Source organism: Proteus sp. LHD240705 (assembly GCF_047921555.1).
Taxonomy (GTDB): Bacteria; Pseudomonadota; Gammaproteobacteria; order Enterobacterales; family Enterobacteriaceae; genus Proteus.
The window spans coordinates 173,015-228,723 of sequence record NZ_JBLRMI010000007.1 but is presented as its reverse complement, the minus strand read 5'-3'; the positions used below and the strand labels follow the sequence as shown (position 1 = coordinate 228,723).

51 protein-coding genes are annotated in these 55,709 nt (G+C 38.8%); 10 read left to right on the top strand and 41 right to left on the bottom strand.

Annotated elements, in window-relative coordinates:
• Window positions 1–113: 113 nt before the first annotated feature.
• The 4 genes from hemG to pepQ are packed head-to-tail and all read right to left on the bottom strand — an operon-like array spanning window position 114 to window position 4,096.
• Entirely contained in the window at window positions 114–644 is a 531-nt protein-coding gene (gene hemG / locus ACNART_RS14325; protein WP_198620171.1) for a menaquinone-dependent protoporphyrinogen IX dehydrogenase, read from the bottom strand.
• A 20-nt stretch (window positions 645–664) separates the two neighbouring features.
• Window positions 665–2,116: a Trk system potassium transporter TrkH gene (gene trkH / locus ACNART_RS14320; RefSeq protein ID WP_036914641.1), complete on the bottom strand. Its 1,452-nt coding sequence runs from the start codon at window positions 2,114–2,116 to the stop codon at window positions 665–667.
• Between the two features lie 25 nt (window positions 2,117–2,141).
• Window positions 2,142–2,762 (bottom strand): IMPACT family protein, encoded by a 621-nt coding sequence (locus ACNART_RS14315; RefSeq protein WP_368927585.1) that lies wholly within the window; start codon window positions 2,760–2,762, stop codon window positions 2,142–2,144.
• On the bottom strand, window positions 2,762–4,096 hold the full coding sequence (gene pepQ / locus ACNART_RS14310) for a Xaa-Pro dipeptidase (RefSeq protein WP_109372593.1): 1,335 nt from the start codon (window positions 4,094–4,096) through the stop codon (window positions 2,762–2,764). Before pepQ ends, ACNART_RS14315 begins: the two co-directional genes overlap by 1 nt.
• A 267-nt stretch (window positions 4,097–4,363) precedes the next feature.
• Between pepQ and fadB the strand changes: the two genes are divergently transcribed.
• Window positions 4,364–6,544 (top strand): fatty acid oxidation complex subunit alpha FadB, encoded by a 2,181-nt coding sequence (gene fadB, locus ACNART_RS14305; protein WP_368927587.1) that lies wholly within the window; start codon window positions 4,364–4,366, stop codon window positions 6,542–6,544.
• A gap of 11 nt (window positions 6,545–6,555) precedes the next feature.
• Window positions 6,556–7,719 (top strand): acetyl-CoA C-acyltransferase FadA, encoded by a 1,164-nt coding sequence (gene fadA, locus ACNART_RS14300; protein ID WP_368927589.1) that lies wholly within the window; start codon window positions 6,556–6,558, stop codon window positions 7,717–7,719.
• A gap of 151 nt (window positions 7,720–7,870) precedes the next feature.
• Here the strand turns inward: fadA and fre are convergent, their stop codons facing one another.
• From fre to pepE, 3 genes are all read right to left on the bottom strand, one after another.
• Window positions 7,871–8,572 carry an NAD(P)H-flavin reductase gene (gene fre, locus ACNART_RS14295; protein ID WP_196533469.1) on the bottom strand — a complete coding sequence of 234 codons (702 nt, stop codon included), beginning with the start codon at window positions 8,570–8,572 and terminating at the stop codon, window positions 7,871–7,873.
• A 15-nt stretch (window positions 8,573–8,587) separates the two neighbouring features.
• Complete coding sequence (ubiD, locus tag ACNART_RS14290) at window positions 8,588–10,057, bottom strand: 4-hydroxy-3-polyprenylbenzoate decarboxylase (protein ID WP_198620260.1); 1,470 nt, start codon at window positions 10,055–10,057, stop codon at window positions 8,588–8,590.
• 120 nt (window positions 10,058–10,177) lie between these two features.
• Window positions 10,178–10,903, bottom strand: a complete 726-nt coding sequence (pepE, locus tag ACNART_RS14285; RefSeq protein WP_100158028.1) for a dipeptidase PepE — start codon at window positions 10,901–10,903, stop codon at window positions 10,178–10,180.
• A gap of 290 nt (window positions 10,904–11,193) precedes the next feature.
• On the opposite strand from pepE, the gene rfaH reads away from it, so the two are divergent.
• Window positions 11,194–11,694, top strand: coding sequence for a transcription/translation regulatory transformer protein RfaH (gene rfaH, locus ACNART_RS14280; RefSeq protein WP_198620175.1), 501 nt, complete (start codon window positions 11,194–11,196; stop codon window positions 11,692–11,694).
• Between the two features lie 62 nt (window positions 11,695–11,756).
• On the opposite strand, the gene tatC is transcribed toward rfaH, so the two are convergent.
• The 10 genes from tatC to udp all read right to left on the bottom strand — a co-directional run bounded on the left by tatC (window position 11,757) and on the right by udp (window position 20,315).
• Window positions 11,757–12,542, bottom strand: a complete 786-nt coding sequence (tatC, locus tag ACNART_RS14275; protein WP_198620176.1) for a Sec-independent protein translocase subunit TatC — start codon at window positions 12,540–12,542, stop codon at window positions 11,757–11,759.
• Window positions 12,543–12,545: 3 nt separating this feature from the next.
• Complete coding sequence (gene tatB / locus ACNART_RS14270; protein ID WP_109372599.1) at window positions 12,546–13,061, bottom strand: Sec-independent protein translocase protein TatB; 516 nt, start codon at window positions 13,059–13,061, stop codon at window positions 12,546–12,548.
• 3 nt (window positions 13,062–13,064) lie between these two features.
• The gene (gene tatA / locus ACNART_RS14265) at window positions 13,065–13,334 is read right to left on the bottom strand and encodes a Sec-independent protein translocase subunit TatA (RefSeq protein ID WP_151434098.1); all 270 of its coding nucleotides are present in this window, start codon (window positions 13,332–13,334) and stop codon (window positions 13,065–13,067) included.
• Between the two features lie 125 nt (window positions 13,335–13,459).
• Entirely contained in the window at window positions 13,460–15,097 is a 1,638-nt protein-coding gene (gene ubiB, locus ACNART_RS14260) for a ubiquinone biosynthesis regulatory protein kinase UbiB (protein WP_196533472.1), read from the bottom strand.
• On the bottom strand, window positions 15,097–15,738 hold the full coding sequence (locus ACNART_RS14255) for a ubiquinone biosynthesis accessory factor UbiJ (protein ID WP_075672295.1): 642 nt from the start codon (window positions 15,736–15,738) through the stop codon (window positions 15,097–15,099). Before ACNART_RS14255 ends, ubiB begins: the two co-directional genes overlap by 1 nt.
• A 1-nt stretch (window position 15,739) precedes the next feature.
• Window positions 15,740–16,495, bottom strand: a complete 756-nt coding sequence (gene ubiE / locus ACNART_RS14250; protein ID WP_075672293.1) for a bifunctional demethylmenaquinone methyltransferase/2-methoxy-6-polyprenyl-1,4-benzoquinol methylase UbiE — start codon at window positions 16,493–16,495, stop codon at window positions 15,740–15,742.
• Window positions 16,496–16,578: 83 nt separating this feature from the next.
• Complete coding sequence (rmuC, locus tag ACNART_RS14245; protein ID WP_109372603.1) at window positions 16,579–17,919, bottom strand: DNA recombination protein RmuC; 1,341 nt, start codon at window positions 17,917–17,919, stop codon at window positions 16,579–16,581.
• A 102-nt stretch (window positions 17,920–18,021) separates the two neighbouring features.
• Complete coding sequence (locus ACNART_RS14240; RefSeq protein ID WP_198620177.1) at window positions 18,022–18,552, bottom strand: DedA family protein; 531 nt, start codon at window positions 18,550–18,552, stop codon at window positions 18,022–18,024.
• A 69-nt stretch (window positions 18,553–18,621) separates the two neighbouring features.
• The gene (locus ACNART_RS14235) at window positions 18,622–19,404 is read right to left on the bottom strand and encodes a tyrosine-protein phosphatase (protein WP_198620178.1); all 783 of its coding nucleotides are present in this window, start codon (window positions 19,402–19,404) and stop codon (window positions 18,622–18,624) included.
• Window positions 19,405–19,556: 152 nt separating this feature from the next.
• On the bottom strand, window positions 19,557–20,315 hold the full coding sequence (gene udp, locus ACNART_RS14230; protein ID WP_196571057.1) for a uridine phosphorylase: 759 nt from the start codon (window positions 20,313–20,315) through the stop codon (window positions 19,557–19,559).
• Between the two features lie 590 nt (window positions 20,316–20,905).
• On the opposite strand from udp, the gene ACNART_RS14225 reads away from it, so the two are divergent.
• A complete protein-coding gene (locus ACNART_RS14225; RefSeq protein WP_198626327.1) occupies window positions 20,906–21,298 on the top strand; it encodes a YidB family protein in 393 nt (130 codons plus the stop codon).
• Window positions 21,299–21,381: 83 nt separating this feature from the next.
• On the opposite strand, the gene ACNART_RS14220 is transcribed toward ACNART_RS14225, so the two are convergent.
• Together ACNART_RS14220 and metE are read right to left on the bottom strand one after the other, a co-directional pair.
• Complete coding sequence (locus tag ACNART_RS14220; protein ID WP_368927592.1) at window positions 21,382–22,209, bottom strand: hypothetical protein; 828 nt, start codon at window positions 22,207–22,209, stop codon at window positions 21,382–21,384.
• Window positions 22,210–22,388: 179 nt separating this feature from the next.
• On the bottom strand, window positions 22,389–24,662 hold the full coding sequence (gene metE, locus ACNART_RS14215; protein WP_368927593.1) for a 5-methyltetrahydropteroyltriglutamate--homocysteine S-methyltransferase: 2,274 nt from the start codon (window positions 24,660–24,662) through the stop codon (window positions 22,389–22,391).
• Between the two features lie 106 nt (window positions 24,663–24,768).
• Here metE and metR point away from each other — a divergent pair, with 106 nt between their 5' ends.
• Entirely contained in the window at window positions 24,769–25,722 is a 954-nt protein-coding gene (metR, locus tag ACNART_RS14210; RefSeq protein ID WP_368888142.1) for an HTH-type transcriptional regulator MetR, read from the top strand.
• Here the strand turns inward: metR and ACNART_RS14205 are convergent.
• From ACNART_RS14205 to ACNART_RS14180, 6 genes are all read right to left on the bottom strand, one after another.
• Window positions 25,637–26,509 carry a carboxylate/amino acid/amine transporter gene (locus tag ACNART_RS14205; RefSeq protein ID WP_368927595.1) on the bottom strand — a complete coding sequence of 291 codons (873 nt, stop codon included), beginning with the start codon at window positions 26,507–26,509 and terminating at the stop codon, window positions 25,637–25,639. The genes metR and ACNART_RS14205 overlap by 86 nt on opposite strands.
• 2 nt (window positions 26,510–26,511) lie before the next feature.
• Window positions 26,512–28,161 carry a Na+/H+ antiporter gene (locus ACNART_RS14200; RefSeq protein ID WP_198620183.1) on the bottom strand — a complete coding sequence of 550 codons (1,650 nt, stop codon included), beginning with the start codon at window positions 28,159–28,161 and terminating at the stop codon, window positions 26,512–26,514.
• 400 nt (window positions 28,162–28,561) lie between these two features.
• Window positions 28,562–29,065 carry a GNAT family N-acetyltransferase gene (locus tag ACNART_RS14195; RefSeq protein WP_198620184.1) on the bottom strand — a complete coding sequence of 168 codons (504 nt, stop codon included), beginning with the start codon at window positions 29,063–29,065 and terminating at the stop codon, window positions 28,562–28,564.
• Window positions 29,066–29,192: 127 nt separating this feature from the next.
• Window positions 29,193–30,539 carry an NCS2 family permease gene (locus ACNART_RS14190; protein ID WP_099075192.1) on the bottom strand — a complete coding sequence of 449 codons (1,347 nt, stop codon included), beginning with the start codon at window positions 30,537–30,539 and terminating at the stop codon, window positions 29,193–29,195.
• Between the two features lie 745 nt (window positions 30,540–31,284).
• Window positions 31,285–32,472 (bottom strand): MFS transporter, encoded by a 1,188-nt coding sequence (locus ACNART_RS14185; protein ID WP_368927596.1) that lies wholly within the window; start codon window positions 32,470–32,472, stop codon window positions 31,285–31,287.
• A gap of 200 nt (window positions 32,473–32,672) precedes the next feature.
• A complete protein-coding gene (locus tag ACNART_RS14180) occupies window positions 32,673–33,419 on the bottom strand; it encodes a sulfite exporter TauE/SafE family protein (RefSeq protein WP_160229926.1) in 747 nt (248 codons plus the stop codon).
• Between the two features lie 184 nt (window positions 33,420–33,603).
• On the opposite strand from ACNART_RS14180, the gene ACNART_RS14175 reads away from it, so the two are divergent.
• Window positions 33,604–34,182, top strand: a complete 579-nt coding sequence (locus ACNART_RS14175) for a helix-turn-helix domain-containing protein (protein WP_151434082.1) — start codon at window positions 33,604–33,606, stop codon at window positions 34,180–34,182.
• Window positions 34,183–34,275: 93 nt separating this feature from the next.
• Here ACNART_RS14175 and ilvN read toward each other — a convergent pair whose 3' ends face one another.
• The 12 genes from ilvN to rbsK all read right to left on the bottom strand — a co-directional run bounded on the left by ilvN (window position 34,276) and on the right by rbsK (window position 45,958).
• The gene (ilvN, locus tag ACNART_RS14170; RefSeq protein ID WP_109372615.1) at window positions 34,276–34,560 is read right to left on the bottom strand and encodes an acetolactate synthase small subunit; all 285 of its coding nucleotides are present in this window, start codon (window positions 34,558–34,560) and stop codon (window positions 34,276–34,278) included.
• A gap of 3 nt (window positions 34,561–34,563) precedes the next feature.
• Complete coding sequence (ilvB, locus tag ACNART_RS14165; RefSeq protein ID WP_368927598.1) at window positions 34,564–36,258, bottom strand: acetolactate synthase large subunit; 1,695 nt, start codon at window positions 36,256–36,258, stop codon at window positions 34,564–34,566.
• Between the two features lie 107 nt (window positions 36,259–36,365).
• Window positions 36,366–36,464 carry an ilvB operon leader peptide IvbL gene (ivbL, locus tag ACNART_RS14160; protein ID WP_071788573.1) on the bottom strand — a complete coding sequence of 33 codons (99 nt, stop codon included), beginning with the start codon at window positions 36,462–36,464 and terminating at the stop codon, window positions 36,366–36,368.
• A gap of 242 nt (window positions 36,465–36,706) precedes the next feature.
• Window positions 36,707–38,218, bottom strand: coding sequence for a YfcC family protein (locus ACNART_RS14155; RefSeq protein WP_198620188.1), 1,512 nt, complete (start codon window positions 38,216–38,218; stop codon window positions 36,707–36,709).
• Window positions 38,219–38,322: 104 nt separating this feature from the next.
• Entirely contained in the window at window positions 38,323–39,270 is a 948-nt protein-coding gene (gene arcC, locus ACNART_RS14150) for a carbamate kinase (protein ID WP_196533486.1), read from the bottom strand.
• Between the two features lie 15 nt (window positions 39,271–39,285).
• Window positions 39,286–40,278 (bottom strand): ornithine carbamoyltransferase, encoded by a 993-nt coding sequence (gene argF, locus ACNART_RS14145; RefSeq protein ID WP_109372620.1) that lies wholly within the window; start codon window positions 40,276–40,278, stop codon window positions 39,286–39,288.
• A 136-nt stretch (window positions 40,279–40,414) separates the two neighbouring features.
• Window positions 40,415–40,516, bottom strand: coding sequence for a leader peptide SpeFL (gene speFL, locus ACNART_RS14140; RefSeq protein ID WP_109372621.1), 102 nt, complete (start codon window positions 40,514–40,516; stop codon window positions 40,415–40,417).
• A 302-nt stretch (window positions 40,517–40,818) separates the two neighbouring features.
• Window positions 40,819–41,607: a sulfite exporter TauE/SafE family protein gene (locus ACNART_RS14135; protein WP_109372622.1), complete on the bottom strand. Its 789-nt coding sequence runs from the start codon at window positions 41,605–41,607 to the stop codon at window positions 40,819–40,821.
• Entirely contained in the window at window positions 41,607–42,458 is an 852-nt protein-coding gene (locus ACNART_RS14130) for a MurR/RpiR family transcriptional regulator (protein ID WP_198626333.1), read from the bottom strand. Before ACNART_RS14130 ends, ACNART_RS14135 begins: the two co-directional genes overlap by 1 nt.
• Window positions 42,459–42,482: 24 nt before the next feature.
• The gene (locus ACNART_RS14125) at window positions 42,483–43,847 is read right to left on the bottom strand and encodes a PTS transporter subunit EIIC (protein ID WP_109372624.1); all 1,365 of its coding nucleotides are present in this window, start codon (window positions 43,845–43,847) and stop codon (window positions 42,483–42,485) included.
• Window positions 43,848–43,889: 42 nt separating this feature from the next.
• Window positions 43,890–44,801: an N-acetylmuramic acid 6-phosphate etherase gene (murQ, locus tag ACNART_RS14120; protein WP_198626334.1), complete on the bottom strand. Its 912-nt coding sequence runs from the start codon at window positions 44,799–44,801 to the stop codon at window positions 43,890–43,892.
• A gap of 236 nt (window positions 44,802–45,037) precedes the next feature.
• The gene (gene rbsK, locus ACNART_RS14115; protein ID WP_072064518.1) at window positions 45,038–45,958 is read right to left on the bottom strand and encodes a ribokinase; all 921 of its coding nucleotides are present in this window, start codon (window positions 45,956–45,958) and stop codon (window positions 45,038–45,040) included.
• 179 nt (window positions 45,959–46,137) lie between these two features.
• On the opposite strand from rbsK, the gene deoC reads away from it, so the two are divergent.
• From deoC to prfH, 4 genes are all read left to right on the top strand, one after another.
• Window positions 46,138–46,806 carry a deoxyribose-phosphate aldolase gene (deoC, locus tag ACNART_RS14110; RefSeq protein ID WP_151434071.1) on the top strand — a complete coding sequence of 223 codons (669 nt, stop codon included), beginning with the start codon at window positions 46,138–46,140 and terminating at the stop codon, window positions 46,804–46,806.
• A gap of 55 nt (window positions 46,807–46,861) precedes the next feature.
• Window positions 46,862–47,638: a DeoR family transcriptional regulator gene (locus ACNART_RS14105; protein WP_196533494.1), complete on the top strand. Its 777-nt coding sequence runs from the start codon at window positions 46,862–46,864 to the stop codon at window positions 47,636–47,638.
• Window positions 47,639–47,952: 314 nt separating this feature from the next.
• Window positions 47,953–49,089, top strand: coding sequence for an RNA ligase RtcB family protein (locus ACNART_RS14100; protein ID WP_368927603.1), 1,137 nt, complete (start codon window positions 47,953–47,955; stop codon window positions 49,087–49,089).
• A complete protein-coding gene (prfH, locus tag ACNART_RS14095) occupies window positions 49,089–49,700 on the top strand; it encodes a peptide chain release factor H (RefSeq protein WP_198620192.1) in 612 nt (203 codons plus the stop codon). The genes ACNART_RS14100 and prfH overlap by 1 nt, the downstream gene beginning before the upstream one ends.
• Window positions 49,701–49,921: 221 nt before the next feature.
• On the opposite strand, the gene ACNART_RS14090 is transcribed toward prfH, so the two are convergent.
• The 4 genes from ACNART_RS14090 to dpaL form a co-directional block, all read right to left on the bottom strand.
• Window positions 49,922–51,196 carry an MFS transporter gene (locus ACNART_RS14090; protein WP_416303621.1) on the bottom strand — a complete coding sequence of 425 codons (1,275 nt, stop codon included), beginning with the start codon at window positions 51,194–51,196 and terminating at the stop codon, window positions 49,922–49,924.
• A gap of 95 nt (window positions 51,197–51,291) precedes the next feature.
• Window positions 51,292–52,878 carry an N-acyl-D-amino-acid deacylase family protein gene (locus tag ACNART_RS14085; RefSeq protein WP_198632467.1) on the bottom strand — a complete coding sequence of 529 codons (1,587 nt, stop codon included), beginning with the start codon at window positions 52,876–52,878 and terminating at the stop codon, window positions 51,292–51,294.
• Between the two features lie 72 nt (window positions 52,879–52,950).
• Complete coding sequence (locus ACNART_RS14080; RefSeq protein ID WP_196533497.1) at window positions 52,951–54,135, bottom strand: YgeY family selenium metabolism-linked hydrolase; 1,185 nt, start codon at window positions 54,133–54,135, stop codon at window positions 52,951–52,953.
• A gap of 31 nt (window positions 54,136–54,166) precedes the next feature.
• Window positions 54,167–55,384 (bottom strand): diaminopropionate ammonia-lyase, encoded by a 1,218-nt coding sequence (dpaL, locus tag ACNART_RS14075; protein WP_198620193.1) that lies wholly within the window; start codon window positions 55,382–55,384, stop codon window positions 54,167–54,169.
• Between the last annotated feature and the right edge of the window lie 325 nt (window positions 55,385–55,709).

Sequence of the window (55,709 nt, the reverse complement as noted above, 5' to 3'; positions counted from 1 at the left end):
GGATGCGCATTATAGGGAGATCTCGGATTAGCGCAAGTGTTTTTTTAAAATAATTTACTGTTCGTTCAAAACTCCAACAAGACGTATAAAAACCCCACAGTAAAGATTAAATATCACTCAATTTTAGCAAAATGCGCCGCAAATTCGCTTACTTTATTCCAATCAGTATATTCAATTTCTTTTGTAGGATCCGTTTCACCTTTAGTCATCTTCATAATTAATTGGATCATAACTCTATCAATCCATTTATAACGAGGATAAAAAAGTGCGCCAGCAAAGACACCCGTTAACGTTGGTTTCCATGGAGTCTTATCTAAAAACTTACGCATATAAGCATTCGTCTCGGGTGTATTCTTTTCTGCTTTTCTTGCCGTAAGATTAACGCCAAAGAATGCGGACGGCATACTATTCAATTGTGCAAGATGACGAGTGATAAATTTATCGAGCGCTTTATTAAAGTAACCATAACGAATCGAAGCGCCCACTAAGACTTTATTATAAGCAGATAAATTTAAACTCTGCTGAACAGAGGTTAAATCTCTCACATCACATTCATGACCGTGTTGTCTTAATTCATTCGCGATTTGTGTCATTATTTTTTTAGTTTGACCATCAGTACTACAATACAACAATAGCGCGCTCATACATTACTCCTTGTATTAGGTTAATCACGCCAAAACGTTGGGGTAAATAAAACCAATAGTGTGAAAACTTCTAGTCGCCCAAATAACATTGTCACGACCAATATCCATTTTGCAGCTGGATTCATTGTCGTGAAGTTATCGGCGACAATCCCTAATCCAGGACCAAGATTATTTAATGTAGTGGCAATAGCAGAAAATGCAGAAAATTCATCAACGCCTGTTGCTATCAACAACATTAAGCTAATAATAAAGACCAGCGCATAAGCGGAGAAAAATCCCCACACAGCTTCAATAATACGTTCGGGTAATGCTCGGTGACCAAGTTTGATGGTATAAACCGCATTTGGGTGAACAAGACGTTTTAATTCACGATTCCCTTGTAGGAATAAAAGCAAGATACGAATGACTTTCAATCCCCCACCCGTTGATCCTGCACAGCCACCAATAAACGCCGAGCATAATAATAGAAGAGGCAAAAATGCAGGCCATTGTGCAAAGCTATCCGTGGCAAATCCCGCAGTTGTCGCCATAGAGACAACTTGGAAAAAAGCCTGGTTTATGGTTATCCATCCTGTGTCGTATACAGAATAAAGCCATAGAATACCGCTACAGATAATGACTAATCCCAATTGAATTGAGATAAACATACGAAATTCAGGATCACGCCAATAAATATTTAAGCTTCTTCCCGTTAGTACGGCAAAGTGCAAACCAAAGTTACAACCAGAAATCAGAAGAAATACACCAATAATGATGTTAATGGTTGGGCTATTAAAATAACCAATACTGGCATCGTGAGTAGAAAACCCACCAATTGCAATAGTTGAAAAGCTATGAGAAATAGCATCAAACACATCCATGCCCGCAATCCATAATGCTAAGGCACAAATGATCGTTAATAAGACATAGATAAGCCAAAGTGCTTTCGCTGTTTCTGCAATTCGAGGCCGCATTTTGTTATCTTTCAATGGACCTGGCATTTCTGCGCGATATAACTGCATTCCCCCAACACCTAAAAGAGGGAGAATAGCGACAGCTAATACGATGATCCCCATTCCTCCTAACCATTGGAGCATTTGGCGATAAAACAGAATAGCTTTAGGTAATGAATCTAGCCCTACAAGCGTTGTGGCTCCTGTTGTAGTCAGTCCAGAGAAAGATTCAAAAAAGGCATCAGTAATAGAAAGATGAGGTTGCTCAGAAAAGATAAACGGCAATGCCCCTACACTACCCAGTACCGTCCAAAATAAGACAACAATAAGAAAGCCTTCTTTAGGCTTAAGCTCACTTTTTTTATGTCGATTGGGGATCCACAGCATTAACCCAATGATCAAGGCTACAATAAATGTTTGGCTAAATGCACGCCCTGCACCATCTCGATATATTAATGCAACAATACCAGGAATGATCATCGTGACAGAAAATAAGATAACAAGCAGTCCGACAATACGGGTTATTGAACGAAAATGCATTTAGCGATTTCCTTGGTAGCAAAGATTATTCATTTTTATCTAACGGGATTAATTGCATACTGCCACGACTTATATCACGTAGTTTAACTTCAACTTCACCGCTATGCACGGCAGGCAATGAAAGTATAAAAGTGACTTTATCAGTATATTCACTTGAAAGTACTTGCCCCTGATATTGTTCAACAACTTGTTCAAGTAATGAAACCAGTGAATATTCACACGCTACACTAAAACGCAACTGTGGCACTTTCGTTTTTGTTGGCAAAAGCTTTAATGCTTGTTGAACACCACTGCCATAAGCTCTAACTAACCCACCAGTTCCTAATTTGATCCCACCGAAATACCGAACAACCACTGCGGTAACTTCTCCCATTCCACTCCCTAAAAGAGGTGCAAGAATAGGTTTTCCCGCAGTACCTGTTGGCTCACCATCATCAGAAAAACCTAATTGTTGTGAGTCATCGGGTCTTCCTGCAACAAAAGCCCAACAGTGGTGCCGGGCATCAGGAAATTGTTCTTTGATAGACTGGATATACACTTTTGCTGCATCAATACCTTCAGTGTGAGCAATAAATGTAATAAAACGACTCTTCTTTATTTCTTCACTGAATTCTACGGTTTCAGCGGGGATCAAATACGCTTTCATCAGGCTAAGTGTAAATCTCTGGTCATATTTTCAATTTTGTTATCGTGGATAATAATATTATCTTCAATACGAATACCACCAAATGGTTTGAAATGCTCAATAAGCTTCCAATTGAAATGAGTACTGTATTTTCCTTCTTTCCAAGGCTCTAGCAGAGAGTCGATAAAGTAAAATCCAGGTTCAATTGTTAATACCATGCCTGGTTCAACAATACGTGTGCAACGTAAGAATGGATACATTGCAGGAGCCGCTAAGTGGGTTCCTTTATCATCTTGCATAAATCCAGCTGCATCATGAACTTGCAGACCTAAAGCATGCCCTAAGCCATGAGGTAAAAATGGTGTAGTTAATCCAGCACTCACCATCTCTTCTTCACTCACACCTTTAACAATACCGTATTTATTAAGTAGCCCAGCAATACGTCGATGCATTTGAACATGGTATTCAGTATAACGCACACCCGCTTTCATCGTTGCAATCAGCGCTTGTTGCGCATCATTCATATCTTTAACTAATGAAGTAAATTCATGATTTTCTTTTGCGCTATAAGTACGAGTGATATCTGCTGCGTAGCCATTATACTCTGCACCGGCATCAATAAGGAAACTACGATATTCATCTGGTGATTCATGATCTAATTTGGTGTAGTGCAAAACAGCGGCGTGTTCATTTAATGCGACAATATTGCCGTAAGGAACATCGGTATCACGATGACCCGTAGCCATTAAATACGCCATATTAATATCAAACTCACTTAATCCAGCTTGAAAAGCTTCATGAGCGGCAATATGTCCGTTGACGGCCATTTTTTGTGCTTCACGCATACAAGCTAATTCATAACCTGTTTTATAGGCGCGGTAATAATGATAATAATTAAGAAGAGATTGATTGTTGATATTATCAATACTCACACCTAATGATTCTGCTCGCTGTATATTTGGACCAATATAAGCGGTATTTTTATTAATATAAGGTGCTAGCTCTTTCTGAATATCATCAACATTTTTAAGATGAATTAACTCAACTTCATGAGTCCAATAGCTACTTGGTAAAGCTTCAACACTGTGCCAATAGTCAACTGGGGAATAGAACCATAATTTAGGTTTATTAACACCATCCGCTAATAACCAACAATGTGGTACATCTGTTACAGGCACCCATGCTTTAAAATGAGCATTCACTTTAAAAGGGTAATCACTGTCATCAAGGAAAACACGGATAGGTTCACCAGAATGAATTAATACCGAATCAAGATGGTGTCTGGATAAAGCATCACGAGTACGATTTTGTAGAGTTTTGATATGTTCTTGGTACAGAGAGAGCAATTTTTCCATTATTAATTACCTTATCTTATTCATTGTTAATGATTCAGCTTAACACGCCAACTCTTTGAGTGGCTAACCCCATAACAAAAATAGATTATTACCGATTTATCTCCCCTCGTTTTATCAAACTGAGCAACAACATAGAATTCAATAAGTTGAATAATTTCACTGTGATCACCCTTGCAGTTTTTTAATCAAATATTTGCATTTATTTAACATAGTATTCACACTCTTATTATCTGGTCATACCAGTCTATACATTTAGGGAGAATACAAATGCTCTATCAAAGCGAAAATATTCAAGCCGATTGGGTGAAACAAGGTATTGTTGAACTCATTTTTAACGCCAAAGGTTCTATTAACAAATTAGATACCAAAACGGTTGCAATGCTAAGTGAAGCTTTAACCGTATTAGAAGCAACACCAGGCCTGAAAGGTGTTATCTTGCGTTCCGAAAAACCGGCTTTTATTGTCGGTGCTGATATTACCGAGTTTTTATCCCTTTTTGATGCCCCTGAAGAAGAATTAACTCAGTGGCTACACTTCTCTAATCAGATTTTTAGTCGACTTGAAGACCTACCTGTTCCTACCGTTTCTGCTATCAATGGCTATGCCCTTGGCGGTGGTTGCGAGTGCGTACTTGCTACTGATTTTCGTATTGCTTCTCCTGATTTACGTATCGGTTTACCAGAAACAAGACTTGGGATCATGCCTGGCTTTGGCGGTTCAGTACGCCTTCCTCGTTTGATTGGTGTCGATAACGCATTAGAAATTATTACTGCTGGTAAAGATGTTGATGCCCAAACTGCACTTAAAAATGGATTAATCCAAGCAATTGTCCCTCTAGAAAATTTAAAAGAAAGTGCTATTTCGCTAATCGAGCAAGCAATTGAAGGCAAAATTGATTGGAAAGCTGCACGTCATCCAAAAATAGCACCATTAAGACTGACAGAGCTTGAACATAAAATGTCTTTCAGTGTGGCTAAAGGTATGGTGATGAAAGTAGCAGGCCCTCACTATCCAGCACCGATCACGGCAGTAAGAACTATTGAAAAAGCGGCATTTCTAAATAGAGATGAAGCACTGGCTATCGAAACTGAAAATTTTGTCAAACTCACACGTACTGATGTTGCAAAAGCCTTAGTCGGTATTTTCCTTAATGATCAGTATGTCAAAAATATCACGAAAAAACGTCATGCTGAATTACCTAAACAAGCGGCGGTCTTAGGCGCTGGGATAATGGGCGGTGGAATATCCTACCAATCTGCCTTAAAAGGTATTCCCGTTGTAATGAAAGATATTAACCAAAAATCCCTTGAGCTTGGTATGAATGAAGCGTTAAGCCTATTACAAAAACGCCAAGAAAAAGGTCGAATGAGTGCCGTAGATATGGCAAAAACGCTCGCCTCTATTCAACCTACATTGAATTATGTTTCTGTCAGTGATGCGGATGTTGTGGTTGAAGCCGTTGTTGAAAATCCCAAAGTAAAAGCAACTGTACTCGCAGAAACAGAAGCACTATTAGCTGATCACGCGGTACTTGCGTCAAATACCTCTACAATCCCTATTTCCCTGCTCGCAAAATCCTTAAAGCGTCCTGAGAATTTCTGTGGGATGCACTTCTTTAACCCAGTTCATCGAATGCCACTGGTTGAAATCATAAAAGGTGAAAAAACCAGTGAAGAGACGATTAACCGTATTGTCAGTTACGCTAGTAAAATGGGTAAAACACCGATTATCGTTAATGATTGCCCTGGTTTCTTTGTAAACCGTGTCCTCTTTCCTTATTTTGCTGGGTTCTCTCTATTACTAAGAGATGGTGCTGATTTTCTTGCTGTAGATAAAGTGATGGAAAAAGTATTTGGCTGGCCTATGGGACCGGCGTACCTACTTGATGTTGTAGGCATTGATACGGCAAATCATGCTCAAGCCGTAATGGCTCAGGGTTTCCCTGACAGAATGGGTACAATTGAACGAGATGCTATTGCTCTTTTATATGAGCAACAGCGATATGGTCAGAAAAATAATCATGGTTTCTATAATTACACAGTTGATAAACGGGGTAAAAAGCAGAAATCTGTTGATGGTCAAATTCAAACGCTTATTCAGCAAAATGCTGGCAAAACACAAGATTTTAGCCAAGATGTAATTATCGCTCGCATGATGATCCCGATGATCAATGAAGTTATCCGTTGTTTAGATGAAGGTATTATTGCTTCACCAGCAGAAGCTGATATTGCATTAGTTTATGGCTTAGGCTTCCCTCCTTTCCGAGGAGGTGTCTTCCGTTATCTTGATACCATCGGATTAGCGCAATTTGTTGCAGATGCACAGCAATACGCCTCATTAGGATCTCTTTATCAAATTCCTGAAAGCTTAAAACAGAAAGCGCAACGCAACGAAACCTATTATCCAAAGCCCGCAAAAGTAGATGTTAACATCAGAGAACTCGCTTAAGGAGATATGAAATGGAAAAGGTTGTCATAATTGATGGTATTCGTACTCCAATGGGACGCTCAAAAGGTGGTGCATTTCGCCATATCAGAGCGGAAAATCTCTCTGCACAATTGATGCAAGCACTACTAACACGCAATCCGAATATTAATCCTAATGATATTGGTGATGTGATTTGGGGCTGTGTACAACAAACTTTAGAGCAAGGTTTTAATATTGCTCGTAATGCGGCGTTATTGGCTGAACTTCCACACAAGGTTCCGGCAGTTACAGTTAATCGGTTATGTGGTTCATCAATGCAAGCATTACATGATGGTGCACGCCAAATTATGCTGGGTGATAGTCAAGTAGCATTAATTGGCGGTGTTGAACATATGGGTCACGTACCGATGACTTATAATGCAGATTTTAATCCATCACTTAATCTTTCTGTCGCTAAAGCCTCATTTTCAATGGGATTAACGGCAGAGATGCTGGCTAAATCATTCCAAATTTCACGCGAAGAACAAGATAAATTCTCTTACCGTTCTCATCATTTAGCGGCTCTTGCAACGCAACAAGGCTATTTTGATAATGAGATAATTGCGATTAATGGTCATGATGCAACAGGTAATTTTATTAATGTCAAAAATGATGAAGTTATTCGTTATAACCCAAGCCTTGATGAATTAGCCCAGCTTAAACCTGTGTTTGATCCTGCTACGGGCTCTGTTACAGCAGGCAATTCATCCGCAGTTTCTGATGGTGCATCCGCCATGTTTATAACCAGTGAACGTTATGCTAAAGAGCATAATTTAAAGCCTCGTGCCATTATTCGTTCTATGGCAGTGACAGGATGTGATCCTGCAATTATGGGTTATGGCCCTGTTCCTGCAACAGAAATCGCGTTGAAAAAAGCAGGATTAACATTAGGTGATATTGATATTTTTGAGCTAAATGAAGCATTTGCCGCACAGTCATTAGCATGTATGAAGAAAATGAATCTGCTCGATAGCATAGATGACAAGATTAATTTAAATGGCGGAGCAATTGCCTTAGGGCATCCTTTAGGATGTTCAGGCTCTCGAATAACCACTTCATTATTAAATATTATGGAGCGTAAAGATGCACAATTTGGCTTAGCCACAATGTGTATTGGATTAGGACAAGGTATTGCAACGATTATAGAACGTGTTTAATACGATATTCTGTATATCCACGCTCTGATCGTTAGGGGAACGTATTCTTTTCGATTGCATGGTTAGAAACCATTTTCCCGCCGTCAGGGGCGGGTTTTTTTATGGTTTTAAAAACGAAAATAATAACAAATAACGGGGTACTATCGTTTTATCAGATAAATTCAAAGGCATCGCTAAATAAGCGAGTTTTATCTGCATTACGCTCATTACAAAAGCGATCTCTGGCTATTTTCGCCATTTCAAAACGCCCTGCGATGTAAATATCATATTCTGATAAATCACCAAAATCTTCGCTTATTGCCGTTAATACCGTACCTTTGCGGCCACGCCAAGTCTCATCAGGCTGTTCAACAACTGGAATAACGGATAACGATGGATGCAATTCTGATAATTCTTGTAATTCATTGAGATCATAGAGATGAACGCTTTCTCTTCCCCCCCAATAAATTGTAATAGGTCGTTGAGGATTTTCAGCTAACGCGGCCAATAGAATTGAATGGGTATAAGAGAATCCTGTACCGCCAGCAATCAATAGTAATGGACGTTGACTCTCTTTTTGAAACCACGCATTCCCATGAGGAATATCAATGGTAAGCTGCTGTTTTTCTAATATCACATCAAGCACTGCCATCGCATAAAGATTGAGTTCAGACGCACCAATATGAAGTTCAATAAAGTCTTTATTTTCAGGTATAGATGCAATAGAAAAAGGACGTTTATCACGCTCATCCATAACAGCTAAAAGATATTGTCCAGCCTGAAAATCAAATTCGCCATCAGGTAATAGCCTTACCCGATAAACCGTATCTGTCATCGGCTCAACAAGTGAGACTTTACAATTCAATATTGCCATGTTGTTCCTCTGTTCTTATTTAAGAATATCGAGCTGTTCCCAAATAGTATCGACTCGTTGCTTAACTTCATCAGACATCACAATAGGTCTACCCCATTCTCTATCTGTCTCACCCGGCCATTTGTTCGTCGCATCAAGACCCATTTTTGATCCCAATCCTGAAACAGGTGAAGCGAAGTCGAGATAATCAATAGGCGTATTTTCCATCATAATGGTATCTCTTGCAGGATCCATTCTGGTCGTAATTGCCCAAATCACATCTTTCCAATCTCTTGCATTAACATCATCATCGCAAACAATCACAAATTTGGTGTACATAAATTGCCGTAAGTAAGACCAAACTCCCATCATTACGCGTTTAGCATGACCCGCATACTGTTTCTTCATTGTCACAACGGCTAAACGGTAAGAACATCCTTCAGGAGGTAGATAAAAATCGACAATTTCAGGAAACTGTTTTTGTAATATCGGAACAAGCACTTCATTCAACGCAACACCTAATACTGCGGGTTCATCAGGTGGACGACCTGTATAGGTTGAATGATAAATTGCATCTTTACGGCGCGTTAAATGCGTAATGGTAAACACAGGGAAAGAGTCAATCTCATTATAATATCCTGTGTGATCACCATATGGCCCTTCTGGGGCTAATTCGCCTGGTTCAATGTAACCTTCAAGGATAATTTCAGCACTTGCAGGGACTTCAAGATCATTTGAAAGACATTTTACAACTTCTGATTTATTGCCCCGTAATAAACCCGCGAATGCATATTCAGATAAGGTATCTGGTACAGGTGTTACTGCACCTAAAATAGTCGCAGGATCTGCCCCTAATGCTACGGAAACAGGGAATCGCTCACCGGGATGTTTTTGACACCACTCTTGAAAATCTAACGCACCACCACGATGCGATAACCAGCGCATAATCACTTTATTTTTACCCAGCACCTGCTGGCGATAAATACCGAGATTTTGGCGCTCTTTCAATGGGCCACGAGTCACCGTTAATCCCCAAGTAATCAAAGGTGCCGCATCTTCAGGCCAACAATGCATAACAGGAATTTTTGTGAGATCAACATCATCACCTGTTAAAACCACTTCCTGACAAGGCGCTTTACTCAAGCGTTTTGTTGGCATATTTAAAACTTGTTTAAACTTAGGTAACTTATCAAAGAGATCACGAAAACCTTTCGGAGGATCAGGCTCTTTTAGAAAAGCCAATAGCTTTCCAACTTCGTGTAAGGCTTTAACATCATCTTGCCCCATCCCCATTGCCACACGCTCTGGTGTACCAAATAAGTTACAAAGCACGGGCATATCATACCCTTTAGGATTTTCAAACAACAGCGCTGGCCCACCGGCACGTAAAGTTCTGTCCGCTATTTCGGTCATTTCAAGGTAGGGATCTATTTCATAGGCGATACGTTTTAATTCACCTTTTTCTTCTAATAATGAAAGGAAATCTCTTAAATCGCGGTATTTCATCATAATCTTACGAGCCAGTGAGTGAAAGAAAAGAGGGCCAATGCCCTCTTTGAGACGCTATAAGCTAAACGCATAACTCACTAAAATGCAATGCTTTTTATTTAATAGCGTTCACTATACTTATAAACAGCGGAATGGAACCCACTCTGAAAGTAACTTAGTATCAAACTGTTCAGGGAATGTTTTTCCATGTTGGAAGATTTTAAAACCTTCATTTTTAGCGCTGTAATAACGTAATTCTTCACCTTGAATATATAAGTAACTTCCTTCACGGATAGCCACAACAATCTCTTCAGGGTTAATTGCACAAAACTCTGCAATACGCTCATCACGAGTTTCACCCATATGACCACTGATAGAAGCATCAATGTAATGTGGGTTAATTTGAACAGGGAATAGGCCTAATGAAGGCATAATAACAGAGGAACGTACAGGCATATCATTAGTGGTACGAATTGTTGGTGTCGCGACGTTACAACCTGCGCTCCAACCAATATACGGAATATTACGCTCACGTACGGCGCGTTGGATTGGAACAACTAATCCTTTCTCATGCAGCATTTGGTTTAATAACCAAGTATTGCCACCACTGACTAAAATACATTCTGCATTGTTGATTGCATCAACTTCTGAATCAAAATGTTCAATACAAGTAACTTCAATACCTAACACTTCTGATAAATCACGAGCACGTTGATCATGATCGGAACGAATAACGGCATAAGCAATTAATACAGCAGAACGAATACCGCGTTTTTTAATCATGCTATCGATATTATCTTTTGCATAACTTAACCAACGTGGATCCCCGGCAATTTTTCCGTTACTTAATAAAAAAACTTCCATTACAGAACCTCTTTATAATTATGAACAAAATTCTAAGATAATTATCTTGAGAGCTTTTTCTTATTTTTACCATCACTTTTTTATTAACTTGTTACCTCTATCCGAGATCCAAGTGAAAGTAACAAAAACAAGCCTTTTTATTGCGAATAAACACAGCTTTTCTGTTCTTTTTTCAGTATAAAACCACGTTAACCTATTTTTTATTTAATCCCCCGATAGATGACTGTTACCTTAATGATAAATTTGCTATTATCACTTAAATTAAATTTAACTAACCTATTGTCTCTATTATGAAAAACTGGCATTTGCTGTATTGCAAACGAGGACAAATTCCTCGTGCTATCGAACACTTAGAACGTCAGCAAGTGGGTTGTTTTACACCTATGGTAACCATAGAAAAAGTACTAAGAGGAAAGCGCACTACCGTAACAGAACCGCTTTTCCCTAATTATCTTTTTATAGAGTTCGATCCTGAAGTGATCCATACCACGACCATTAACTCAACGCGTGGAGTAAACTCATTTGTTCGCTTTGGGCAATATCCTGTCACTGTTCCTCAAGATGTGATTGATACACTGCAAATCCCTCAGCTTTCTTCTCTCACTTATAGCGAAGAAAATGTACCTCACAGTGGCGATAGCGTATTAATAACAGAGGGGATTTTTCAAGGGATCAAAGCCATATATCAAGAGCCTGATGGTGAAGCCCGTTCGATTTTGCTTTTAAATATATTAAATAGTGAAGTGAAAAAATCAGTGGGAAATAAAGAGTTTAAAAAAGAGTTGCTCTAGAAAAATTTAACCCAGCAATTGCTGGGCTAATATCATATGATTTTAGAAAATCGGTTCTAAAATTATTTTTGCTGTTCTGCTTCAGTTTCGGCCTCTGCTTCCTCAGCTCCTTCTTCATCTGTTCTTCTTCCCTTACCTACATAAAAGCGCGATACCATGACACCGATTTCAAACAGTAAGTACATAGGTATTGCGAGTAAGGTTTGAGAGAAAACATCTGGTGGTGTCAAGATCATACCAACGACAAAGGCACCTACAAGAATATAAGGGCGTTTTTTCTTTAATGCTTCAGGTGTCGTTACACCACTCCAGCACAGTAAAATAATCGCAATAGGTACTTCAAAAGCTGCACCAAACGCCATAAATAACGTCATTACGAAACTTAGATATTTACTGATATCTGGAATAAAGTTAACCCCTTCAGGGGTTGTATTAACAAAGAAGCCAAACGCGAGAGGGAACACAACAAAATAAGCAAACGCCATACCGAGATAGAATAATACCGTACTTGAAACAAGTAATGGCAGCATTAAGCGGCGTTCGTGTTTATACAATGCTGGTGCGATAAAAGCCCATACCTGATAAAGAATAATAGGTACAGAAGCAAAAATGGATACCATGATTGTCAATTTAATCGGAGTCAAAAAGGTAGAGGCAACATCCGTCGCACTCATATTTGACCCTTTTGGCAACTTATCGAGTAATGGAGCCGAGACTAATTGATAGATATCGTTAGAAAAATAAACCAGCGCTAAAAAAACCACTAGAACTGAGACTAAGCTATACATCAAACGCTTACGAAGTTCTATTAAATGGCTGATCAGCGGTTGGGTATCATTTACTGCCATGTTTTAATGCTCACCATTGACCTGATCAGTTGTTTTTTTCTCTATTGTTACTGGTTGAGTAACAGGAACTTCTGTCTTTGTAACACTTTCTGCCACAGGTTTATGGCGATTAGCATCATCATTAACTTCATCAGCTTCAGCAAGTGCAGCTAAATCAGAAGGTGAAGGTTCCGTAGAGTCGGTTTTTACAGACTGCTCTTTCGTGGAGTCTGGCGTTGTAGGTGCATGATAAGTTTGTTTTAAAGACTGTGCAGCCTCTTTTAACTCATCCATAGACGCTTTCAGCTCTGGCGATAACGTTTGCAAATTCGCTTTCTCTTCAACTTTTTTCAAGCTCTCTTGGAGTTCTTGAAGTTTTAGTTCTTGAGTCAGTTCATTTTGCACATTCGCAGCCAAAGAGCGTAGCGCCCTTACCCAGCCAGCAATTGTTTTTACTGCTACGGGCAAACGTTCTGGCCCCAGAAAAACAAGACCAATCACCATGACCAATAGCAGCTGACTAAAACCAATGTCAAACACGGTTTACACCTGCTCTTTGTTTTTGCTCTCAGTTGTAGACTTCTCTTCTGTTGAAGTCTTCTGCGCTAAATTTTTAGTATCAAAATCTGCGTCATTATTTGTTTTTTCAGCGTTGCTGGTGTCTTTATCTGCAGTTTCGTCACCAATCGCTTTTTTAAAGCCTTTTACTGATGCGCCTAAATCTGAGCCTAATGTGCGCAGTTTATTTGTACCAAATAATAAGACAACGATGACAGCGATGATGAGTAATTGCCAAATGCTAATACCGCCCATTTTATGTTCCTCAACTATTTTCGGGGTTATACTTAATAACAGTGCCCATTATATACAACGAATTCAATTTTCGGGAATCTCGAATTCATCTTTTAACTTGCTCAAAGACAAACTTTGATGTGTTTTTATTGTGCATTACCAGATCTAAACCAACCCAAAATCCATGCAAGAAGACCTAAACTGATAAAAACACTGAATAATGTTTTAAAACCAGAAACAAAAAACAGGCTACCGCATAAAAACAGTGTTGTACCTATACCCAATAAAAATAAAGACTGTCTCTGTTTGACTCTTTGAGAACCTATTTGTTCCGTCAATTTGTCTAGCGTTAACTTCATATTTTTATGTTGTTTCAGACTATCATAAACCAGCTCTGGTATCTCTGGCATTTTTTCAATCCAATAAGGTGCCTTACTCTTGATACCGTTCATTAATGCCGTGATACCAATTTGACTATGCAACCAATCTTCTAAGAAAGGTTTTGCCGTTTTCCATAAATCCAATTGTGGATATAATTGGCGTCCAAGCCCTTCAACATAAAGCAATGTTTTTTGAAGTAAAACTAATTGCGGTTGTACTTCCATATTGAAACGACGTGCTGTATTGAAAAGATTAAGTAACACATGTCCAAATGAGATTTCAGAAAGTGGTTTTTCAAAAATCGGTTCACACACAGTGCGGATCGCAAATTCAAAATCTTCCACATTGGTATCTGCTGGCACCCAGCCCGAATCAACATGTAATTCTGCAACTTTTCGATAATCACGGTTAAAGAAAGCTAAGAAGTTTTCAGCTAAATAGCGTTTATCTTCTTTATTTAATGAGCCAACAATACCGCAATCAATACCGATATAATATGGGTTCTCAGGGTGATCATAGCTAATGAACACATTACCAGGATGCATATCAGCATGGAAAAAACTGTCTCTAAACACCTGAGTGAAAAAGACTTTTACACCACGCTCTGCAAGAAGCTTCATATTTGTCTTTTGTGCATTCAACGCTTCAATATCAGAAACGGGAATACCATAAATACGCTCCATTACCATCACGTTTTCATGGCAATAATCTGAATACACTTCAGGAATATACAACATTGAGCTATTTTCAAAATTACGACGTAGCTGAATAGCATTCGCAGCTTCACGCAGTAAATTTAGCTCATCAAGTAATGTTTTCTCGTATTCGCGGATCACCTCTTTTGGCCGTAAACGACGACCATCAGGTAAAAACGGTAATAGATTTGCCAAGCGATACATCAAACGGATATCCGCTTTGATCACTGGTTGAATATCGGGACGAATAACTTTTAGTACCACTTCTTTGCCGTTTTCTTTTAATTTTGCAGTGTGAACCTGCGCAATAGAAGCGGAAGCGAGTGGAGTTTCATCAAAATCATCAAACCATTGGTCGATAGGGCAACCAAATGAGTTTTCAATATATTGTCGTGCTTTCTTACCATCAAAAGGAGCAACTTTGTCTTGCAATAAAGCAAGCTGGTCAGCGATTTGAGGAGGGAAAAGATCACGTCGAGTTGATAACATTTGGCCTAATTTAATCCAAACAGGACCTAATGTTTGCAATGCGAGTCGTAAGCGTTCACCTAATGGTTTTTCTGGATGTTTATTTTTGATCCAAAATAGTGCTCGGCATCCTAATCTTACAGGTAAAGTAATTCGGTGTTTAGGAATTAACTCATCAAGCCCATAAGATAAAAATACCTGAATAATATGATAGAGGCGCTTTAACTCACTAAGGAGCATTATTTTTTCTCCAATGTGCCTAACCGTTTTTCCAGTTCGGCGGTTTGCTGTGCAAGTTCTTCTATTTCATCATAAAAATGGACTGTTTCTAATGCACTAGGTGCGGTTTTCCACTCTTCAATTAACGCGTCACGTAAATAATCTTTTTGGTGACTTAAGAGTGAAGAAAATAACTGAACGCCCTTTCCTGCAACAACAGTCAGACTTTGCGCCGCAATATCACCAATATAAGGAGCTAAATATTGCGCGGGATCCCACTGCGCCATATCTAATAATGCAGACCAATTTTGAACAACCTGCATATCACCATCAATAGTAATATCACCACGGTTGATCAGTTCTGACATTTTTTGACGATCACGAAGCTTAATCAGTGTTAATAGTTTTGTTTTTATCAAACAATCGGTTTCATCATCCCACTGACTTAATACATCAACTTGTTGTTCGCTAAAGACTAAGTAGATGGAACGAGGAAACTCATTGATAGAAAGCGCCAACACTTTGCCCGCAAGGCGATTGCGGGCAGGTTTAAGCACATTTTCCTGATATAAAACGTGATTAAGCGCTGTCTCCATGGATGCGGTTAGCAGCGGATACAGTACTTGAGAAGCAATATCATGAGAAAAAGTGGCTTTTTCCATCTCAGAATTTAAATCCTTTGTGTAATGCAACTATACCTCCGGTCATATTGGTATAGGTAACTTGATCAAATCCTGCTTCTTCCATCATACCTTTTAGTGTTTCTTGGTCTGGATGCATGCGAATGGACTCCGTTAAATAACGGTAACTTTCAGCATCATTCACAATCACTTGACCAATTTTAGGTAGGATATGGAAAGAGTAAGCGTCATAAATCTTACTTAAAGGATCAAGAACAGGTTTAGAGAATTCCAACACCAGCAGACGTCCACCTGGCTTTAATACACGGAACATTGAGCGTAAAGCTTTTGCTTTATCAGTCACATTACGTAAACCAAAGGAGATTGTAATGCAATCAAAATGGTTATCAGGGAAAGGTAACTCTTCAGCATTTGCTTGCACATAGTTAACATTGCCGACAATACCGTGGTCGCGTAGCTTTTCACGACCCATTTTCAACATTGAGTCATTGATATCAGCTAAAACAACTTCCCCATTTTCGCCCACGAGACGAGAAAATTTAGCTGTTAAATCACCAGTACCACCCGCAAGATCAAGAACACGTTGGTTACGTCTTACACCACTCGCTTCAATGGTATAGCGTTTCCAGATACGGTGAACACCAAAAGACATCAAGTCATTCATTAAATCATACTTAGACGCGACAGAGTGAAAAACCCTTGCAACCATGGTTTGTTTATCATCTTTGTCAACGGTTTGGAAACCAAAATCTGTTGTTTCCTTAGTTTGTTGAGTCATATTATTTGCCCGCTAATTAATCAAAATTTAGTAAATTCAGTACTGGCCGTTTTCAGAAGTCTTTATCTCTTTATTTTATTAAATCAATCAGATGCTGATTTTTCAATGAGATCATTATCAATCGTTTTTTTTATCTCAACCCCTAAGGATTTAAAGCCTTCCGCTTGACTGATAAGATTTCCACGACCTTCAGAGAGTTTTTTCATCGCTAATAGATAGCCAGATTGCGCTTTTTGAATACTATTTCCTAGCCCTTGCATATCATCAACGAAAAGTCTTAATTTGTCATACATTTTAGCCGCTCTGTCTGCAATTTCTTGCGCATTTTGGCTTTGATATTCATAACGCCACAATGCGGCTATTGTACGCAAAGCAACAAGTAAAGTAGATGGCCCAACTAACATAATATTGTTTTTCAATGCTTCTTCTAGCAAGTCTGGAGAATGACCAATTGCAACAAGATAAGCGGGCTCAATAGGTATAAACATTAAAACATAGTCTAAAGACGTTATACCCGGTAGTTTATGATAATCTTTTACACTCAATCCTTTAATATGCGCTCTAATTGAGTTTACATGCGCACAAAGCGCCTGCTTACGTTGATTATCATCTTCACTATTAAAATACTTTTCATACGCCACCAGCGACATTTTAGCGTCGATAATAACATCTCGGCCATGAGGTAAATGTACAATGACATCAGGTTGATAACGCCCACCATTTTCATGACGAATACTCACCTGTGTTTCAAACTCATGACCTTCGCGTAACCCTGACGATTCTAATATACGTGCTAATACCGTTTCACCCCAGTTACCTTGAACTTTATTATCCCCTTTGAGGGCATTGGTTAGGTTAACGGCTTCTTGCGCCATTTTTACATTTAATTGTTGGAGCTGGCGAATTTCATGAACCAAAGTATGTCGCTCTCTGGCTTCTTGCCCAAAACCATCTTGAACTTGTCGTCGAAAGCTTTCGAGTTGCTCACGAAATGGTGACAGTAAATGGGTTAATCCTTGGCGATTTAACTCTTCGGCTTTACGCCCACTCTGTTCAAAAATACGATTAGCTAAGTTCTCAAACTGTGTTGCAAGCCGTTGCTCACTATTAATTAATAATCGCTGTTTTTCTTCTGCGGATATTCGGCTTTCTTCCCAACGAGTTGTCACTTCTCTTAATTCAGCTTCTTGAGAAGTAATAATTTCTCTCTGAGCACGTAATTCTTGCTCTAGCTGTTCTATATTTTGTTGTAAAGAGGGGATAATCACCGCTTTTTCTTGGGCGATAGCAAGCTGTGTATGATTTTCACGTAGCATGGCTTCTTTATCGGATAAACGTTGTTGGATAGACCACCAAACCAGCGCGCCGCCAACAAGCACTCCACCTAATAAACCAATGATCCCGTATAACAACTGAATATCCACTAAAGTGACCTTTTTACTTTCCAGCGGGCTACGTTAAAACGCATAGGTAATATTGTCTAGCAACAATTTACATCATGACTTGATTTGCGATAAAGGACGCAGTTATCCCATCCATTTCGCAAGCCATTGCAAACCAAAAGCACCGGGCGCCAAAATACCAAATGCCCAAATCATCGCTGATATTAAATTAGCAATTTGAAAATAACGTTGTGGCATTGCGCAAATACCCGCAACTAATGGGACAATTGCACGAAAAGGTCCAAAAAATCGTCCAATAAACACCCCCCAAATTCCCCAACGATTAAAGAATTGATGACCTCTAACTAATGTTTGTGGTGAACGTGAAATGGGCCACAAGTTTCTCACCCCATCTTTATAGTGAAATCCTACCCAGTAGGATACCCAATCACCAAAGAAAGCGCCTAATGCAGCAGCAAGCCAAATCGGCCAGAAAAACAGACCACTCTCACCAATTAAAGCACCTAATCCCAATAAAATAACTGTGGCAGGAATAAGCAAAGAGATAAATGCAAGTGACTCACCAAAAGCAAGAAAAAACACGATCGGAATAGCCCAGACTTCGTGCTCTTTTACAAAGAGAGTGATGGTATGAATAATGTCTTGTACTGTCAAAATAAAGACCTTAAATTCGGTTAACCTAAGTGAAATAATAAATTGATTAACCGAATATAAATCACTTTATTATTCGAGAAAATAATTTTGTAAGGAATCTCGGCTAGACGCATCTAGACCGATATCTTTCTCTAGCCAAGTATCCACATTACCGTAATGCTGATTAATACTCGCCAATGCTGTTTGCAGAAACTCTTCTTGTACTGAATAAACATAGGCAAATTTATCAACAATGTTATCACTCATTGTTTTAGCATGTTCTTCTAAAAGATAAGCGCGATAAGGCGCTAATGTTTCATTGGTAAGTAGGTAATCTTCCATCACTACATCTAAAGATGCACCCAGCGCAAATAACACTAAAGCAGAGCCAACACCTGTTCTGTCTTTACCCACAGCACAATGTTGCACAACGCCCCCTTTCTCAGGTTGCTTTAATAATGTTGCCAATTGTTTATATGCAGGGTTATTAATAGGAAGTAATTTATATAACTGAAACATAAAAGCTTTGGCATCAAATTGCTCAAGTATTTCAGGAGTCAGCTTTTCAAGGTTTGCAGAAACTTCTTTGGATAGCGGGTTTGCAGGAGCATGGTAATATTGCGCACCTTCCCAGATACGGTCTGGTTTATCAACAATTTCACCACTATCGCGATAATCAATGATTTGAAAAAGATTTTTATCAATAAGAAGGGATTGATCCGTATCCGTCAGCCTATCCAGTGATCCAGCTCGAAATAACATACCTGGCTTGATAATACCACCGTTGCTTAATTTTTTACCTCCTAAATCACGGAAGTTAATTCCACCGGTTAAAGGCAACACTGAAGGGTGTGTCTGCAAAATATCAGTCATATTTATTTTCTCATTGTTATATTGTAAATAATTCTCAATTACATTATCAAAAATGCAGTTCTATTGACATAGTATATTAAGCTAATGAATTATTGCATAAAAAAAGCCCTTAACACTTACGTATTAAGGGCTTCTATCAGCGATTCGAAATATTATTTCATTAAATTACGAGCCGCTTCAATCACGATACCGAGTGCATTATTCTCAGTTTTCTTCAGTAATTCCGCATCTGGAATTTCTTGTTGAGTACGGTTTACGATAACACCCGCAACCATACCTGCACGTAAACCTTGGCTTGCACACATTGTCAATAATGTTGCAGATTCCATTTCATAGTTCATTACGCCCATTTCTTGCCACTCTTTCATAGAGCCTTTGAAACGGCGAACAACACGACCTGTATAGGTGTCGTAACGTTCTTGTCCTGGATAGAATGTATCTGAAGATGCAGTAATACCGACGTGTACAGTGGAGCCATTGTCTTTAGCGGCTTTGTACAGTGCGTTCATACATTCAAAATCAGAAACAGCTGGGAATTCCATTGGTGCGAAATGTAAGCTTGCGCCATCTAAACGAACCGCAGCCGTAGTTACAAGAATATCACCTACATTGATATGTTCTTGAATTGCACCAGTTGTACCAATACGCAAGAAAGTACGGATACCTAGCTGTGCTAATTCTTCAACAGCGATAGAAGTAGATGGGCCACCGATACCTGTTGAACAAACAATGACAGCTTTGCCATCAATTTCGCCACGCCATGACGTGTATTCACGTAAAGAAGCCAGATGAACTGGGTTATCCATTAATTTTGCAATTTTTTCAACACGCTTAGGATCACCTGGAACAATTGCTAAAGTGGCACCCTGTAGGTCATTTTTGGTTAAACCTAAGTGAAATACATCAGACATATCGGACTCCTCAATGGGACAAAACCAATGATCATTAAATTAAAAGTTACTGTATCAGTTTTTCAGTCCTTTTTAGTGATAAACATCACCTACAGGACATCAAACAAAGTAACAATTTCATAAAATTGTGATTATTATCACAAAAAGTGACATTTTAAATACATTATCCACGAATACATTATCAATATTCGCCAGCATCAATCATTAACTAAAGTAAACATTTCTCTCATCAGTATAGATGCGATAAATACATTATCGAATATAAATACCTCAATATATACACTCTAAATAATTCGAGGTGTAGCTAGGCGACAAGTGAAGGAGTCGCTAGGAGCATACATCAGTATGTGACTAGCGCGAATAAACGAAGTCAACAACGCTACACCTTGAAGTATGACGAGTGGCTAGGCGACAAGTGAAGGAGTCGCTAGAAGCATACATCAGTATGTGACTAGTGCGAATAAACGAAGTCAACAACGCTGTAGCTTGAAGTATGACGAGTAACTTGAAGTATAACGAGCATAGCGCGTACACTACCCGCCCTTAAAACAAACATCTAATGTGACAAACACATCGTCACTGGAGTGAACATGAGCTTATTTAACCAAATTGCGAGCCTACTAGGCGGCGAAAAAATCAATCAATACAAAACCGTCCTTGAGTGGGTTGGATCTCAAGGTGGCATTGAAGGCTTAGTAAAGCAATTTGATACCGCGGGTTTAAGTGAGCTTATTCAATCATGGATAAGTACCAACGCCAATTTACCGATCAGTGCAGAGCAAATCGTCGCTGTTTTTTCATCTCCAGTGATTAATGATCTTGCGGCGAAAATTAATTTAAATGCGACAGAAGCTTCTGAAATGGCCGCGCAATATTTACCTAAATTAATTGATAAAGTCACACCTGATGGCGTTGTACCTAAAGACTTAGATTTAGTCAGTGCGGGAATGGATATTTTAAAAGCGAAGATTTTCGGTGGATAAATAAACAAACTGTTTTAATGCGTTTTCCCTTACATCCCATCCCATAAGAGAAAACGCATCACGTTCTTAATAATCAAATTTGATTACAGCAAACCTTCTTCAATCAACGCTTCATGAAAACGTTGTTTTTCTTCAGGTGTTGCCTGAATACGTTCTAAAGGTACATCCAAAGCATAAGGGATATTTTGTTGTGGTGAATAAACGGCTAATACGTAGGTATTTCCATTTTGCTCAATAACAATAGGCGGTGTTTTCTTATTCCCTGAATAAGCAATACGAATATCTTTACCCTCTAAATTAAGATGATAAGTTGCAATAAATTGCTTATTACTCACAACCATTTTTGCGGGAATGGCTATTAACTTTAAAGGTTGAGTGCCTACTGATAATAATGCTTTTTTTACTTTACTGATCAGTATTTGACGATAAATAAAAAAGATCACACTAAAACCAAACAAGCCGATAAAAATAATCGTACTCATTAAGCGAAGCCAAATATTATCTATCGCCACATCAACGGTCATTTTACTGAGATCATTTGCATCAGCGACGGGTTCAACTAACACATCTTTAGGGCCTAAACCTAAAAAAGTAAAATTACGCGAAACTTCATTGCCTTTATAACGTAAATCAACACTACAGTTAGTCAGAACAAAGAGTTGAGAGCGACAAGAGCCATTCACCGTAGCATCAACAGGTACTGCATTCTCACTGATTTTATAATCATAAAGAATATTGGGAATTTGATAAGCACTAAATACAGTCATTGCTAACATGAAAATAACTAAGAATAAGGTGCGAAATAATCCACCATCTCCTCTTAGTGGAACTAATTTCAAAGGTCGAGTTGGAAAAGCATCTAATACCTTATCCGAAAGTTTAATGCTAGTTTGCACAATAATTATATCCATAAAATTAAAGAGTTTTCGCAGTATAGCAACGATCAAGAATATCAATAATAAGATTTGCTCTGGGTTTTAATGAATGCCTTTTTTTAATTTTATATAAAGTTAGCCTGCTATTTTGACTATGCGACTTATCTAAAGTGACAGTTCAAAAATAACAGGCTAATAAACAATTAATTCTTTTATTACGCGTTCTGACGCAAATATTTAGCCGCCTCAACCATATTCGCTAATGCAGCGCGTGTTTCAGGCCAGCCTCGTGTTTTTAATCCACAATCTGGATTTACCCATAAACGTTCTGCTGGAATTCGCGATTGCGCTTTTCTTAATAATCCAACGATCCATTCCACATTTGGCACATTAGGTGAGTGAATGTCATAAACACCTGGTCCAATTTCATTTGGATAATCAAAGTGCTCAAAGGCTTCTAGTAATTCCATATCTGAACGTGATGTTTCGATTGTAATCACATCCGCATCCAGCGCTGCGATTGAATCCATGATGTCATTAAATTCGCAATAACACATATGGGTATGGATTTGTGTCTCATCATCAGCAATGGCGGCACTTAATTTAAAGGCATCGACTGCCCAATCAAGGTAAGCCTGCCACTCATTACGGCGCAATGGTAATCCTTCACGTAATGCAGGCTCATCGATTTGAATAATACCAATACCTGCTTTTTGTAAATCATCCACTTCATCACGCAGTGCTAACGCGATCTGTTTTGCAATCGTTTCACGCGTCACATCTTCACGAGGGAAAGACCAACATAAAATTGTCACAGGGCCTGTTAACATGCCTTTGACTGGCTTTTCAGTTAACGACTGTGCGTAAGTTGCCCAATCCACGGTAATAGGGGCTGGGCGACTAATATCACCGATAATCACAGGTGGTTTTACACAACGTGAACCATAGCTTTGTACCCAACCATTTTGCGTAAACACATAACCATCAAAATGCTCACCAAAATACTCCACCATGTCGTTACGTTCTGCTTCGCCATGAACTAATACATCAAGACCAAGGTTTTCTTGTTCGGATATTGCTTGCTTTATATGTTCGCTGATATTTGTGCGATAAGCTGCCGTATCGATACGCCCTTTCTTAAAATCTAAACGAACAGTACGAATTTCTGTTGTTTGTGGGAATGAGCCAATTGTGGTGGTTGGCCATAATGGCAAATTAAACCGAGTACGTTGTACTTCTGCGCGTTGGGTATAAGGTGAATTTCTTTCACTATCTTGCGCTTCAATTGCCTGTAAACGAGCTTCAACTGTTGCATTATGTACACGAGTCGAGTGTTGACGTTGACGAATTGGCGCACTGTACTGTGTCAGTTGTTCATCATATTCACCTTCTGGTGCATTCAATGCTTTAGCTAACAAAGCGACTTCTTCACATTTCTGAACAGCAAAAGCAAACCAGCTTTTTACTTCATCATCAAGTTTCGTCTCTGCATTTAAATCAATTGGGCTATGCAGTAATGAACATGAAGTTCCAATCCACAAAGGGCGTTTCCCTTTTAGCGCAATCACTTGCTGATAACGTGCACTTAAATCTGCTTTCCACACATTTCGACCATTAATCACACCTAATGACAGTACCCAATCTTTGGGTAATGCTTGGTGTAAGTGCTGCAAATCATCTTGCCCTGCTGAAATATCAACATGAAGCCCATTAACAGGTAAGTTTTTAATAATATCAAGATGATGAGAAATACCATCAAAATAGGTTGTCAGCAGTAATTTAACTTGTCCCGTTAATGCTTGATAAGCTGTTTGATAGGCATTTTGCCATTCAACAGGTAAATCCAGTACCAATGCAGGCTCATCAATTTGCACCCACTCAATACCTTTCTCTTTTAATGCAGAAATCACTTGTTGATAGATAGGTAAAATATCTTTTAGAAGCGTTAATCTATCAAATTCAGGGCCTTTTACTTTACCTAGCCACAAGTAAGTCACCGGACCAAGTAAAACAGGTTTTATTTTATGACCTAATGCTAATGCTTCATCGACTTCGTCTAATAGCTCTTTCCATGCAAAGGTAAATGATTGGCCTTGCTGAAATTCAGGTACGATATAGTGGTAGTTGGTATTAAACCATTTCGTCATTTCAGATGCAGCCACAGGTTTACCTGTTGGCGCTCTACCACGAGCGACCCTGAATAGAGTATCAAGATCGAGTGAGCCGTCTTCATTACGGTGACGAGGCGGTACATTACCTAACAGTAGGCTTGTCCCTAACACTTGGTCATACCAAGCAAAATCACCAACAGGTAATAATTCAACACCCGCATCTGCTTGTTGTTGCCAATGGCGAGCACGAAGCTCTTTACCCACTGCAACTAATTCTTCCTGTGAAATCTTACCTGCCCAATAATTTTCTTGTGCCTTTTTTAGCTCTCTATCTAAGCCAATACGAGGGAAGCCGAGTGTGTGATTGCGAATTGTCATAATTAAAATCCTATTTTTAGCCGTCTAGATGTTTACACATCCATAATCTACAGGTAGTGTATAAATCACAAGCGCAAATTTTTCATCAATAACTTGAAGGTTTCTCATGATAGAAATAAAACATTTAAAAACGATATTAGCCTTAAAGCACACAGGCTCTCTTGCTAACGCAGCAAATCAATTGCATCAAACGCAATCGGCTCTTTCACATCAATTTAGTGAATTAGAACATCGCCTTGGTTATCGAATTTTTGTGCGTAAAAGCCAGCCACTGCGCTTTACTTCACAAGGAGAAGTGCTCGTTAAATTAGCAGAAGAAGTATTGCCTATCGTTCGTAGAGCTATTGAAGCGTGTAATGAGCCAGGTAGTGTGAATTTAAATATAGCGATTGAATGCCATAGTTGTATTCAATGGTTAACCCCTGCATTACAACAATATCGCCAAACATGGCCTGAAGTGACTGTTGATTTTCATTCGGGTGTGACTTTTGATCCACAACCTGCGTTATTACAACGTGAATTAGATGTAGTACTGACATCAGATATCTTAGATGACTCTCGTTTACACTACACGCCGTTGTTTGACTATGAAGTCAAATTAGTTTTATCACCAGATCACCCTCTTGCTAATCGCTTGCATATTCAGCCACAAGACTTGATTGCAGAAACCTTATTTATTTATCCCGTTCAACGAGAGCGTTTTGATGTATGGCGTCATTTTCTACAACCCGCGGGTATTACGCCACATTTCAAACATGTCGATAATACATTACTGCTAATTCAAATGGTTGCAGCTGGCATGGGAATTGCAGCATTACCACACTGGGCGGTTGAGAATTTCGAAAAACAGGGATTAGTGGTGACAAAAACATTAGGTGAGGGATTATGGAGCCGGTTATATGCTGCCAACCGTAGTGGAGAGCAACATCAACCAGCGATCCGTGAGTTTATTCGCTTATCAGGCCAGCACGCTGTTAACAATCTTCCTTTTGTAAAACAGGTCGGCGTATCCAGCGTTGATGGATCCAAAGTGATACAACAATCAGGCTCGCGCCTATGATGAAACTTGGCCAATTCGGATGTTGTTGCCAAATAGAGAAATTCACTAATAACCCTGCTGGAACCATCATGTTATTCATAATCGCTAAGGTTCCAGCATCAACTTGTGTGGCACCATAATTCCACATGAAATACCCTATTCCAGAAGCGCCAATTCCTAACCAGAGTAAAACACCCCACTGTAGTGATGTTGTTGGCATTTTCTGCCAATCGGCAAAACACAATGCGCCAACAAGTGCCACCGCAACAGCACCAAGATAAAACCAAGAAAAAGCATGATGTTGTGGAAGTGGATGAACTTCCATTAAGCGTTTATAACCAACCTGACCAATCGCAAAGAAAATATTCGCCAGTTGTACTAATAACAGGCCATACCAAAAATCATCACTTAAATGGTCATAGCGAATAATCGCCGCACCTAATACCGCTAATAATGAGCTAAAGGCATAACCCCAACGTAATCTTTGACGTTCTAATAAATCATAAATTAACGTGACATAAAGCGGTGTTAATACGGTAAAAAGTAAAAATTCTGCGACGGTTAAATAGTTATAAGCGTGGAAGACAAACAGATACATAATCCCTAGTTGGCAAGCCCCCACAAGCATATAAAGCAAAATCACCTTAAAGCGGATCCCCTTCCAACGTAAGAAAGGTAAGAAGACCAAAGCGGCTAAAGAAACGCGGATCAGAACAGAGAGCCAGCTATCAACCTGACCGGCGAGATACTCACCGATCAGACTAAAAGAAGCAGCCCATAATAGTGTTGTAATAACCAATAACCACATAATTAACTGTCTTTCTCTACTAACAGTGCTTCCATTAAATCCAATTCATGTAGCAATAATTGGAGTGTTTCATTACTGATTTTTCGCGTTGCTCTTAGATGATAAAGCTCACCACGTTCAGCACGTAATGCCGTTAAACGAAAACGCCTTTCGAGATCTTCTTCTAACGCGTTATGAACCATTTCATCTTGTTCCGCAGTACGGCGTCTTAAATAACCCGTTACACGAGAAGCAACTTCATTAATTTCTTCTGCATCCAACTGCTCTTCAGTACTTGCAGCTAAGCGCTCTTCCATTTTATTCAGACTAACAATTGCCACTTCTGCCATCACTTTACGTGCGTAGCGAACTTCGTTTTTATCTGCTTCTTTGTCAGTTGCCTTCACGCCTTTTAATAGGAAAGGAAGTGAAATAATGCCCACTAAAATCGACAGTAAAATAACACCAGCAGCAATAAAGATTATTTGATAACGCCCAGGGAAAGTGCTGCCATCGGTTAAAAAGAGTGGAATAGAAAGCGCACCCGCCAATGTAATTGCACCACGAACACCTGCAAATGACGATAACCACAACTCACGCGTTGTGTAATTAGCGAAATCAAGTGGATGCTTTTTCATAAAGATCCGACTCATTTTCTTCATTAGCCATAACCACGTAAATCGCAGGATCAGCAGTGCAAAGTAGATAACAAAAACTGCTGCAAACAGCATCCAGACTTCAACTTCTGGGTCAAGATCGGCTTGAATAACAGAGCTTGTCCAGATAATAGGAAGCTGTAAGCCAAGCATGATAAAGACAAGACCGTTAAAGACAAATTCAAGCATTGACCACACGCTATCAGCACGTAAACGCATCGCAAGAGGTGCATTTCTGATAACGCCTGATTTACTGATAGTCATACCGGCAGCAACAGCCGCTAAAATGCCTGAAAAACCAATATGTTCCGCAATAAGATAAGAGGCAAAAGGTAGCAGCAACATAAAGACGATTTGTGTAGCAGGATCGTCGCCGCTCCAACGACTCATTAATCGCAGAGATTTACTGTAAACTAAGGTGACACCGATACCTGCCAGTAATCCGCCAACGGCGACTTTAAAGAATTCAAGGGTTGCACCACCAACAGTAAACACCATCGTTCCCATTGCCACAGCAACCGCAAATTTCAAGGCAACCAGACCTGAAGCATCATTCATTAATGCTTCACCCTCTAAGATGCCCATAATTCGTTTTGGTATTCGCCCTTTACCAACAATGGAAGAGAGTGCGACCGCATCCGTTGGCGAAAGTACTGCCGCCAATGCAAATGCCGAAATCAGGGGAATACTTGGCATCATCCAATAAATCAGATAACCGATACCAACAACGGTCACCATGACTAAAACAAGCACAAGAATAAAAATCTCACGCCCATTCTGGATAAATTCTCGTGTCGGTGTTTTCCAACCATCAACAAAAAGTAAAGGCGGGATCAATAGAACGAGGAATAATTCAGGATCAAAAGTGACATGTAAACCAAACTGAGGCCATGCCAATAAAGCCCCTATCACAATCTGTATTAATGGTAACGGAACACGAAAGGGAATTAATTTTGTGATAACTCCCGAAACTGAAACCACCAGTATTAAAATCAAAATAGTAAAGAAAATTTCCATGTTACCCTTACATGCCTATTTTTATCCTGAAAACCTGACATCTTTCCCTTATAAAAGGAAAACCTACCGAACAATAAAGAAACATATTATGTAAAATTCGCGCATCATACATTTCTTTATCTATGCATCACTGCTTATTTTAAACAGATCCCACTCAGACTCTGTGAGAATATTTAAAAATTAAGACTAATCGTATCTAACACCGCACATTGTACGCTATTTATTGCTCTCTATTTATTAACGGCATTAATTATAGAAAGCATACGTTTTTATTCCTCTTTTTCAGTCTAAACAATGTAATAGACCGTATAAAAACGTAAAACGTTAAGTAATTAAATAAAAAATAATAGATAAATGACAATAGCGATTAAATTTGAGAGCTAACTCGTAATGCTAATGATTATTCAATTGTTCTTAACATCGACATCATGACAACATCACAATATTTACCTTCTCTAAAAGCAGCTTTACGGCGTATACCTTCAACTTCAAAACCCAATTTCTTATACAAATGTAAGCCTCTTTCGTTGTCTGAATACACTTCTAATTCTAATCGAGTGGCTGCTAACCAATTGAAAGCATAATCAATTGCTGTATTGATAAGTAATTTACCAACGCCTTTTCCGGAATATTCAGCACCAACACCAAGACCAAAACTCACAATGTGGCGACGACGAGGATGATTATCGATTATCAGTGCTAAATGTCCCGCGACTTGGCCATCAATAGTTGCAACAAAATTAGGGATATTTTGTTCTGAAAATTCAAGTAATCTTTTTTTCCACATCGTGACTGAAGGATAAGGAAATTGGCAAGTGCAAATATATAAATCAGGATGTGTATATAGTTGTTGAATTGCTGATGCGTCGTCAGGTTCACCATGGCGTATTTTTATTTCTTGCATATCTTCTACCAACTATTTAATTACTAGATTTAATTTCGACAATAGCGAATAAAAGTAGAGAAATAAATAGCAAAAAGGCGGAATAAAAATATATTCCGCCTTTTGTCTTTAAAACCGATTATTTAAATTAAATTGCCCACTCACCCGCATAAAATGCCACTAGAGCAATAGTAATTAATACTGTGCCAATATTGAGTTTACGCCATTCACCTGCAAATATACGGCCAATCACCAAACAGCCGAAACCTAACATAATACCTGTGACGATATTACAGGTTAAAACAATAAATACAGCACACACCATGCCTGACATTGCATCAACAAAATCACTGAAATCTAACTTAGTGACATTACCTAGCATCAATAAACCCACATACATTAACGCTGGTGCCGTTGCATAAGCAGGAACTAAATAAGAAAGAGGCGATAAGAAAAGGATCAGTAAAAATAAAATACCGACAACTGTTGCGGTTAATCCTGTTTTACCACCAGCAGCTGTTCCTGCGGCTGATTCAACATAAACCGCAGCTGGTGCAGCACCAATAACACCCGCAAAAATACTACTGACAGAGTCAGACGTCAGCGCTTTTCCGCCATTAATAATTTGCCCGCGTTTATCTAATAAGTTTGCTTGACCTGCAACAGCGCGAATAGTCCCAGTGGCATCAAAAATGGCAGTCATCACTAACGCAAGAACACTCGGTAATACTAAAGGCTGTAAGGCACCTTTAATATCCATTGCAAACAATAAAGAAAGTCCATCTTCACCTAATTGAGGCATTTTAAAGATGCCTTGATATTTTACATTAGGATCAAAAATAAGGCCGATAATCGAAATAGCCACAATCACTAATAGCACGCCACCCGGCACTTTACGTTTTTCTAATCCGAAAATAGCGGCCAATCCAGCAAGTGACATCAGAACAGAAAATGATGTAAATTTACCCATTGCGACAGGCAAACCATCAAATGGGTTTTTAACCACTAATCCAACACTGTTTGCTGCGATTAAAAGCAGAAAAAGCCCAATCCCTATTCCTGCACCATGTGCGATACCAATTGGAATATTTTTTAATATCCAAGTGCGAATGCCAGTTAATGAGAAAACGGTGAATAAACACCCCATTAAAAACACGGCACCTAATGCAACGGGCACAGAGATGTTTTGTCCCAAGACCAAGCTAAAAGCGGTAAATGCTGTTAATGAAATAGCACAACCAATTGCCATAGGAAGATTTGCCCACAATCCCATTAGAAGGGAGCCTAATCCCGCGACTAAACAGGTTGCAATAAAAACCGCTGTATGTGGAAAACCGGCTTGTCCTAACATACTAGGAACAACAATAACGGAATACACCATAGCCAGAAATGTCGTCAAACCAGCGATCATTTCTTTGCGAACAGTTGTGCCGCGTGCTGTAAGTTTAAAATAGCTATCCAGTTTACCTGTGCTTGCTGATTGATTAGCAGACATTACTTTCCTCTGACATAAAAACGGTTCACTCTCCAAAAAAACGAAAACGATTACGTATCAATTAGAATAACCTCTTGTCGATGAAAAATCTTAAGAGGGAGTCAAAAGCAAACGTTTGGTTTTTCGTGTGGATTGAGTGAGAGAATTTGACGCAAACGATTATCTGGTGCTTTTAGGGTAAGAATCAAGCGAAAAAATACATTTTTAATAAAAATGTCATAAAAAGATAATTTAAAGTTAGAAAAAAGAAAAAGAGGAAAGCAGCTACCGACTTTCCTCATCATTCTACTTTTGTACAATCATCCAATATCATGCTTATCTCACAGTAGAAAAACAGATTAATCAATTGTTTTTATTGAATTTATATTACACGATATGATAACTAGGTATATCTATCTATTATTAGTAACTTTAATAAGTTGCTTAGATAAATAATACCTCCCGTTCCCAATGTGTGGCGATTAATGATTTGCAGTATTCACTATTTTTATCTGAAGATAGTGTCATCTTCTACTTCTAACGTTAGATGAGTAGGCGCAGTTTTAGCAAATAATTTTCCGTTTTGCATAAGCATTTCTAGATTATTCTTAATAAATTTTAAAATAGTTACAACTACAAAAGATAATCATAATCATTTATAAAAAACAATAAGATAAATTTTTAATATTTAGAAATCGAGAAAAGAAAGGCTTCCTCTATCGCATTCGTTTGACCTTAAATGGAATACGATAGAGAAGAAATAATATTAAGATGAGCTACTATTGAGTGCTTCAACACCTAGGTTCCAACGTTCCATCGTTGAAACTAAGAATAAACCTGTCATAGCAACCAATAAAAATGGTAGTGAAGATGAAGAAATTTCTGACATCGCGCCAGCCAGCAAAGGCCCTGCTAAATTACCAATTCCCCATAACATCGCAGCTGACGCATTAGCAACCATCAGATCATTGCCTGAGAAATATTGCCCTATTTGTACCAACGCAATGGTGTATATCGCACCAGCTGTTGCACCCAACACCAGCAATAAAGGCCAAATCAAAAATGTATGGGACATAGTGATAGGTAATAATAAGCTTGCAAGTAAAGTCACTACACCACAAATTCGATATAACCGTGTTCTGTTCATATGATCAGCAAGCCAGCCAAATGGCATTTGCATAATGGCATCACCCGCTAAAATAGCGCTTATCATCATTGCGGCAATAGCTTCAGTGTGTCCCATACTTAGGCCATAAATAGGAAACATAGAAAGTACGGTGCCATCAAAAAAAGCAAAGAAAACAATACCACCACAGATTGCGGGTGCCACTTTAACAAAGCGGATAATAGAAAAATTAGGCTCTTGCGTATCTTTCGGTAATTTATCACCCGTTTTCTGATCCATCATTAAAAACAGGACAATAGAGATAATATGAATAAAGACACTAATTAAAATAGGTGTCTTATCTGCGACGCCATAAAGCGCAATAATTGAAGGCCCTAATAACTGGCTAATAGTAAATACCGTAGTATATACCGCTAAAATCCGCCCACGTTTATTATCTGGTGAAAGCTCATTAATCCACGTTTCACCTAAACAAATCATCACACCACTGGCAATCCCAGTGATTAATCGTAGAGGAAATAAAACCTCTAAAGGCAAGCTCCCCATTAAAGGTAATAAGCTTATTGCAGAAACAATGGTTGCTAATAGCATGGCAAAGCGTTTGCCTATCCATTGCACAATACGCCGAGCAAAAGGCGAAACAATTAACATCCCAATAGCGGGTGCAGCGGAAATAAGTCCAATGATAGATTCACTAATTCCCGCTAAATTAAGGCGCAGTGCAACCATAGGAATAGTTAATCCGATAACAATCCCGATAACGCCAATACTTACCGTGATAGTTGTTATCGCAAAAACTTCAGATTGGCGATAATTTTGATGTGACATGTTATTTTGTTTCTGCGAATAACAGAAACCTCTGTAATAAAAGGAAGGTGGTTAAATAAAATATTGTTTTATTATAGGGGATAAGAAATAGATAAACATGCTTAAAAAGTAACATTAATCAGAGAAAGATCTCCGTTTGACTCACCAAGATCTTTGCCTTTCACAATATTCTCACTTCACCGTCATTTATCCTGCAACGCTTAAGAAAAATAACGATAAATAAGCACAGTACCTGATGCCAATACAATGGTATAAATCACACTCATAAATCGAGCTTTCGACATACGTAATGTTAAATTTCGCCCTAACCAAACTCCTGCAAACATAGCAGGCAAGAAAATGACAGCTAACTTAAGAATATCCAATTGCCAATAAATACCCGCAAATAAGAAAATCACCACTCGCGTTAGTGTGCTAAAGCCAATCAATGTCGTTTGTGTAATGCGAAACTTGTTTTTATCTGCAATTCTGCCTGATAAATAGATTGCATATAAAAAGCCACCACTACCAAACAATGCGCTAAATACACCACCAATTAACCCAAAAGGATAAACCAAGCGTTGAGAAAATTGGCTTTCTTGTTTTTTCCAAAACAAGGCATAAATGGCATAACAAGCGGCAAAGATACCTAAAAGAAGAGAAAGCAAATCAGGTCGTGTGGTTAATAAAATCGTCGCACCGACCAGACTACCAATAATAATCAGCGGAATAAGATAGCGTATCTCTTTAAAATCAGCCTGTTTGCCATCTCTTAAAACATTCACTATGGCAGCACTTAAATCGATTAATGCCAATAAAGGCACTATCATTGAAAGAGGTAAATAAAGTGCTAATACAGGGCCTGCAATTAACGCAGAGCCAAACCCAGCCATACCGAAAATAACATAAGCAAAGAATAAGGTAAGTAGGCAAATAAAAAGATCAGACCAACTGAGTAAGTCCATCATAATAAACCTTGAATAATTATCATTTAATGAAGAATATTAGCGTAATTATTAAAAATCGAACAGTGATCGTAAGACTATTCACAAAATACAGCAGAAACAGGATCTCATTTTTCCGAATACGGTTAATTAGTGTTATTATCTAATCGGAATAACTCTTTTAAACTAACGATATTTTGAATTGGCAATGAACCCACAACCTCCTAAAAAAACGAATGAATACCTTGGTAATAAAGTCAAACAATTAAGACAGTCTCGAAACTTGTCACTTAATGAGTTATCAAGAAAATCGGGAATATCCAAGGCTGCATTGTCAAAATTAGAATCGGGTGATTCTAATCCTAGAATCGATACCTTAGAGGCTATCGCAATAGCGCTTGGCTTTCCGTTAGGGGATTTATTTAGTTTCACACGAGAAGAATATCCTCGTTTAGAACGACATAAGCCTATCGTGGGTGATTATGCCCAAGAGTTTAAATTTCGTATTGGTATCGGCAATATTACTGAAATTTGGCATATCGAAATGAAGCATGGCGCGATCATCAATAGCCCAGCTCACGCAGATGGAACTCAAGAACACATCATGGTCTATTCGGGTAAATTAATGATGCGTTTTGACAATGATGAAACGGTCTTACTCGAAACAGGTGATTTTTACGCCTTTCATGGTAATACCCCTCACTCTTATATTTGTGTTGAAGGGCATTTGCGTGCATCCGTCATTATGTCTAGCCCCAATCAACAGCATTATCATCATCGTCCTTAGCTTTTTTATTTGCGATAAAAATATGGCTTTATTCCTATTAATTAAAAATACCGTAATTAAGAATAAAGCCACTGATAAAATAAAAATGACAAATTAACTTAGATAACTTTCCATTTGTTCAAAAACACGTAAATCGTCGCTGAATCTCACTTCTTTTACGTCTTCAAGCTTTTCTACCTGACTCACCATCTGCATTAGGCGATCATCTTTTTGCACTAATAGCCAAATACGGCTTTTATCGCTATTTTTCATCGGTAAACACAAAATACCATCAACGTTAAAGGCACGGCGAGCAAATAGCCCACAAATATGGGTCATAACACCGGGATGGTTGCGAACAATCAATTCCAGCGCGATAGGTTGTGATTGTTGTGACATAAATTAAGCTCCTATCATCTCAATATTTGCCGCCCCTGGCGGTACCATTGGAAATACTTTTTCATGAATATCAATCATGACATGAATTAAACACGGACCTGGTTTTTCAATTGCTGCTTTTAATGCACTCGCAGGATCCGCTTCCTGATTTAAGTCACAGGTGTCTAAACCAAAGCCTTGTGCAATACGAATAAAATCTGTTTGATAAGGGTAAGCCGCCGCATAAATACGCTCTTCAAAAAACAGCGTTTGTTGTTGGTGAACCAATCCCAATGCCTGATTATTTATCAAAATAATTTTGATATCTAATTGGTGTTCAGCCGCCGTAGCAAACTCTTGAATATTCATCATAATGCTACCATCCCCAGAGAAGCAGAGGATTTTCTTACTTGGCTCCGCTAATGCGGCACCAATCGCTGCTGGTAAACCAAATCCCATCGTGCCTAAACCGCCAGATGTTAACCATTGTCGAGGTCGATTTAACGGATACGCTTGTGCAACCCACATCTGATGTTGCCCAACGTCTGTTGTAATAATGGCATCATCATCAACACAATTTGCGGCCGCTAATACAATGCCATAACCACTCAGAATATTTTCAGAGTTTTTCATCTCCAATGGATATTCTTGTTTCAGTGTCGTAACACGCTCTATCCATTCATTACGCTTATTGGTATTAATCAATGGTAATAACAGTGATAACACTGATTTCGCATCAGCGTGGATCGCAATATCTGGGCGCTTGATTTTACTAATTTCAGCACGATCGATATCAACATGAATAATTTTGGCATTAGGGCAAAACTTCTCTGCTTTACCAATAGCACGATCGTCAAAGCGCGCACCTAATACAATCAACAAATCCGCTTCTTCTAAAATAAAATTGGTACTACGCGTCGCATGCATACCCAACATCCCCAAATACAGAGGGTGTGAAGGTGGCATTAATCCTAATCCCATTAAGGTCATCGTTGTTGGCAGATTATTTTTCTCTGCTAATTCAATCGCTTCTTTGCATGCTTCTGAGCTAATTATTCCACCGCCTAAATATAAAACTGGATTTTTAGCTTGGTTGATCATTTGCGCCGCTTGTATCACTAAATCAGTATTAAATGCGGGAACGGGATCTTTTTGTGGAATAGGTGGTAACGCTTCTAATGTAATTGTGGCTTGCTGAATATCTTTTGGTACATCAACCCAAACTGGGCCCGGTCTCCCTGACATAGCTAAACGAAACGCATCACAAATAATTTCGGATAAATCAGCAATATCGCGCACTAAATAATTATGTTTAGTAATGGGAATAGACATGCCATAAGTATCAACTTCTTGGAAGGCATCTGTCCCAATCATTGCAGAAGATACCTGACCAGTAATACACACCAAAGGAATAGAATCCAATTTAGCATCTGCGATTGCAGTGACTAAATTCGTCGCCCCCGGCCCACTTGAGGCAATACAAACAGCAGGTTTACCATTTGCTCTTGCAATACCTTGAGCGATAAAACCTGCGCCCTGTTCATGGCGAGTTAAGATATGGCGAATAGATTTGCTTTGGCTTAATGCGTCATACAAAGGCAACGCCGCACCACCGGGGATCCCTGCAATTGTCGTAATGCCTTGCCGTTCCAGTAAATAAACGATTAATTGTGCGCCAGTAAAGGTTCTACTTGTGGCGTTATCTTGTTGAGCACCCATTTTTCTCTGTCCTTTGTTCTAAGCCGGACTTTATGGGCGGTAGAAAAGAAAAACCCCGCCCGGTTAGTGCGCCGGCGGGGTTGCGAAACTGTGTTGATTCGGACCCGTTACGGCGCTTTGCCGACGACCACCACCACACGCACGACAACCACAGCCGCAATGTGCGCTGTTAGTCGTAGGCTTTGTAGTAGAGTAGTGATGATCATGGGTTACCTATCAATTAATTTAATGATGTGTTTACGTGTTATCTGTATTTAAAAAAACATAACTTCTACAAATTAACAACCTTTTTTTTCGGTTTATTTTTTATCACCGCCAAAAACGAGAGCTAGATCACTTCTAGTGAAAATCAAAAAATAACCCTGATTGCAGCATAAAAATCTAGATTAATTTCACATTACAGAATAACCAAAAATTCGTTTCTCAACGTAAACACATCGACTCAATTTTATAAAAAAGCAACTTGAACCAATAATAGTGTTGCCGAGAGTACAAACATAAATATCACCATCGGCATAATAAATTTAAGCCATTTATTATAGGAGATATCTAACATTTGCAATGTCGCTAACACCAGCCCAGTAGGCGCCAAGAACAACATAATATATTGTCCCCAGTTATATGCCGATACCACCATATAACGAGGAACACCAACTGCATCCGCTAATGGCGCCATGATTGGCATCGCTAAAACCGCAAGCCCTGAAGAAGACGGAACAATAAAACCTAAACAGATAAAGACAACGAGCTGTGCCAATAAGAATAAACTTGGTGGCATTCCTGCAACCATATGAGACATAAATTCAAGAATGGTATCAGCAATTTTACCTTGTTCCATCACAAGGTTAACACCACGCGCTAAACCAATAATTAATGAAACACCGACTAATTCCGATGCCCCGTGAATAAATCCATCAATGGCTGTTTTCTCTTTTAATCCAGAGAGAAAAATTATGATGATTGCGATAGCAAGGAAAAGAGCTGCCATTTGTGGAAACCACCAGCCCATGTCCATAACACCCCAAACCATAATAGGAAAAGCAGCAACAAATAAGCAGAGGATCACTTTACGACGCCACGAAAATTCTAATATCTCATTAGGATCGTAATTACTTAAAAAGCGCTGTTTAAAACTTTCGGCATTTTCATAGTTGTAAGAGAAAGTCGGATCTTTTTTGATCTTCTTGCAATACCAATATAAATAAACCAAAACCCCCATCGTACCAATCACCAACCCAATAGTACGAAAGCCGATCCCTTCAATAAAACTGATCCCCGAAGCATTTGATGCGATAACAACTGAGAAAGGATTTACAGTTGAGAACCCAGCCCCCATTGAAGAGGCAAGGAAAATAGCACCAACACACACAATAGCGTCATAACCCAAGATTAAGAATATGGGTACTAATATGGGATAGAAGGCAACGGCTTCTTCTTCAATCCCACAGCTTGTCCCGCCGATGGATAATATAATCGTGACCCCAAACACGACTAAAAACTCTTTGCCTTTGGTTCGATTCGCTAGTGCTGTTAAACCTGCATTGAATGCACCGGTTTTATTAACAACTCCAATAAGCCCCCCCAAGACAAGAATGAAAACAATAACATCAGCTCCCTCTATCGTTCCTTTCACCATACTTTCGGTAATATCCATAATCCCTTTGGGTTGCTGTGCTACGCGTTCATAGGTTCCAGGTATCGCTATCGGTTTTTTAATTGTCCCATCTGTAAATTTATTAATCTCAATAGAGACATTTAAATCATTTAATGTTGCCTGAGTTGCAGGTAACACTTCATGAGAACCATCTATTTTCGCAACCACTAATGATGGCCCCGCTGAGTTATAACTTAATCGCTGATATTCGCCAGCTGGAATTATCCACGTTAATCCAACCACAATTACTGTAATGGCAAATAAAATAGTAAATGCGGTCGGAAACGCAAACTTTTTAAGTTTCATAAGCGTCCTCGACTTAAATAAGAGGCTACTCTGCCAGTAGAAATAATATCTATCTGGCAGAGTCTATTATTAGAATTAAATGTAGAATAATGATAAGTATGATATTAATCAGAAATAATTGTTGTACCTGTTTTTCCTTCTAAAGCAGATAATGCATTCTCTAAAGAAGTAATAATAGCTTGTACACCTTTATCACTCTCTTTTAGAAAGTTAAGGCAAGCCTCAACTTTAGGTAGCATACTTCCTTTAGCAAATTGCCCTTGGGAAATATATTTCTGCGCTTGAGAAAGCGTTAATTTATCTAAATTCATTTGATCTGGTTTATTAAAATTAATAGCAACTTTATCAACAGCCGTTAATATTAATAAAATGTCTGCTTTTAATTCTACGGCTAATTTTGAGCTAGAATTATCTTTATCAATAACAGCATCAATACCTTCTAATAAATCCCCTTTCCGAATAACAGGAATACCACCGCCACCAACAGTAATCACCACAATATTACGTTCAACCAACTGTTTAATAATCGGCGATTCTACAATTTCTAACGGCTTAGGTGATGGGATCACTCGACGATATCCACGTCCAGCATCTTCCATAAAGTGAAAACCGTGCTCTTTTTGAATAACCTCAGCTTGCTGTTGAGTATAAAAAGCACCAATCGGTTTTGTCGGTGATAAAAAAGCAGGGTCGTTTTTATCAACAACCACTTGGGTCACAATGGTGGCACAACCATGATTTTTATTCAGATTTCTCGCACATAATTCGTCATTAATAGCCTGTTGTAGATGATAACCAATATAACCTTGGCTCATGGCACCACATTCAGCAAATGGCATATAAGGCGTGCCGATGTTCTGTTGCGATGCATAATCCATAGCTAAGTTAATCATCCCAACTTGTGGGCCATTACCATGACCAATAATGACTTGGTAACCCTTCTCAACCAGATCCACAATGGGCTTTGCGGTTTTTCGGACTATCTGCTTTTGCTCTAGTGGCGTACTGCCCAATGCATTTCCCCCTAAAGCAATAAATACCTTCTTAGGCATTGTTAACTCCTTGCTTTAGCTTAAAGTCGCGAACATAACGGCTTTAATGGTATGCATACGGTTTTCGGCCTGATCGAAAACTTTTGATTGGCGAGACTCAAAAACTTCGTCTGCCACTTCCATTTCACTCAAACCAAACTTCTGATAAATATCTTCACCAATGAGCGTTAAACGATCATGGAATGAAGGTAAACAGTGTAAGAAAATCGCATGAGGATTTGCCATTTTCATCATAGATTCATTGACTTGATAAGCTTTCAGTAAGCGAATGCGCTCATCCCAAACACTATCTGGCTCTCCCATTGAAACCCAAATATCGGTATAGAGAACATCAGCCTCTTTTGCCCCTTTCTCGATATCTTCTGTTAATGTGATAGAGCCTTCGTTTTCAGCCGCGATTGCACGACACTCCTTCACAAGTTGCTCTTCTGGCATTAAAGATGCTGGGCCACATGCTGTAAAATGTAAGCCTAATTTGGCACAGACCACCATTAAAGAGTTAGCAACGTTATTACGCGCATCACCAAAGAAAGTCAGCTTAAGCCCTTTTAAATGACCAAAATTTTCTTCAACTGTTAGCATATCCGCCAACATCTGAGTTGGATGGAATTTATCGGTAAGACCATTCCATACTGGCACACCTGATTTTGCCGCAAGTTCTTCAACTAATGACTGATCAAAACCACGATATTCAATACCATCATAGAAACGCCCTAATACACGTGCAGTATCTTCAATAGACTCTTTTTTACCCATTTGTGATGAGCCTGGATCAAGATAAGTCACTCCCATTCCTAAATCGTAACCTGCCACTTCAAAAGCACAACGTGTACGTGTTGAGGTTTTTTCAAATAATAAAACGATATTTTTACCTTCCAAAGAGCGGTGAGGAATACCTGCCATTTTTAATGATTTAAAATGTTTAGAAAGATTTAATAAATATTGAATTTCAGCTGATGAAAAGTCGAGTAATTTTAAAAAACTTCTACCTTTAATATTAATAGACATAATAATCCTATCTCCTAATTATTTTGATAATAATAGAGTTAAAAAATGATTCATTATTTATGAAAAATAGATGTCTCCCCAATAACACACGTTATTAGGAAATATGCTTTATATTTTCAGCATGTAAAAAGAGGGCTTACCCGTTAAAAACGGAGAAATGGAAACACTGACGTTGTTTATACATCATAATGTGGGCAATACGTCTAATATGAGGCGTTTTCCTATTATTATTTTCCATAATACTAGTACCTTCACTTATAGGTATTAAATGAGGGTTACAGTGAAACATATAGGAATTAACTTTAATGTGATTATCATCTCAATTATCTATTTATGATAAAAACCATATATCAGTAAAAATAAATCATCAAGAATACATTCCATTAACACACAAATAAAAAATGGATAATCGCTTCTATATTAAGAATGACCTCAATTAAATTAATAAGATAATCAAGAAATAACCAATAAAAATTTATTTTTATTTAGCTATTTTTTTTATATCACTTTTATAATTAACATTAATGATACATTTAAATACTAAAATAATTTAGCTAGCATCATCACCGCACTACAAATAATTAAAATCAGCGTTGCATACTGAAATATTCTGTCAGGCATTCTGATCAACAGCCACTTAGACAGCGGAATAGAGATTAGCGAGCCTAAAAATAACAAAAGTGCCAAATGAATATCCGTATGCCCATCTTGCATATAGGCTAGTGCTGAAGATCCCGATAACAATGTTGTGGTAAATATAGAAGTGCCAATAGCTTGCTTAATAGAAAGGTTCGCGTAGCGTAGCAATAACGGTAACACAACCACACCACCACCCACCCCCGTTGCCCCTAAAACAACACCTGCTGCGATCGCAGGAAGTAATAGCGCTTTTATATTTAAAGGAGCTAACGCTGTATTTTCAACCACAACGGGAGGTAATGAGAAAAACATTCTCTGTACAAAGAGAAATAGAGAAAAAACAATAGCACTAACAACAAGCGCATTAATTCCCCATTCAACTTGTTGCTGATACTGCGCTAACGAACCTAAATAATTAACCAAAACACTGGCTAAAAAGGTACTTGGTAGCATTATTCCTAAGACAATCATCGCTCTTTTAAAAGGAATATTTCCAAGGCGAAAATGCATATAAGACGAAGTAACTTTCATCAACATGGATAATAAATTCGCTGTTGCAACTGCCATTAACGCATTCATACCAAAGAAATAGGTCAATACAGGTAAAACAATAACACCGCCGCCCACACCCGTCGTACTTATAATTAAACCAATAGCCGCACCCACCGCTAATGTGGTGATAAGTAACATTATTGATTTCCTTGCATAACAGCTTCTCGCCCTTTTAATAATGCTTTTTCTGCTGACTCACTCGCTAATGTCATATATTTAAAAAACAGCACATCAAAAGCCACCATTTGTAAAACTTGTGGCGTAATCACGCCTAATTGAGAGTGTTGTTCATCATAAAAATAAGGCAATGTATAATCAGATAATCGAGTTGCTTCATCTTGTCCGAAGCGCGTTAATGCCACAGTTAAACAACCTTCATTTTTTGCTGATTTCAGCATCCGATTAATATCTGTCGTATTTCCTCTAGCGGTAACAGCAATGGCAATATCATCAGTAGATAAATTAGCGGAATAAGCCAATTGAGCATGAAGATCAGGACTAAATAAGGTGTTTTTATTTACACGAATTAATTTATGAAAAATATCGCTCGCCACAACGGCGGATGCGCCAATACCAAACAATACAATGCGTTTTGCTAATACCATTTTTTCAGCTAATAGATCTATGGTATTAGGATCTAACAACGCTAATGAATCTTGAATAGCACTGGTAAACAGATGCCCTGTTTTGGAAATAATTAATTCTGTCGGGTCTGTTTTCGCGAGATTGCCATAGAGAATATCGCCACTGCTTTTTTGTTGCTTTTCTTCTGAAAGGTAATCAATTTTAAATTCAGGATAACCGCGATACCCCATTTGACGAGAGAAACGAATAACAGAAGCACTACTTACACCTGCTTTAAGTGCCAGATCAGCCGCATTCATACTGGCAATATTCTCACTATTCTCTAATAAATAATGAGCAATACGTTGTTCTGTGCCTTTGCCTTGTATTAGCAAACTTTCAAGCTTTTTGGTCAGTGTCGACATTCTGTTATCCTTTTTATTTCTGACTTATTTCTCTGGATCGGTAAATCCCATTAGCATACTGGCAATAAAACCGACAATCCATGCACCTAATACTGCGATCAGGAACTTAATAATTTGCCCATCTCCCACTAATGGAATTAATGATAACCCAGCTGTACCAAATGGAATAATGATCCCAACTTGGAAATATGCCATTAATGCACCACCAGCCGCACCACCAATACATCCCGCTACAAAAGGTTTTCCTAATGGAAGGGAAACACCAAATAATAAAGGCTCACCGACACCGAAAATACCAACAGGTAATGCACCCATTAATGTTTTCTTTAAACGTTGGTTTTTAGTGCGTAAATAAACCCAAAAACAAGAGCCTACTTGCCCCATTCCACCCATGGCTAAAATAGGGAACAGGTAATTTAAACCAAAAGTATTTAAGATTTCGGTATGAATAGGAATTAGTCCTTGATGCAATCCCGTTAAGAGTAAAAATAAGAAGCTTCCCCCTAGCGCAGCACCCGTTACAACCGCACCACCACCTTGATTTAAAAGTGATAATGATACGCCTTGTGCTAATAACTGATTAAGATAATGGCCGATTGGTTGGAATATCATAATCGCCACAAGAGAAGAGACTAAAATAGTCACAAACGGCGTTAAGATAAGATCTAGGCTCTCTTTAACGATACTACGAAACCATAATTCTAATTTTGAAGAGAACACGACCACCATTAATACTGCAAAGATCCCGCCACTGTTTGGCTGTAATTTCTCACCAAATAAGGTGATATCAGCAAGCCCAGGCATGGCTAATAACCCAGCCATTACAGCACCAATCGACGTTGACGCGCCCAATTCTTTAGCTGTATTTATCCCAATCATAATAGAGAGATATGCAAATACCGTACTACCAATTAATTTGAATAATTTAAATAGCTCAGGGAATTGCTCAACTAAGCCTGGTGCGACTAAACGGATAATATTAATTAACCCCATAATCAAACCGCAGCCAATTAAAGCAGGAATTGTCGGGACAAAAATAGCCGCTAATGTATTTAGCATACGACGAATGGAGAAGCCTTTTTTCACTGGTGTTGACGCAGGCTCATCTTCACTACTTGCTGAACTGTTTTGCATACGCTTATTCATGATGGAATAAACTTTTGCCGCGGTTCCCATTCCTACAATCACTTGGTGCTGTTCGCCATTAAATACAACACCTTTAACGCCTTCGACTTGTTTTAAAGCGTCGGCATCAAATAGCGAGCTATCTTTTAAAATCAGTCGAATACGAGTCATACAATGTGTTAGGGTTGCCACATTTTGAAACCCACCAGCATGTTTTTCTATTTCTATTGCTAACGTGTCGAGATGTTCTATTTTATTAGCCATATGCGTGCCTGCTAAAGTTCAGAGTGTTTACTCATATTGTTATTAGTTAAATAGGGCGAGTTGCTGTTGTAACGAACGATAAGGATATTGCTGTGTAATTTGCTCAACTTTCTCCACACTCAGGTGAAGTTCATACATTAAAATGGCTTTTCTAGGATGATAATTAACCATTTGTAACAGGGTTCTGGCTGTTTCATGTGAAATTCCACACACCTCGCTGACAATACCTTCAGCACGACGTTGCAATTTCTCATTACTCGCAATCACATCCACCATAAGGTTTTTATGCACTTTTCCAAGTTTAGTCATCACGCTAGTACTTAACATACCCAAAATCATTTTTTGAGCTGTGCCACTTTTCATTCTTGTGGAACCTGTTAACACTTCTGCGCCCACATCTGGTGCAATAGATAAGTCGGCAATTTCACTCATCATACTTTTGCCACGCGTAGTAATAGATACTGTCAATGCTTTTAGCTTCTTGCCATATTGCAAAGCTGCGACAGTGAAGGGAGTACGACCACTTGCGGCAATGCCAATAACGACATCTTTATCACTGACATGACGACGTTGGAGCTCTTCAATTGCCGCCTCTTGACTATCTTCAATATTTTCAACCGCTTTTAGCATTGCATCATGACCGCCAGCAATAATCGCCTGTACTAATGTAGGAGATACACCAAAAGTAGGTGGACATTCCGCACTGTCTAGTACCGCTAATCGTCCACTTGTTCCTGCACCAACATAAAAAATACGTCCACCTTTTTGCAGACGTTCAGTAATTCTTTCTACTGCTTTAGCAATAGCGGGTAATTCTTTTTTAACTGCATTTGCAACAGTCATATCTGCACTATTGATAAGCGTAACCAACTCTAAAGCGCTTAATTCAGAAAACTGTGTTGTTTCTTGATTGCTTTCATTTTTAAGACATTCGCTTAATGCATCTTCTTTCATCATAACAACCTTAATGAAACTAAATTTCAATTAAAATTACATCTTATGAAATAAGATTTCAATAATAATTGTCACCACTCTGTGAAATCAGTCACATTAAGTTAAACCGTTTTTCTTTGTAAGAAATCCAACAGTGACTATAAAAACACAGCAAACTATTAATTTTAAAGAAATTCCACTTACTTTCTAAATAAGATAGCAAGTGGAATACAAAGATGTGATAGTGCAGAAGTGTACTACTTGGCTTGCGCTAAAAACTGCCCAAACTCTTCAATGCTCGGATAAGAAGATTGTGTGCCTTTTCCTGCAACACTTAAACCAGAAAACATCACGGCTTTATTTAACGCTTCTTCAATATTATTGGTGTGAACATAATAATGGGAGAAACAACCAATAAAGGCATCCCCCGCCCCACTAGTATCAATTGCATCAACTTTAATGGCAGGAATATATTTTTCAATTTCACCATTCATCCATAATGCACCTTTTTCACCTAATGTAACGATGACATTCTTAAAGCCTTTTTGTAGTAAAGAGCAAGCGGCTTCACGGATTTCATCCATTGTAGTGATTGGCATACCAGTCAAAATTTCAAGTTCTGTTTCATTCGGAACAAAAAAGTCACAACGAGCTGCAATATCAAGATCTAATGCTTTTGAAGCAGGCGCTGGGTTAAATAACACAGGAATATGATGTTTGTTACCAAACTCAATGGCGTGATACACCGTTTCAAGCGGGATTTCTAATTGCAATACGATTATTTTGCATTTTTTCAGGCTATCTGTGGCTCTATCAATATCCTCTGGCGATAAATGCTGATTAGCACCTTTAACAATTAAAATGCTATTTGATGATTGAGAAGTCACAAAAATGGGCGCAACACCACTTGTTGTACCAGGCACTTTTTCAACATAGCGCGTGTTAATACCATAAGACTCTAAATTCATGATGGTGTTATCCGCGAAAATATCATCGCCAACCTTTGTTAACATCATCACTTTTGAATTTAATTTAGCAGCAGCAACAGCTTGATTCGCCCCTTTACCACCACAGCCAATCTTAAATGCTGGCGCCTCAAGGGTTTCTCCCTCTTTTGGCATCCTGTCTATATAGGTGATCAAATCCACCATATTTGAACCAATCACTGCGATATCCATAGCGCCTCTTACTCTTATGTGAAATTTTTAAATGTGAAAATAGTGACATTTTGATAGATGTATAACAGTATCATGTTATTTAAATATCATTTGTGATTGTTATCCCGTTAAAACGGCACTAATATGTTGCCAAAATCACATGGGTGATGAATAACAATCTTCTTATTAAGGAATATACTATGCGTCCATTAGCTAATTATATCGATCATACCCTTCTTGCTGCAGATACAACTGAAGCGCAAATCAAAAAATTGTGTGCTGAAGCAGTTGAACACGGTTTCTTCTCTGTTTGTATTAACACTTCTTACATCCCTTTAGCAAGAACTTGCCTTGAAGGAAGTGATGTAAAAGTATGTTGTGTTATCGACTTCCCATTTGGTGCGGGTTTAACAGCAACAAAAGCCTTTGAAGCGGCTGAAGCTATTCGCCAAGGCGCACAAGAAGTCGATATGGTTATCAATATTGGTATGTTAAAAAGCGGCCGTTTAGACTTCGTAAAACAAGATATCGAAGCAGTAAAAGCCGCTTGTGGTAATACAACTCTGAAAGTTATTTTAGAAACTTGCTTATTAACTGACGACGAAGTACGTTTAGTTTGTGAAATGTGTCGTGAGATCCGCGTTGATTTTGTGAAAACATCAACAGGATACAGTACAATGGGCGCAACAGAACATCATGTTGCTTTAATGCGAAAAACAGTGGGTGATGAAGTTGGTGTGAAAGCATCAGGTGGTGTTCGCGATCGCCAAACAGCATTAAACATGATCAAAGCAGGTGCAACACGTATCGGCGCTAGCGCAAGTGTCGCTATCGCAACAGATTCAGATGCACCTGAATCAAACTACTAATTATTTAGCGTATATTTTCTTGGAGTACGCTATTCGATAACACAAGGATCCTTCGGTGATAGAGACCAAACAGCACGAACGTTTGCGCCGCCTCAGTGAATGTATAAAACGCTCAGGTCGCATACATCTTAAAGACGCCGCAAGGATCCTTGAAGTTTCTGAAATGACAATTAGGCGCGACCTTAGTTCTGACGCCGAAAACCCTTTTCCGATGTCATTATTAGGTGGCTACATTGTTGCATTAGCCCAGCCCCATTCAGGGTTAATCTCAACATCCTCTAATATCATTACGCCAGATCAAACTGAAGAACTTCATATTCCTAATCTTGCCGCTGGCATGGTGTCTGACGGCGATGTTCTTTTTTTCGATAACGGGCAGTTTATTCCCACACTGATTGAGCTTATTCCTGATAATCTGCATTTCACGGGGATCTGTTATTCTCATCGAGTATTTTTGGCATTAAGCCAGAAAAAAAATGCCACCGTATTACTCTGCGGAGGTGAATATCGTCCTAAAAGTGACTCTTTCTACAATCCTACCCAACCTTCTTATCTTGATAGCATTAATCCCAAAAAAGCCTTTATTTCAGCCGAAGGTGTTCATCTCGATTTTGGCGTTACCTGTTATAACATCGACGATCTGTACATGAAGAAAAAAGCGATGGATAAATCTATTCGTAAGATCTTACTCACCAAATATCACTATTTTGATGAAACAGCGACAGCCAATATGGGCGATTTAGCTCAGTTTGATGTTGTTATCACAGATAGAAAATTAACGGATGATTACGAAGATTATTGCCGAAAAAGCTCAGTAAAAGTAATTTATTAATTAAAAATAGAGAACTAACTGAAATAGCAAATAAAAGGAAGTTAGCCTTAAATTAAATAAAATCTATTAATTCTTTTTTTAAAAAATAAAGAAAAACCACACCACTTTTTGATTGCCAATGCAAAAAAAAGTGGTTAATATGCCCGCGATTTATTATTTTTCATCCATTTCAATTAACTGCAAGGAGGTATCCCATGACAACTACAAATATGAATACTCTTTGCGGACAATCTCAGAAGTAATCCTTTTTTCCTTCTTTTTGCTGTCCGCCAATCAATTTATTTTTTTATCCTTTACATTATATGGATTGGTATATGGACAAGTGTGTTCATTATTTATCTGATAGCGTTTGTTATATCGCATCGGATAATACTTGGATTGAAAGCAAAGCAATCCAACAATTAGAAACAACCGCTCAACTTCCTGATATGGCTTATGTCGCAGGTATGCCTGATTTACATCCGGGGCGTGGTTATCCCATTGGCGCTGCCTTTTTTTCTGTTAATCGTTTTTACCCTGCTTTGGTCGGAAATGATATTGGCTGTGGCATGACGCTCTTTCAAACGGAATTTAAAAACAGCAAACTCAACTTAGATAAAGCAGAGAAACAGTTGAGTGAAATGAGTGATATCGCACCTTCAGAATGGCTAGAAACGCATCTACCGACTGAAATGCAAAATCATCCTTTTGCTGGCTCTTTAGGCTCTATTGGTGGTGGTAATCACTTTGCTGAATTCCAACAAATTGACCAAGTGATTAATGAAACGCTTTTCGCTGCAAGTGGTATCAATAAAAAACAGTTATTGCTATTAGTTCACAGCGGATCGAGAGGTTTAGGACAATCTATCTTACGTGCTCATACAGAACAGTTTGGTCATAAAGGGCTTGTTGCTAACACCGAAGAGGCAAATGAATATTTGCAAGCCCACAATAATGCACTTGATTACGCAAAGATTAATCGTCGCCTTATTGGTGAAAGAATGATGCGCCAAATTCGCACTCAAGGTGCAGTTATTTCTGATGTAAATCATAACCTTGTAGAGCCTTGTGAATTACATGGTCAACAAGGTTGGTTACATCGTAAAGGTGCAACACCAGCACATCACGATATGGTGGTTATTCCGGGTTCACGCGGTGATTACAGCTATATTGTTAAGCCAATTGTGTCTGAATTAAGCCTTCATTCCTTACCCCATGGTGCAGGTAGAAAATGGATGCGTACAGAGTGCAAAGGCCGATTATCACACCGTTTTACACCACTACAACTTTCACGAACGGCATTAGGTAGCCGTATTATTTGTGCCAATAAACAACTGATTTATGAAGAAGCACCGCAATCTTATAAATCGATTGAAACAGTGATTGAAAGCATGGTGAGTATCGGGCTAATCGAAGTCATCGCACGTTTAAAACCCGTGATCACCTATAAAACAAGTGGGGAGATAGCGTAATGTTATTACAATTCACCTCCGCACAAGGCCCTGAAGAGTGCTGTTTAGCGGTTGAAAAAGCCTTAAATTACTTTTTGAAATCAACCACAAAACAACAAGTGAACGTCACGGTTCTTGAAAAAGAGCCTTCACGTTATGGCTTAAAATCGGCGTTAGTGTCTCTTGAAGGTGCTGATGCACAGGCTATCGCGCAACAGTGGGCAGGCTCTATACAATGGCAATGTGCAAGCACATTACGACCGCGGCATAAACGTAAAAATTGGTTTATTGGTGTTGCTTGTTTTGAACAACCTGATGAAATTAATGACAAAGAAATTGTCTTTGAAACCATGCGTTCAAATGGCCCCGGCGGTCAGCATGTTAATAAAACAGAATCTGCGGTCAGAGCAACACATATTGCCACAGGTATTAGTGTCAAAGTGCAATCAGAACGTAGCCAGCACGCGAATAAAAAGCTCGCTAAACAACTTATTGCATGGCATTTAGAGGCTTATATGATGAAACAGCACGCTTCATTAAATAGTCAACGCCATATTGCCCATCACCGCGTTATTCGTGGCGATGCCACACTCTGTTTTAGTGGCAACGACTTTATACTTATAAGCAAATAATGTTATTGATCTAACAAAAGCAAAGCCACGATTTTTAATCGTGGCTTTTTTAAGACAAAAGTACCCTGCAATAAGATTTTTTAAATTAAAAAATCAATAAAGCGTATAGTGAGTTTTAATAAATAAATCTTACAGTTAATACATTTATTTTATTTAATTAATCTTATTTCTTTTAATAACATCACACTTATTTAGATATAAATATTATTAATACTAATTAATTAAATGGCTGCTGGTGTATTTCGCATTTTAACCGTGAACGTCACAACCGCAGTGGCAACTAATGCAATTATCATAAACATAAATGCGCTGTCGTAACTACCACCACTCGCTTTAATTAAGAAGCCCATAACAGGTGCAGAAACAACACCCGCCATTTGACCACCGAAGTTAACAATCCCTGAAGCACGCCCCATGATTTTATTTGGGATAGTATCCATTAAAATACCCCAGAACATTGCCATGGCGAAGAACATAAATAATGCTGAAATACACTGATATACAACCGCCATATCAGCACTTTCAACAGTATATGTCATATATAAGAAGCCAGCTGCAATCACTGCGGTAACCATATATAACCATTTACGCTGTGATTTACATTTATCAGAAACATAACCACCTAATAATGTACCACCAGCACCAAATAAGAATGGAATAGCCGCCATTACCCCTGTTTTAGCCAAAGAGAATTCACGAACAGTAATTAAATAACTTGGTAACCATGTTGAGAATCCCCAAAAGGTAATATCAAACAGAAACCAAATTGCTGCCATTTGCCACAACACTGGCATCTTTAAAACATCTTTAAAGGGTACAGCTTCAACAGGTTTATCCGTTAATGTGCCATCTGCTGCTAGCTCATCGAGATCTTGCTGGGTAATACTTGGGTGATCTTTTGGATTATCACGAGTGAAAAAATAAATACCAGCTGCAATTAATAGGCCAGGAATACCTAAAACAATAAACACCATATGCCAGCCAAAAGCACCGATAATACTCGCCGCAACAATTACAGCTAATGCTGGCCCCAAGGTATTTACTGTTGATTGAATTGCCGTTGCACGACCACGCTCTTTAGATGGGAAATAAGTTGAGATCATTTTCCAAGAAGCCGATGGAAAACAGCCTTCACCAATACCAAATAAGAATCGCACCGCTAACATTAATGGCAATGTAAACACCATCCCCGTTAAACTGGTGAAAACTGACCACCATGCAATGCCGATTGCCATAATTTTACGTGCGCCAAAGCGGTCAGCTAAGAATCCACCCGGTATTTGGAATGCCGCATAACCGACAAAGAACGCACTGATTATTAAGCCTTGTTGTGTGGTATCAAGATTCAGATCACGTCCAATAAAGGGTAATGAAACACTCATTACCATTCTATCTAAGAACGAAAGTAACCATGCTAACCAAATTAAGGATAAAACGGTGTAACGAGCTTTCCATGTTTTCTTCTGTTGAAGGTTTGGAATAATATTTGAACTCATTTTCCTGTTCCTCAGGTAAGGGGAAACCATCACGGTTGAAGAACAACCGTGATAAACAGAGATAAGGTTTAACGTTTAAGAGCGCTATTGTGCGGTTATGCTCTTAAAACATGGCCACTACAGGCGTAACTTTCGACCCCATTAATTAATGCGATACGACCATTGACCATCACCAAAGCGATCCCTTCTGGGTATTGGTTTGGTTCAACAAACGTGCCTTTATCAATAATGGTTTCAGGGTCGAACATCACAATATCTGCGGCATACCCTTCTTTAATTAAGCCTCTGTCGGTTAATCGAAGGACTTCAGCTGGTTTACCTGTCATTTTGCGGATAGCTTGTTCCCAAGTGAGGCATTTTTCTTCTCTGACGTATTTCCCTAAAACACGAGGGAATGCACCAAATACACGAGGATGAGGCTTACCTGCTCCCATTAACCCATCAGTACAGACGTTTTGTTCAGGACGACATAAGAATTTGATAACGTGTTCTTCTGTACCGTAAAAATCTACCATTCCTACCGCATTTTCTTCTTCATATAGCAGATCGAAGGTTGCGTTATATGGATCTTTACCTCTCAATTTGCCTAGTTCTACAAGGCTAAGTCCAACGGCATCTTGGTTTTTTTCTGTTTTAGAGCTAGTCACATAAATATTTTCTAACCCTGCGAAATCAATAAAGTTATCCCAACCTGGGATGCCTTTTTCGATATCTTCAATCATCTTTTTACGCAGTTCTGGAGAAGCTAAACGTTCTAATAATTTCTCTGTGCCTCCTGCGTGAACCCAAGGTGGTAAAATCACCCCAAGCATGGTACTGCCTGCCACATACGGATATTGGTCAAAAGAGATACGAATACCCTCTTTTTGTGCTTGCTCTAACATGCCAAGCATTTCGTCGATTAATCCCCAGTTTTTCTTACCGCAAACCTTCATATGGGAAATATGCAACCAAACACCCGATGCTTTGGCGATATCAATAAGCTCTTGAGTCGACTGAATAATATCGTCAGCTTCACTACGCTGGTGAACAACAAAAATACCATTATGCTTTGCTGTAACCTTACAAAGTTCGATCATTTCAGCAGTATCACCAAAGGCGCAAGGCATATAAATCAGCCCTGTTGATAAACCAAACGCCCCTGCTTTTAATTCACGCTCTAAGATTTCACACATCTTGGCGACATCTTCACGAGTAGAAGGATTACCTTCTAATCCCATGGCTTCCATTCGAATGTTGCCATGAGGAACAAGGTAAGCAAGATTCGTTGCAGAGCCTCTCGCTTCTAACATACCTAAGTAACCTTCGGTATTTTTAAAATGCCAATCAATGCTGTCAGAATCACCATCTAAACCCGCAATATTCTTGCGCCATGCTGAAATATATTGTTCTGGTAATGGCGCTAACGCGACACCATCTTGCCCTAACAATTCAGTAGTGATCCCTTGGCGGATTTTGGCGGATAAAGCTGGATTAAGCAGAGCAGAAAGATCAGAGTGAGTATGAGTATCAATAAAACCAGGACAGACTATCTTCCCTGTTGCATCAATGATCTGATCATTCGTTTTTGCATCAAACTGACCGATTTTTATTATTTTTCCTTCATTAACCACAACATCAGCTTGAAATGCACTTGCCCCTGTTCCATCAATAACAGTGGCGTTTTTAAATATTGTTTTCATTCTGTTATTTCTCCAAAGAGCATCTAACTGTTTCGCCAGATACTCTTCTAGTAAGGATTTATTTCGTAAGAATTAAAGGTGATAAAGGCTGTTCATAATGCTGTAATAACCGCTCGCAGCACCTTTTAACTGTTCAATTTCAATATATTCATCAATGGTGTGCGCTAAGTTTTCGCGAGATGGGCCAAAACCAATGGTTTTAATACCTGCTTCACCCGCATAATGGCTACCATTAGTACAGAAAGAGTATTGTGTGACGGTAGGTTTAAAGCCGGACTCATGCAGCCCTTTTAAAACGCTTTGTACATAAGGATCGCTCTCTTCTAATACCCAACCAGGGAAGAAACGCTCACCTTCAATTGTGGCGCCGGTATAACATTTTTCCGTACCGTAGGCATAAGAGACTTTAGCTTTAAAATCAGCATCTTGAGAAGCAAGTTCATCAATGGCTTTTTGTAATGGTGCAAGCACTTCTTCTTTAGTTTCACCCACTAATAAACGGCGATCGTAAGTGGCACGACAATATTCAGGTACAACTGAAGCGCCCGGATAAGGTGATGATTTAATATCCGTAAGTTCTAAGATCCCTTTTCCTAATACAGGATGAACGGAAGGCGTTAACGTTCTGATCTTCTCGATCAGTTTTGCCATTTTATAAACAGAGTTGATCCCTGCATCTGGATTGGCGGAGTGAGCAGGTTTGCCAAAGGTTTCAACAACAATTTCAGCACGACCACGTTGCCCAATTTTGAGGTTTAATTCGGAGGCTTCACCAATTACCACATAGTCTGGTTTATAACGTTCAGAAACGAGTCTTGCGGCAACGCCTTCAAAACACTCTTCATGCACAATGCAAGAAACATAAATACGACCAGCAAAATTACGCTGATTATCTTGGCCATAAAAACCTATCGCTGAAATCATCGCAGCGACGGCACCTTTCATATCACTGGTGCCGCGACCATAAATCTTGCCGTCTTTGATTTCTGCACCATAAGGTTTTTCTTTCCAGTCACGCTCACTCACCGGTACAGTATCGATATGACCATCAAAAACAAGGGTTTTCCCTGGGTGTTGACCTATAATTCCGCCAATGATATTGCCGTATTTATCAATATGAATGTCGTCAAAATCATAGTTTTTCATCATCTCTTCTATGACTTTAACAACGTTACCTTCTTCACCTGAATAGCTTTTTTGTTGGATTAATAATTGGCAATTCTTAATAACTTCATCAAATCGGTTTGCTGATAACATACTGTTCACTCCAAAAGACTTATTTGTTTTTTTAAAATTGTTTGAAGCTAGGCAACTCGCCATCCCACACGATATCGCGATAACGCTCAGGATCGGTGTCACCTTCAGTGCTTATCACAAGCACTCTTGCATTTTCATCTAATCCCAGCGCTTCTTTTGCACTCTGATAAACAGGTGATTGCATCAAAATAGAGAGCAAGCCTGTTGTCACGGCACCAGATTCACCAGAAATGATGTGCGGATCACCGGGTAAAGGATTTCCTAAAATCCGCATTCCCCTCGTCGCAACAGCATCAGGGCAAGAGAAAAATGCCGCTGAATAATCGCGTAATAAATTCCAACCAATACTATTCGCTTCACCACAAGCAAGTCCTGCCATAACTGTTTGTAAATCCCCACCAACAGGAATAGCATCCGCTTTCCCTGATACCGCAGATTGATATAAACAGTCGGCAATACGTGCTTCAGCCACAATCACTTTCGGTGCTTGTTTGCCATAAGCAGCTGTTACCATGCCTTGCACCATACCCGCAAAAGAGCCCACACCAGCTTGCACAAAAATATGCGTTGGGGGGACTTCATGTAATTGAGCAAGAGATTCCAGCATTAAAGTGCCATAGCCTTGCATGATCCAAAGTGGGATTTCTTCATAGCCATCCCATGCAGTGTCTTGAACCACTATCCAGCCATATTTTTCAGCCATTTCAGCCGTCATTCTCACTGCATCGTCATAGTTCATATCAACGATTTCAGCGACTGCACCTTCACGCAAAATGGCATCTAAACGTTCTTGTGATGATCCTTTTGGCATATAGACCACCGCTTTTTGCTTTAACTGTCTTGCCATCCAAGCAACACCACGTCCATGATTCCCGTCAGTGGTTGTCGCAAAAGTCACGCCATTTAACTTTTTCCTGATCTCATCACTGATCATTACCTCATAAGGTAATTCACTTATGTCCATTTCAAGGAAATCAGCAATATGGCGTGCCATCGCATAAGCACCACCCAACGCTTTAAATGCTTTTAAACCAAAACGAAAAGACTCATCTTTAAGATATAACTCACCAATCCCTAAGGTTTTGGCTAACTGGGGTAAATGAAATAACGGTGTAGGTGCGTATCCTGGAATAGTTCTATGAAAATCTAACGCTTTGACTAACTCTTCATAACGAAAAGGGGCAAGCTCAGCGGTTGGTTTTCGCGTAAATGAACTTTGGTTAATCAGGTACTGCAATTGCTCCTGCATGGAATTACCTCTTAATCACACTTTAAAATTCGCGATAACCCAATATCGCGATTAATCGGAATACATAGGGTTATCTCCTATATCGCAATATGTATGCCAACTCATTCAAAAAGCATTTAATAAAGACGTAACCATTTGATTTAAAATACATTTATTGTTTTAACAATTAAGAAGTGAAATTAATGATACAGAGAAGCTGTGATCTAGGCGGTTTTATTTAGGTGATAAATTATCAATAATAAGAAACTGTGTGAGCTTTATACAAAAAATACATAACTAACTAATAAATAATAATTAAATTTAATACTCTAAATGCGAAGTGATA

What these genes read in the sequence shown, in the direction of transcription:
- hemG (WP_198620171.1), bottom strand. Translation starts at nt 644, where the DNA reads ATGAGCGCGCTATTGTTGTATTGTAGTACTGATGGTCAAACTAAAAAA.
- trkH (WP_036914641.1), bottom strand. Translation starts at nt 2,116, where the DNA reads ATGCATTTTCGTTCAATAACCCGTATTGTCGGACTGCTTGTTATCTTA.
- ACNART_RS14315 (WP_368927585.1), bottom strand. Translation starts at nt 2,762, where the DNA reads ATGAAAGCGTATTTGATCCCCGCTGAAACCGTAGAATTCAGTGAAGAA.
- pepQ (WP_109372593.1), bottom strand. Translation starts at nt 4,096, where the DNA reads ATGGAAAAATTGCTCTCTCTGTACCAAGAACATATCAAAACTCTACAA.
- fadB (WP_368927587.1), top strand. Translation starts at nt 4,364, where the DNA reads ATGCTCTATCAAAGCGAAAATATTCAAGCCGATTGGGTGAAACAAGGT.
- fadA (WP_368927589.1), top strand. Translation starts at nt 6,556, where the DNA reads ATGGAAAAGGTTGTCATAATTGATGGTATTCGTACTCCAATGGGACGC.
- fre (WP_196533469.1), bottom strand. Translation starts at nt 8,572, where the DNA reads ATGGCAATATTGAATTGTAAAGTCTCACTTGTTGAGCCGATGACAGAT.
- ubiD (WP_198620260.1), bottom strand. Translation starts at nt 10,057, where the DNA reads ATGAAATACCGCGATTTAAGAGATTTCCTTTCATTATTAGAAGAAAAA.
- pepE (WP_100158028.1), bottom strand. Translation starts at nt 10,903, where the DNA reads ATGGAAGTTTTTTTATTAAGTAACGGAAAAATTGCCGGGGATCCACGT.
- rfaH (WP_198620175.1), top strand. Translation starts at nt 11,194, where the DNA reads ATGAAAAACTGGCATTTGCTGTATTGCAAACGAGGACAAATTCCTCGT.
- tatC (WP_198620176.1), bottom strand. Translation starts at nt 12,542, where the DNA reads ATGGCAGTAAATGATACCCAACCGCTGATCAGCCATTTAATAGAACTT.
- tatA (WP_151434098.1), bottom strand. Translation starts at nt 13,334, where the DNA reads ATGGGCGGTATTAGCATTTGGCAATTACTCATCATCGCTGTCATCGTT.
- ubiB (WP_196533472.1), bottom strand. Translation starts at nt 15,097, where the DNA reads ATGCTCCTTAGTGAGTTAAAGCGCCTCTATCATATTATTCAGGTATTT.
- ACNART_RS14255 (WP_075672295.1), bottom strand. Translation starts at nt 15,738, where the DNA reads ATGGAAAAAGCCACTTTTTCTCATGATATTGCTTCTCAAGTACTGTAT.
- ubiE (WP_075672293.1), bottom strand. Translation starts at nt 16,495, where the DNA reads ATGACTCAACAAACTAAGGAAACAACAGATTTTGGTTTCCAAACCGTT.
- ACNART_RS14235 (WP_198620178.1), bottom strand. Translation starts at nt 19,404, where the DNA reads ATGACTGATATTTTGCAGACACACCCTTCAGTGTTGCCTTTAACCGGT.
- udp (WP_196571057.1), bottom strand. Translation starts at nt 20,315, where the DNA reads ATGTCTGATGTATTTCACTTAGGTTTAACCAAAAATGACCTACAGGGT.
- ACNART_RS14225 (WP_198626327.1), top strand. Translation starts at nt 20,906, where the DNA reads ATGAGCTTATTTAACCAAATTGCGAGCCTACTAGGCGGCGAAAAAATC.
- ACNART_RS14220 (WP_368927592.1), bottom strand. Translation starts at nt 22,209, where the DNA reads ATGGATATAATTATTGTGCAAACTAGCATTAAACTTTCGGATAAGGTA.
- metE (WP_368927593.1), bottom strand. Translation starts at nt 24,662, where the DNA reads ATGACAATTCGCAATCACACACTCGGCTTCCCTCGTATTGGCTTAGAT.
- metR (WP_368888142.1), top strand. Translation starts at nt 24,769, where the DNA reads ATGATAGAAATAAAACATTTAAAAACGATATTAGCCTTAAAGCACACA.
- ACNART_RS14205 (WP_368927595.1), bottom strand. Translation starts at nt 26,509, where the DNA reads ATGTGGTTATTGGTTATTACAACACTATTATGGGCTGCTTCTTTTAGT.
- ACNART_RS14200 (WP_198620183.1), bottom strand. Translation starts at nt 28,161, where the DNA reads ATGGAAATTTTCTTTACTATTTTGATTTTAATACTGGTGGTTTCAGTT.
- ACNART_RS14195 (WP_198620184.1), bottom strand. Translation starts at nt 29,065, where the DNA reads ATGCAAGAAATAAAAATACGCCATGGTGAACCTGACGACGCATCAGCA.
- ACNART_RS14190 (WP_099075192.1), bottom strand. Translation starts at nt 30,539, where the DNA reads ATGTCTGCTAATCAATCAGCAAGCACAGGTAAACTGGATAGCTATTTT.
- ACNART_RS14185 (WP_368927596.1), bottom strand. Translation starts at nt 32,472, where the DNA reads ATGTCACATCAAAATTATCGCCAATCTGAAGTTTTTGCGATAACAACT.
- ACNART_RS14180 (WP_160229926.1), bottom strand. Translation starts at nt 33,419, where the DNA reads ATGATGGACTTACTCAGTTGGTCTGATCTTTTTATTTGCCTACTTACC.
- ACNART_RS14175 (WP_151434082.1), top strand. Translation starts at nt 33,604, where the DNA reads ATGAACCCACAACCTCCTAAAAAAACGAATGAATACCTTGGTAATAAA.
- ilvN (WP_109372615.1), bottom strand. Translation starts at nt 34,560, where the DNA reads ATGTCACAACAATCACAACCTATCGCGCTGGAATTGATTGTTCGCAAC.
- ilvB (WP_368927598.1), bottom strand. Translation starts at nt 36,258, where the DNA reads ATGGGTGCTCAACAAGATAACGCCACAAGTAGAACCTTTACTGGCGCA.
- ivbL (WP_071788573.1), bottom strand. Translation starts at nt 36,464, where the DNA reads ATGATCATCACTACTCTACTACAAAGCCTACGACTAACAGCGCACATT.
- ACNART_RS14155 (WP_198620188.1), bottom strand. Translation starts at nt 38,218, where the DNA reads ATGAAACTTAAAAAGTTTGCGTTTCCGACCGCATTTACTATTTTATTT.
- arcC (WP_196533486.1), bottom strand. Translation starts at nt 39,270, where the DNA reads ATGCCTAAGAAGGTATTTATTGCTTTAGGGGGAAATGCATTGGGCAGT.
- argF (WP_109372620.1), bottom strand. Translation starts at nt 40,278, where the DNA reads ATGTCTATTAATATTAAAGGTAGAAGTTTTTTAAAATTACTCGACTTT.
- speFL (WP_109372621.1), bottom strand. Translation starts at nt 40,516, where the DNA reads ATGGAAAATAATAATAGGAAAACGCCTCATATTAGACGTATTGCCCAC.
- ACNART_RS14135 (WP_109372622.1), bottom strand. Translation starts at nt 41,607, where the DNA reads ATGTTACTTATCACCACATTAGCGGTGGGTGCGGCTATTGGTTTAATT.
- ACNART_RS14130 (WP_198626333.1), bottom strand. Translation starts at nt 42,458, where the DNA reads ATGTCGACACTGACCAAAAAGCTTGAAAGTTTGCTAATACAAGGCAAA.
- ACNART_RS14125 (WP_109372624.1), bottom strand. Translation starts at nt 43,847, where the DNA reads ATGGCTAATAAAATAGAACATCTCGACACGTTAGCAATAGAAATAGAA.
- murQ (WP_198626334.1), bottom strand. Translation starts at nt 44,801, where the DNA reads ATGAAAGAAGATGCATTAAGCGAATGTCTTAAAAATGAAAGCAATCAA.
- rbsK (WP_072064518.1), bottom strand. Translation starts at nt 45,958, where the DNA reads ATGGATATCGCAGTGATTGGTTCAAATATGGTGGATTTGATCACCTAT.
- deoC (WP_151434071.1), top strand. Translation starts at nt 46,138, where the DNA reads ATGCGTCCATTAGCTAATTATATCGATCATACCCTTCTTGCTGCAGAT.
- ACNART_RS14100 (WP_368927603.1), top strand. Translation starts at nt 47,953, where the DNA reads ATGGACAAGTGTGTTCATTATTTATCTGATAGCGTTTGTTATATCGCA.
- prfH (WP_198620192.1), top strand. Translation starts at nt 49,089, where the DNA reads ATGTTATTACAATTCACCTCCGCACAAGGCCCTGAAGAGTGCTGTTTA.
- ACNART_RS14090 (WP_416303621.1), bottom strand. Translation starts at nt 51,196, where the DNA reads ATGAGTTCAAATATTATTCCAAACCTTCAACAGAAGAAAACATGGAAA.
- ACNART_RS14085 (WP_198632467.1), bottom strand. Translation starts at nt 52,878, where the DNA reads ATGAAAACAATATTTAAAAACGCCACTGTTATTGATGGAACAGGGGCA.
- ACNART_RS14080 (WP_196533497.1), bottom strand. Translation starts at nt 54,135, where the DNA reads ATGTTATCAGCAAACCGATTTGATGAAGTTATTAAGAATTGCCAATTA.
- dpaL (WP_198620193.1), bottom strand. Translation starts at nt 55,384, where the DNA reads ATGCAGGAGCAATTGCAGTACCTGATTAACCAAAGTTCATTTACGCGA.